The 53,800-nt window shown below is 66.0% G+C and carries 60 protein-coding genes (1 of these 60 cut by a window edge); 20 read left to right on the top strand and 40 right to left on the bottom strand.

Annotation, left to right across the window (positions count from 1 at the left end):
- The 4 genes from V5A19_RS01215 to V5A19_RS01200 all read right to left on the bottom strand — a co-directional run.
- Nucleotides 1-175, bottom strand: the 5' portion of a protein-coding gene (locus tag V5A19_RS01215; protein WP_332317285.1) for a hypothetical protein. It extends 269 nt beyond the left edge of the window; the window shows 175 of its 444 coding nt (coding positions 1-175); the start codon lies at nt 173-175; its stop codon lies beyond the left edge, outside the window.
- Nucleotides 176-220: 45 nt separating this feature from the next.
- Nucleotides 221-460, bottom strand: a complete 240-nt coding sequence (locus V5A19_RS01210) for a hypothetical protein (RefSeq protein ID WP_332317284.1) — start codon at nt 458-460, stop codon at nt 221-223.
- Between the two features lie 10 nt (nt 461-470).
- Nucleotides 471-626 (bottom strand): hypothetical protein, encoded by a 156-nt coding sequence (locus V5A19_RS01205; RefSeq protein ID WP_332317283.1) that lies wholly within the window; start codon nt 624-626, stop codon nt 471-473.
- A 167-nt stretch (nt 627-793) separates the two neighbouring features.
- A complete protein-coding gene (locus V5A19_RS01200) occupies nt 794-1,288 on the bottom strand; it encodes a MerR family transcriptional regulator (RefSeq protein ID WP_332317282.1) in 495 nt (164 codons plus the stop codon).
- Between the two features lie 164 nt (nt 1,289-1,452).
- Between V5A19_RS01200 and V5A19_RS01195 the strand changes: the two genes are divergently transcribed.
- On the top strand, nt 1,453-2,886 hold the full coding sequence (locus V5A19_RS01195; protein WP_332317281.1) for a DUF945 family protein: 1,434 nt from the start codon (nt 1,453-1,455) through the stop codon (nt 2,884-2,886).
- Nucleotides 2,887-3,003: 117 nt separating this feature from the next.
- Complete coding sequence (locus V5A19_RS01190) at nt 3,004-4,398, top strand: YdgA family protein (protein ID WP_332317280.1); 1,395 nt, start codon at nt 3,004-3,006, stop codon at nt 4,396-4,398.
- Here V5A19_RS01190 and V5A19_RS01185 read toward each other — a convergent pair.
- The 3 genes from V5A19_RS01185 to V5A19_RS01175 all read right to left on the bottom strand — a co-directional run bounded on the left by V5A19_RS01185 (nt 4,395) and on the right by V5A19_RS01175 (nt 9,452).
- Complete coding sequence (locus V5A19_RS01185; RefSeq protein WP_332317279.1) at nt 4,395-7,511, bottom strand: efflux RND transporter permease subunit; 3,117 nt, start codon at nt 7,509-7,511, stop codon at nt 4,395-4,397. The genes V5A19_RS01190 and V5A19_RS01185 overlap by 4 nt on opposite strands.
- The gene (locus V5A19_RS01180) at nt 7,508-8,650 is read right to left on the bottom strand and encodes an efflux RND transporter periplasmic adaptor subunit (RefSeq protein ID WP_332317278.1); all 1,143 of its coding nucleotides are present in this window, start codon (nt 8,648-8,650) and stop codon (nt 7,508-7,510) included. Before V5A19_RS01180 ends, V5A19_RS01185 begins: the two co-directional genes overlap by 4 nt.
- A 172-nt stretch (nt 8,651-8,822) precedes the next feature.
- The gene (locus V5A19_RS01175) at nt 8,823-9,452 is read right to left on the bottom strand and encodes a nitroreductase family protein (protein ID WP_332317277.1); all 630 of its coding nucleotides are present in this window, start codon (nt 9,450-9,452) and stop codon (nt 8,823-8,825) included.
- A 144-nt stretch (nt 9,453-9,596) separates the two neighbouring features.
- On the opposite strand from V5A19_RS01175, the gene V5A19_RS01170 reads away from it, so the two are divergent.
- Complete coding sequence (locus tag V5A19_RS01170) at nt 9,597-10,796, top strand: multidrug effflux MFS transporter (protein WP_332317276.1); 1,200 nt, start codon at nt 9,597-9,599, stop codon at nt 10,794-10,796.
- Nucleotides 10,797-11,004: 208 nt separating this feature from the next.
- Here V5A19_RS01170 and V5A19_RS01165 read toward each other — a convergent pair whose 3' ends face one another.
- Both V5A19_RS01165 and arfB read right to left on the bottom strand, forming a co-directional pair.
- On the bottom strand, nt 11,005-11,652 hold the full coding sequence (locus tag V5A19_RS01165; RefSeq protein ID WP_332317275.1) for a class I SAM-dependent methyltransferase: 648 nt from the start codon (nt 11,650-11,652) through the stop codon (nt 11,005-11,007).
- Nucleotides 11,653-11,663: 11 nt separating this feature from the next.
- On the bottom strand, nt 11,664-12,074 hold the full coding sequence (gene arfB / locus V5A19_RS01160) for an alternative ribosome rescue aminoacyl-tRNA hydrolase ArfB (RefSeq protein ID WP_332317274.1): 411 nt from the start codon (nt 12,072-12,074) through the stop codon (nt 11,664-11,666).
- A gap of 91 nt (nt 12,075-12,165) precedes the next feature.
- On the opposite strand from arfB, the gene V5A19_RS01155 reads away from it, so the two are divergent.
- On the top strand, nt 12,166-12,663 hold the full coding sequence (locus tag V5A19_RS01155) for a DsrE family protein (RefSeq protein ID WP_332317273.1): 498 nt from the start codon (nt 12,166-12,168) through the stop codon (nt 12,661-12,663).
- 116 nt (nt 12,664-12,779) lie between these two features.
- Here V5A19_RS01155 and V5A19_RS01150 read toward each other — a convergent pair whose 3' ends face one another.
- From V5A19_RS01150 to V5A19_RS01130, 5 genes are all read right to left on the bottom strand, one after another.
- Nucleotides 12,780-13,829, bottom strand: a complete 1,050-nt coding sequence (locus V5A19_RS01150) for a sodium:calcium antiporter (protein WP_332317272.1) — start codon at nt 13,827-13,829, stop codon at nt 12,780-12,782.
- Nucleotides 13,830-13,897: 68 nt separating this feature from the next.
- Nucleotides 13,898-15,331, bottom strand: coding sequence for an alkaline phosphatase D family protein (locus V5A19_RS01145; protein ID WP_332327674.1), 1,434 nt, complete (start codon nt 15,329-15,331; stop codon nt 13,898-13,900).
- A gap of 149 nt (nt 15,332-15,480) precedes the next feature.
- Nucleotides 15,481-15,963 (bottom strand): hypothetical protein, encoded by a 483-nt coding sequence (locus V5A19_RS01140; RefSeq protein WP_332317270.1) that lies wholly within the window; start codon nt 15,961-15,963, stop codon nt 15,481-15,483.
- 9 nt (nt 15,964-15,972) lie between these two features.
- Complete coding sequence (locus tag V5A19_RS01135) at nt 15,973-16,203, bottom strand: hypothetical protein (protein ID WP_332317269.1); 231 nt, start codon at nt 16,201-16,203, stop codon at nt 15,973-15,975.
- 98 nt (nt 16,204-16,301) lie between these two features.
- Nucleotides 16,302-17,222 (bottom strand): mechanosensitive ion channel family protein, encoded by a 921-nt coding sequence (locus V5A19_RS01130; RefSeq protein ID WP_332317268.1) that lies wholly within the window; start codon nt 17,220-17,222, stop codon nt 16,302-16,304.
- 155 nt (nt 17,223-17,377) lie between these two features.
- On the opposite strand from V5A19_RS01130, the gene V5A19_RS01125 reads away from it, so the two are divergent.
- On the top strand, nt 17,378-17,578 hold the full coding sequence (locus tag V5A19_RS01125; RefSeq protein ID WP_332317267.1) for a CPXCG motif-containing cysteine-rich protein: 201 nt from the start codon (nt 17,378-17,380) through the stop codon (nt 17,576-17,578).
- 4 nt (nt 17,579-17,582) lie between these two features.
- Here the strand turns inward: V5A19_RS01125 and V5A19_RS01120 are convergent, their stop codons facing one another.
- Nucleotides 17,583-18,587, bottom strand: coding sequence for an LLM class flavin-dependent oxidoreductase (locus V5A19_RS01120; RefSeq protein ID WP_332317266.1), 1,005 nt, complete (start codon nt 18,585-18,587; stop codon nt 17,583-17,585).
- Between the two features lie 149 nt (nt 18,588-18,736).
- On the opposite strand from V5A19_RS01120, the gene V5A19_RS01115 reads away from it, so the two are divergent.
- Nucleotides 18,737-19,438, top strand: a complete 702-nt coding sequence (locus V5A19_RS01115) for an SDR family NAD(P)-dependent oxidoreductase (RefSeq protein WP_332317265.1) — start codon at nt 18,737-18,739, stop codon at nt 19,436-19,438.
- Between the two features lie 19 nt (nt 19,439-19,457).
- Nucleotides 19,458-20,312: a bifunctional nuclease domain-containing protein gene (locus V5A19_RS01110; protein ID WP_332317264.1), complete on the top strand. Its 855-nt coding sequence runs from the start codon at nt 19,458-19,460 to the stop codon at nt 20,310-20,312.
- Nucleotides 20,313-20,352: 40 nt separating this feature from the next.
- On the opposite strand, the gene V5A19_RS01105 is transcribed toward V5A19_RS01110, so the two are convergent.
- Both V5A19_RS01105 and V5A19_RS01100 read right to left on the bottom strand, forming a co-directional pair.
- The gene (locus V5A19_RS01105) at nt 20,353-20,598 is read right to left on the bottom strand and encodes a YdcH family protein (protein ID WP_332317263.1); all 246 of its coding nucleotides are present in this window, start codon (nt 20,596-20,598) and stop codon (nt 20,353-20,355) included.
- Nucleotides 20,599-20,681: 83 nt separating this feature from the next.
- Nucleotides 20,682-21,332: a protein-L-isoaspartate(D-aspartate) O-methyltransferase gene (locus V5A19_RS01100; protein WP_332317262.1), complete on the bottom strand. Its 651-nt coding sequence runs from the start codon at nt 21,330-21,332 to the stop codon at nt 20,682-20,684.
- 247 nt (nt 21,333-21,579) lie between these two features.
- Between V5A19_RS01100 and V5A19_RS01095 the strand changes: the two genes are divergently transcribed.
- Entirely contained in the window at nt 21,580-22,842 is a 1,263-nt protein-coding gene (locus tag V5A19_RS01095) for a hypothetical protein (protein WP_332327673.1), read from the top strand.
- Nucleotides 22,843-22,872: 30 nt separating this feature from the next.
- Nucleotides 22,873-24,453, top strand: a complete 1,581-nt coding sequence (locus tag V5A19_RS01090; protein WP_332317260.1) for a BCCT family transporter — start codon at nt 22,873-22,875, stop codon at nt 24,451-24,453.
- A 200-nt stretch (nt 24,454-24,653) separates the two neighbouring features.
- Here V5A19_RS01090 and V5A19_RS01085 read toward each other — a convergent pair whose 3' ends face one another.
- The 4 genes from V5A19_RS01085 to V5A19_RS01070 all read right to left on the bottom strand — a co-directional run bounded on the left by V5A19_RS01085 (nt 24,654) and on the right by V5A19_RS01070 (nt 27,719).
- On the bottom strand, nt 24,654-25,091 hold the full coding sequence (locus V5A19_RS01085) for a DUF302 domain-containing protein (protein WP_443081386.1): 438 nt from the start codon (nt 25,089-25,091) through the stop codon (nt 24,654-24,656).
- A gap of 235 nt (nt 25,092-25,326) precedes the next feature.
- On the bottom strand, nt 25,327-25,992 hold the full coding sequence (locus V5A19_RS01080) for an SDR family oxidoreductase (protein WP_332317257.1): 666 nt from the start codon (nt 25,990-25,992) through the stop codon (nt 25,327-25,329).
- Nucleotides 25,993-26,025: 33 nt separating this feature from the next.
- Nucleotides 26,026-26,787: an ABC transporter permease gene (locus V5A19_RS01075; protein WP_332317256.1), complete on the bottom strand. Its 762-nt coding sequence runs from the start codon at nt 26,785-26,787 to the stop codon at nt 26,026-26,028.
- Entirely contained in the window at nt 26,784-27,719 is a 936-nt protein-coding gene (locus V5A19_RS01070; RefSeq protein ID WP_332317255.1) for an ABC transporter ATP-binding protein, read from the bottom strand. Before V5A19_RS01070 ends, V5A19_RS01075 begins: the two co-directional genes overlap by 4 nt.
- A 268-nt stretch (nt 27,720-27,987) precedes the next feature.
- Here V5A19_RS01070 and V5A19_RS01065 point away from each other — a divergent pair, with 268 nt between their 5' ends.
- A complete protein-coding gene (locus V5A19_RS01065; RefSeq protein WP_332317254.1) occupies nt 27,988-28,731 on the top strand; it encodes a hypothetical protein in 744 nt (247 codons plus the stop codon).
- A gap of 65 nt (nt 28,732-28,796) precedes the next feature.
- Here the strand turns inward: V5A19_RS01065 and V5A19_RS01060 are convergent, their stop codons facing one another.
- From V5A19_RS01060 to V5A19_RS01050, 3 genes are all read right to left on the bottom strand, one after another.
- The gene (locus V5A19_RS01060) at nt 28,797-29,051 is read right to left on the bottom strand and encodes a Smr/MutS family protein (RefSeq protein ID WP_332317253.1); all 255 of its coding nucleotides are present in this window, start codon (nt 29,049-29,051) and stop codon (nt 28,797-28,799) included.
- A gap of 342 nt (nt 29,052-29,393) precedes the next feature.
- Nucleotides 29,394-30,296, bottom strand: a complete 903-nt coding sequence (locus V5A19_RS01055) for a matrixin family metalloprotease (RefSeq protein ID WP_332317252.1) — start codon at nt 30,294-30,296, stop codon at nt 29,394-29,396.
- A gap of 684 nt (nt 30,297-30,980) precedes the next feature.
- Complete coding sequence (locus tag V5A19_RS01050) at nt 30,981-31,700, bottom strand: glutathione S-transferase (protein WP_332317251.1); 720 nt, start codon at nt 31,698-31,700, stop codon at nt 30,981-30,983.
- A 1,201-nt stretch (nt 31,701-32,901) separates the two neighbouring features.
- Between V5A19_RS01050 and soxA the strand changes: the two genes are divergently transcribed.
- Together soxA and soxX are read left to right on the top strand one after the other, a co-directional pair.
- Complete coding sequence (gene soxA / locus V5A19_RS01045; RefSeq protein ID WP_332317250.1) at nt 32,902-33,774, top strand: sulfur oxidation c-type cytochrome SoxA; 873 nt, start codon at nt 32,902-32,904, stop codon at nt 33,772-33,774.
- Between the two features lie 113 nt (nt 33,775-33,887).
- A complete protein-coding gene (soxX, locus tag V5A19_RS01040) occupies nt 33,888-34,532 on the top strand; it encodes a sulfur oxidation c-type cytochrome SoxX (RefSeq protein ID WP_332317249.1) in 645 nt (214 codons plus the stop codon).
- 1,044 nt (nt 34,533-35,576) lie between these two features.
- On the opposite strand, the gene V5A19_RS01035 is transcribed toward soxX, so the two are convergent.
- A complete protein-coding gene (locus V5A19_RS01035; RefSeq protein ID WP_332317248.1) occupies nt 35,577-35,720 on the bottom strand; it encodes a hypothetical protein in 144 nt (47 codons plus the stop codon).
- A gap of 340 nt (nt 35,721-36,060) precedes the next feature.
- Nucleotides 36,061-36,468 (bottom strand): GGDEF domain-containing protein, encoded by a 408-nt coding sequence (locus V5A19_RS14260; protein WP_443081383.1) that lies wholly within the window; start codon nt 36,466-36,468, stop codon nt 36,061-36,063.
- A 2-nt stretch (nt 36,469-36,470) separates the two neighbouring features.
- On the opposite strand from V5A19_RS14260, the gene V5A19_RS01030 reads away from it, so the two are divergent.
- Nucleotides 36,471-36,626, top strand: coding sequence for a hypothetical protein (locus tag V5A19_RS01030; protein ID WP_332317247.1), 156 nt, complete (start codon nt 36,471-36,473; stop codon nt 36,624-36,626).
- Nucleotides 36,627-36,716: 90 nt separating this feature from the next.
- Here V5A19_RS01030 and V5A19_RS01025 read toward each other — a convergent pair whose 3' ends face one another.
- Complete coding sequence (locus tag V5A19_RS01025) at nt 36,717-37,115, bottom strand: thiol-disulfide oxidoreductase DCC family protein (RefSeq protein WP_332317246.1); 399 nt, start codon at nt 37,113-37,115, stop codon at nt 36,717-36,719.
- A 611-nt stretch (nt 37,116-37,726) separates the two neighbouring features.
- Here V5A19_RS01025 and cheB point away from each other — a divergent pair.
- A complete protein-coding gene (gene cheB, locus V5A19_RS01020) occupies nt 37,727-38,818 on the top strand; it encodes a chemotaxis-specific protein-glutamate methyltransferase CheB (protein WP_332317245.1) in 1,092 nt (363 codons plus the stop codon).
- A 66-nt stretch (nt 38,819-38,884) separates the two neighbouring features.
- Nucleotides 38,885-39,718, top strand: a complete 834-nt coding sequence (locus V5A19_RS01015) for a CheR family methyltransferase (protein ID WP_332317244.1) — start codon at nt 38,885-38,887, stop codon at nt 39,716-39,718.
- A 27-nt stretch (nt 39,719-39,745) separates the two neighbouring features.
- Here the strand turns inward: V5A19_RS01015 and V5A19_RS01010 are convergent, their stop codons facing one another.
- The 4 genes from V5A19_RS01010 to V5A19_RS00995 form a co-directional block, all read right to left on the bottom strand.
- Nucleotides 39,746-40,684, bottom strand: coding sequence for a PLP-dependent cysteine synthase family protein (locus V5A19_RS01010; protein WP_332317243.1), 939 nt, complete (start codon nt 40,682-40,684; stop codon nt 39,746-39,748).
- Nucleotides 40,685-41,141: 457 nt separating this feature from the next.
- Nucleotides 41,142-41,807: a uroporphyrinogen-III synthase gene (locus V5A19_RS01005; RefSeq protein WP_332317411.1), complete on the bottom strand. Its 666-nt coding sequence runs from the start codon at nt 41,805-41,807 to the stop codon at nt 41,142-41,144.
- 18 nt (nt 41,808-41,825) lie between these two features.
- Nucleotides 41,826-41,963, bottom strand: a complete 138-nt coding sequence (locus V5A19_RS01000) for a hypothetical protein (RefSeq protein ID WP_332317242.1) — start codon at nt 41,961-41,963, stop codon at nt 41,826-41,828.
- Nucleotides 41,964-41,982: 19 nt separating this feature from the next.
- Entirely contained in the window at nt 41,983-42,420 is a 438-nt protein-coding gene (locus tag V5A19_RS00995) for a uroporphyrinogen-III C-methyltransferase (RefSeq protein ID WP_332317241.1), read from the bottom strand.
- Between V5A19_RS00995 and V5A19_RS00990 the strand changes: the two genes are divergently transcribed.
- Nucleotides 42,374-43,525, top strand: coding sequence for a serine/threonine protein kinase (locus tag V5A19_RS00990; RefSeq protein ID WP_332317240.1), 1,152 nt, complete (start codon nt 42,374-42,376; stop codon nt 43,523-43,525). The two genes, V5A19_RS00995 and V5A19_RS00990, sit on opposite strands and share 47 nt — an antisense overlap.
- Before the next feature lie 103 nt (nt 43,526-43,628).
- On the opposite strand, the gene cynS is transcribed toward V5A19_RS00990, so the two are convergent.
- Nucleotides 43,629-44,069, bottom strand: a complete 441-nt coding sequence (gene cynS, locus V5A19_RS00985) for a cyanase (protein ID WP_332317239.1) — start codon at nt 44,067-44,069, stop codon at nt 43,629-43,631.
- A gap of 562 nt (nt 44,070-44,631) precedes the next feature.
- Here cynS and V5A19_RS00980 point away from each other — a divergent pair.
- Nucleotides 44,632-45,714: a glycosyltransferase family protein gene (locus V5A19_RS00980; RefSeq protein WP_332317238.1), complete on the top strand. Its 1,083-nt coding sequence runs from the start codon at nt 44,632-44,634 to the stop codon at nt 45,712-45,714.
- Nucleotides 45,715-46,186: 472 nt separating this feature from the next.
- On the opposite strand, the gene V5A19_RS00975 is transcribed toward V5A19_RS00980, so the two are convergent.
- The 4 genes from V5A19_RS00975 to V5A19_RS00960 form a co-directional block, all read right to left on the bottom strand.
- A complete protein-coding gene (locus tag V5A19_RS00975; protein ID WP_332317237.1) occupies nt 46,187-46,591 on the bottom strand; it encodes a hypothetical protein in 405 nt (134 codons plus the stop codon).
- A gap of 358 nt (nt 46,592-46,949) precedes the next feature.
- A complete protein-coding gene (locus tag V5A19_RS00970) occupies nt 46,950-47,219 on the bottom strand; it encodes a hypothetical protein (protein ID WP_332317236.1) in 270 nt (89 codons plus the stop codon).
- A gap of 279 nt (nt 47,220-47,498) precedes the next feature.
- Nucleotides 47,499-48,491 carry a hypothetical protein gene (locus V5A19_RS00965; RefSeq protein ID WP_332317235.1) on the bottom strand — a complete coding sequence of 331 codons (993 nt, stop codon included), beginning with the start codon at nt 48,489-48,491 and terminating at the stop codon, nt 47,499-47,501.
- A gap of 190 nt (nt 48,492-48,681) precedes the next feature.
- Nucleotides 48,682-48,888 (bottom strand): TraR/DksA family transcriptional regulator, encoded by a 207-nt coding sequence (locus tag V5A19_RS00960; RefSeq protein WP_332317234.1) that lies wholly within the window; start codon nt 48,886-48,888, stop codon nt 48,682-48,684.
- Between the two features lie 442 nt (nt 48,889-49,330).
- Between V5A19_RS00960 and V5A19_RS00955 the strand changes: the two genes are divergently transcribed.
- From V5A19_RS00955 to V5A19_RS00945, 3 genes are all read left to right on the top strand, one after another.
- On the top strand, nt 49,331-50,287 hold the full coding sequence (locus tag V5A19_RS00955; protein ID WP_332317233.1) for an acetylxylan esterase: 957 nt from the start codon (nt 49,331-49,333) through the stop codon (nt 50,285-50,287).
- The gene (locus V5A19_RS00950; protein ID WP_332317232.1) at nt 50,284-51,012 is read left to right on the top strand and encodes an esterase family protein; all 729 of its coding nucleotides are present in this window, start codon (nt 50,284-50,286) and stop codon (nt 51,010-51,012) included. The genes V5A19_RS00955 and V5A19_RS00950 overlap by 4 nt, the downstream gene beginning before the upstream one ends.
- 296 nt (nt 51,013-51,308) lie before the next feature.
- Nucleotides 51,309-51,740, top strand: coding sequence for a MarR family winged helix-turn-helix transcriptional regulator (locus V5A19_RS00945; RefSeq protein ID WP_332317231.1), 432 nt, complete (start codon nt 51,309-51,311; stop codon nt 51,738-51,740).
- Between the two features lie 296 nt (nt 51,741-52,036).
- Here V5A19_RS00945 and V5A19_RS00940 read toward each other — a convergent pair whose 3' ends face one another.
- The 4 genes from V5A19_RS00940 to V5A19_RS00925 form a co-directional block, all read right to left on the bottom strand.
- A complete protein-coding gene (locus V5A19_RS00940) occupies nt 52,037-52,231 on the bottom strand; it encodes a hypothetical protein (RefSeq protein ID WP_332317230.1) in 195 nt (64 codons plus the stop codon).
- A 51-nt stretch (nt 52,232-52,282) separates the two neighbouring features.
- Entirely contained in the window at nt 52,283-52,495 is a 213-nt protein-coding gene (locus V5A19_RS00935; RefSeq protein ID WP_332317229.1) for a hypothetical protein, read from the bottom strand.
- 509 nt (nt 52,496-53,004) lie between these two features.
- Nucleotides 53,005-53,127, bottom strand: a complete 123-nt coding sequence (locus V5A19_RS00930) for a hypothetical protein (protein ID WP_332317228.1) — start codon at nt 53,125-53,127, stop codon at nt 53,005-53,007.
- The gene (locus V5A19_RS00925; RefSeq protein ID WP_332317227.1) at nt 53,117-53,311 is read right to left on the bottom strand and encodes a hypothetical protein; all 195 of its coding nucleotides are present in this window, start codon (nt 53,309-53,311) and stop codon (nt 53,117-53,119) included. The genes V5A19_RS00930 and V5A19_RS00925 overlap by 11 nt, the downstream gene beginning before the upstream one ends.
- Nucleotides 53,312-53,800: the final 489 nt, after the last annotated feature.

Raw genomic sequence — 53,800 nt, 5'->3', positions numbered from 1 at the left:
CGAAACGGGCGGTAAGGGTGGCCCGGACCAGCCCGTCACCCAACCGATCACGCAAGGCCCGCATGCGATCCTGGTCCCCTCCCTCCGCGGGCAAATGCCGCCCAAGCTCGCGCGGCAAAAAGGTAGCCAGAGGCTCGCCCTGGCAATCGCCGCGCAGTAGATCCTCATCCACCATCTGCTGGTAATCGGGTGTGGGGTCGGCCCCGGTACGCCCCGCCAGCTAAACCAGCGCCTTGGCCTCGGCGCGATGACCGCTCAACGGGAAACCGGCCATCCAGTGGTCCAGCATGTCGTGGACAAAAACCGACGTGGGCACTTGCTCACCCGGGTAGGGGGTTGCAGCGATCACTTCGGTCTCCGCCAGGGTGTCCTCCAGCTTCCAGCCCCGCGCCCCGAAACCGTCCGGCCAGGTTTCGCCGTAGCGCACCACAATCCGAATCTTATCCGTGGATCCAGTCATGGTTCCCTCCCTACAGTGCTGCCACCCGGTTGGGGAAGCCCATGGACCGGGCCGTTTCTCCCACTGCCGCAGGGGACCATTGCCCCGGGTCGGGACGAACATGCAGCAGGCGACCGCTTTGCCGGGCTACCGACTCGATGGCCCGAATGCCCGTTTGATCGGCCAATTCCTCGGCAACGGCGCGCCACTGGCCAATCGAGGGTCGCCGCCCCAGGTAGAGGAGCCGATCCCCTCCCGCAATCGAAACCTCCTTACATCTTACGTTAACGTTACTTTTAAATCGGGCCTGGGCTCAGTCGCCGACCGAAATCTACTTTGTGGTCCCTGGACCCGTCAGCTCGGCCCACCACACTCCTCGGGGTCCCATACCAGGTTAAGCAGGGGGTCCTCCCCTAGCCGAGCCAGGGCCGGGCATTCCGGACATCCGGTGGGGGTGGGCGGGTTGGGGCAGTCCCGGCATTGCTGGACCACGGCCTCGGTGTCTGAGGCATCGGCCATGAGGGCCTCGGCCATGTCCCGGAGGGACTGCGCCTCTTGGTACAGGTGACGGAGGTGCTTGGCGACACGGCGGGAGGCCTCGGCCCCGGTGGCGCTAGCGGGGCGGGCGGTTACCAGGGCGCGGATTTCCTCCAGGGGGATACCCAGTCCGGCCTGGTGCCGGATCAGCCCCGCCCGCTGGCGGTCATGGGCCGTATACAACCGGGTGCCGCGCTCGGTGCGCCGGGGAGTCAGCAGCCCCTGCTCTTCGTAGAAGCGCAGCGTCCGCGTGGTAGTGCCCAGCGCCACGGCAAGCTCACCGATCTTCCACGGTTTCGGCCACTCCGTCATGATGCCCTTTCTTTTTAACGTTTACGTTAAAAACGTTAAACGCCTCCCCGCCCGGGAACAACCCCCGCAAGGGCACCGGCACGGCACGCCGAGACAGGGCCCATGGCCTTTGCTAGCCTGCTCAGGATAATGGGGCGCAATCAGTCACGGAAAAGGGGGGACCCATGGGACGCACCTTTGCCATCGTCGGCGGCGCGCTCGGTCTCATCGTCCTGGCGCTGGTGGTAACGCCGATCGCCACCGGCGGCCTCGCTGGCGACCAGCTGCGCGCCGAGGTGGAGCGCATGTCGAAGCGCAATCCGGCCTGGCAGTGGCAGGTGGAAAGCTACGAGCGGGGGCTGTTCTCGTCCAAGGCGAAGGTGCATCAGAGCCCGGCGGCTGCCGCCGGCGAGAGGGCTTCCCGGTCCGCCATCCCCTGGGAGGTCGCCATCCAGCACGGGCCCACCGTGATCAATCCCAACTGGGTGCGGATGGAGGCCACCCCTCGCCTTTACGGCCAGGCCCAGAAGATCAAGAGCCGGCTGTTCCCGGACGAATCCCCGCTCACCGTCACCTTCCGGGTGGGGCTCGTCGGTGACCGCCACATCGGCCTGCACTCCCCCGCCGTGGATTCCGGGAAGCGCCTGCCCTTTTCCTGGGAGGGCCTGGAGGTCAACGCCGACATCGGCCGTGAGCCCCCTCAGATACGCTTCACCGCCGAGATGCCGGCCCTGGAGGCCGGCCTCGGCCCCAACAGCGTCAAGCTGAAACGCTTTTCCTCGGAAGGCGATATGCAGCGGCTCCGTCCCTTCGTATGGGTCGGGGCCTCCCGACTCGATTTGGGCCGGTTGCGTCTCCAGACGCTCAACCCGAACACCGGTGCTCGCTTCAGCCTCGACCTTGCCGGCCTGACTATCGAGAACGGGTCCGAGGCCGAAGACGGCCTGATCCATTCCCAGGGCGAGGCCGAGATGAGCTCGGCGTTCACCCGGGCCGCCTCTTTTCGGCAAATACGGGCCCGCTGGGGGAGCCGGAACGTGGATGCCCAGGCCCTGGAGCAGCTCAATCTGATGCTGATGGACCCGGAAGTGGCGACCGGCACCGGTGTATCCACCCAAGCCCTGGGTAATCGCTTGGACAAGCTGCCCGTGGCGCGCTTCCTGGCCGCCGAGCCCAAATTCACGCTGGACAACGCCACCGTGACCACCCGGGACGGCACCCTGGAGGCCAGCGGCCGGGCCCATTTCCTGCCCCCGCCGGATGCCGGCTCAGCCGAGCCGGCCGACCTGGCCGAACACGCCCGGGCGGAGCTGAGCCTGGCCATGCCCGAGGCCGTACTGCACAAGCTGGTAGCCAGCTTCGCCCGGGTCCATGCCACCCGCATCGCGAAGGGAACGGAACGCTTCGACCGCGGCGATCTGGATTGGATGACCGAGGCCCTGGCCCGGCGCCGGGTCCACGAGGTGCGCCAGGAGGGGCTGGTGGAAACCGCCGGCAACCGCGTAAGCGCCGAGGCCCGCTGGGACGGCCAGCGGTTTACCGTCAACGGCAAGCCGATACACGATCTGGAGGCCCTTCTGGGCTCCCGTCCCGGACCGGACGAGCTGACCCGGCGCTGAAACCGGCAGGGGAAAGGCTTACCGGGGAGGCAGTGGTGGCGGGCGCTACCCCTTTAATACCTTCCACCGGAAGCGGATCCAGGACCAGACCCCGCCCGGCCAAGCAAGGAATGAGCGATGCGTAAGACCACGTTAGGCGGGGTTGTAGTGGCAGTTGCCGCCGTTGTCTGGGGGGCTGGCCTCTATGTCTCCGGCATGTGGGTCGAACGGGCCTTCCAGGACAACCTGGAGGCCCTGTCGGGCCATCCCCAGGTGGAGCTGGAATCAACCTCCTACGAGCGGGGCTGGCTCCGTGCCCGGGCCCGGTCGCGGCTGACCCTGACGACCCCGGAGCAGGAAGTTACCTTCCGGCTCAAGCACCAGATCGCCCACGGCCCGACCTTTACCCTGGCGGCCCTCGCGCGCATCACCACCACCCCGATCATTCCGGCGGACAAGGCGGAGGTGACCGCCCACTATTTCGGTGACCGGGCGCCCTTCAAGAGCCATCTCCGCATCGGCTTGACGGGCTCTCACCATTGGGACGTCGCCTCCCCCGCCTTCCACCGCCCCCTGCACAATGACCCGGAGACCGAGGTGGATTGGCAGGGGCTATCCGGCAAGGGAACGGTCAGTGCCGGCCACGACCGCTTCCGGCTCGAGCTAAACGTGCCGGGCCTAAATGTCGCCGAACCGGAGGGTGAGATCGATCTTAGGGGACTTTCCGTCCGAAGTTCCCTGGAAAAACAATCGGACCACTTGTGGCTGGGCAACAGCCGTCTGGCGCTGGAAGGCCTGGATGCCGACCTGCCAGCCGAGGATGGCAACGGCCGGCGTCAAGCCCGATTTCAAGGGCTTACCCTCCATACCACCCTGGCCGAAGGGCAGGCCGAGGACCTGCTGCGCATGCGCGCCGACTGGGATCTCCAAAGCGCCGAAATGGATGGCCGTTCCCTCAACAACGGCGCCCTGGGTCTTGAGCTTCGCCGCATCGACCAGACCGCCTACCGGGACCTGCAGGCCCGGGCCGGCGATCTCCGGGCGCGAGAGCTCTCCCAGGAAGCGCTGGCCGGGGCCTACCTCGAGCTTGTGCAGGACCTTCTGCCCCGTTTCCTGGCCCGTTCGCCCGAGCTGGAGATCACCCGCCTGGTTCTGGAAACCGGGGACGGCCGCCTTCAAGGGAACGCCCAAGCGTCCTATCGAGGCAAACCCGAATCCCAGGGCGTACCCGGCCACATTAACCAGGTCTTGCGGCGGGTCACGGCTCGCGCCGAGATGACCATGGCCAAGGATCTGCTTACTGCCCTGCTGCGGCGGAGCGCCGAGGCCAATCTGGCGGCCAAGGAGGGCGTGCCCCCCGACCAGGCCGCGCAGCAGGCGGCTCAAGTCGCCCAGATGCGCCTGGGCATGCTCCAGGGGTTGGGCATCGTGGAGGCCGACGGCAACCGCTTCACCGTGGCCGCCGCTTGGGAGGAGGGCACCGTCACCGTCAATGGCCAGCCCCTGGGGATGGGCGGGTCGCAAATTCCCTAATCCCGGGGGGCTAAGCGCTCCCGCAAGCGCCGCCCTTTCTCAGCCCCAAGGGCGCCGAGCACCAGCAAGGCCGGGGTTACTAGCAGGGTCAGGATGTTGGACAGGATCAGCCCGCCCACGATGGAGGTGGCCAGCTGCACCCACCACTGGGTGGACGGCGAGCCCACCTCCAGGCTGCGGTGGAGGATATCCAGATTGAGCTCCAGCACCATGGGCAGCAGGCCGAGCACCGTGGTGACCCCGGTAAGGACCACGGGCCGAAAGCGCAGAGTGCCGGTGGCCAGGGCGGCCTCGGCAGGGGAGCGTCCCTCGCCGCGGTAGGCGTTGTAGGTGTCGATGAGCACGATGTTGTTGTTCACCGCAACCCCCGCCACCGCGATAACTCCCACGCCGCTCATCACCACCGAGAAGGGCTCGCCCCGGGCCAGCAGGCCCAGAAGCACCCCGGCGCTGGACAGCACGATGGCGGAAAGCACCAGCGCCGCCTGGTACAGGCTGTTGAACTGGGTCACCAGGATCAGGGCCATGAGGAGAACGGCCACCAGGAAGGCCCGGCTCAGGTAGGCCGCCGCCTCCCGCCGCTCCTCCTCCTCGCCGGCCAGCCGCATGGTCACACCTGCCGGCAGGGCGCGCTGCTCCAGCCGCGCCTGCAGCGCCGCCACCCGCTCGGCCACCAGCTCGCCGGAAGCGACGTCGGCGGAGACGCTGCGCATGCGCCGACCGTCCTTACGCTCGATGGCCCCCACCTTGGGCGCCGGCTCCAGCGAAACGAAGTTGCCCACCGGCACCATGCCGGTGTCGCTGGGCACCCGCAGGCGCTTCAGGCGCTCCAGGTTGCGCTCCTCCGCGGGGAAGCGGACGCGGATGGGCACCTCCTCGTCGGTATCATCGGGGCGGAAGCTGCCCACCCGGTAGCCGCGGGTGACCATCTGCACCGCGGTGCCCAGCATGGCCACATCGGCGCCGTACTGCACCGCCTTTTCCCGGTCCACATTCAGCCGCCACTCCACCCCGGGCACCGGCCGGCTGTCGCCGATATCGGTAAAGCCCCCCAGATCGCTCATGGCCGAGCGAACCTGCTCCACGGCGGCCACCAGAGACCCGGGCCGGTCACCGCGAAGCTCGATCTGCACGGGCTTGCCCTGGGACGGCCCCTGCTGCTGCTCGCGGACCTCCAGCTGCAGACCGGGCAGACCCCCGGTGCGCCGGCGCAGATCGGCCAGGATGGCATCGGCCTCGGGACGCCGCCCCCATTCCGCCAGCTTCACCGAGATCACGCCGATGACGTCGTCGGCTAGGTTGGGGTCCCGGCGGGCCTCGCTGCTGGACAGGGTGCGGGCGTAGACGGTGGCCAGGCCCGGGGCGGCGGCCACCCGCTCCTCCACCCGGCGGACGAGGGCGTCCTTCTCATGGATGGAACGGTCGGCGCGGGCGCTCACCTGGACCTGGACGTAGTCCGGCTCGATGTCGGCGAAGAATGTGACCCCCTTGCCGAAGGCCGCATAGCCGCCGTAGGCAGCGGCCAAAAAGGCCACGCTGGCGACCAGGGCCCAACCGGGCCGGGCCACCACCTTGCCCAGAAGGCTGCGGTAGCGCCGGCCGACCGCGCCTTCGCCCGCCGGCCCCAGACCGACGCCGCTGGCCCCGCCCCGGCCCAGGGCGCCGCCCAGAACCGGGATGGCCACCAGGGCCATGAGCAGCGAAGCGGCCAGGGTCACAAGCACCGTCATGGGCAGAAAGACCATGAACTCGCCCGCGACGCCCGGCCAGAACAGCAGGGGCAGGAAGACCGCCATGGTGGTGGCGACGGAGGTGGTCACCGGCCACGCCATGCGCTGTGCGGCGCCCCGATAAGCGGCACCTGGCGCCATGCCGGCGCCCAGATTGCGGTCGGCCAGCTCCACCACCACGATGGCGCCGTCCACCAGCATCCCCACCACCATGACCAGGCTGAACAGGACCACGATGTTCATGTCCGAGCCCAGCGCCCACAGGGCCAGCACCCCGGTGAGGAAGGCGCCGGGGATGGCCAGGCCGGTCAGGATCCCCGAGCGCAGACCCAGGATGCCCACCACCACGATCATCACCAGGATCACGGCGGAGACGACATTGTTCTCCAGGTCGCCGAGCAGGTCGCGGACATCCTCGGACCGGTCCAGCATGACATCGGTGGCCACCGACGCCGGCCAGTCCTTCTGGTGGCGCTGGATCACCTCGCGGACGTTGGTCACTGTCTCGAGAATGTTGGCGTCGGTACGCTTGCGGACCTCCAGGCTCAGGGCGGGCTGGCCGTTGACCCGGGCGAAGGAGTCCGGATCCTCGTAGGTGCGGCGGACCCGGGCCAGGTCCTCGAAGGTCACGGTGGTGCCCCCCACCGACTTCACCGGCAGGCGCATAACCTCGCGGTAGTCCTCCAGCAGCCCGGGCACCTTGACCACCAATCGGCCCGCGCCGGTGTCCATGGCGCCGGCGGCCACCAGCTGGTTGTTGCGCTGGACCACCTGGTAGAGCCGCTCGAAGGAGAGGTTGTAGGTCTCCATAACCAGCGGATCCACCAGCACCTCCAGCAGGTCCTCGCGCATGCCGGAGATGGCCACCTCCAGGACACCGGGCAGAGCCTCCAGGTCATCGCGCAGGTCGCGCGCCAGGCCGTTCAAGGTGCGCTCGGCCACCGGCCCGGACAGCCCCAGGGTCAGCACCGGGAACAGGCTGGTGGCCACCTCCTGGACCACCGGGTCCTCGGTGGCCGGCGGCAGCTCGGGGCGGGCCTGGTCCACCTCGTCGCGGACGTCGCTGACCGCCTTGTCGGCGTCGTAACCGGCGCGGAAATCCAGGCGCAGGTAGGCGGTGCCCTCCATGGCCACCCCCTCCAGCTCATCCAGGCCCGCCACCGACTGGAGCTCCTTCTCCATGGGCTCGAGCAGGAGCCGCTCGGCGTCCTCGGGGGAGATGCCCTCGTGGACCATGGAAACGAACACCACGGGGATGGCCACATCGGGCTGGGCCTCCTTGGGGATGGCCTGGTAGGCGGCGACACCGGCGGCGACCAGGACCACGAAGCCCAGCAGGACGGTGCCCGTGCGGCTGAAGGCGGCGGCGATGAGGGCCTTCACGGTGCCTCCCGGGCTCCGGGCAGGAAGGGAGCCGCGCCGCCCGCCTGCGAGCCGTCGCCCTCCAGGTCCTGGCCGGGACGCGGCCGGACCCGCTCGCCCTCGCGGGCAAAGCCCTGTCCCACGGTGATCAGCCGGGCCCGCTGCGGCAGGCCGGTGACCCAGACGCCGTCGGGCTCGGCGCGCACCAGCTCCACCGCATGGAAGGCGACGCGGTCGTCGCCGGTCACCGTCTTGATGCCGAGGACGCCGTCATCGTCGAGGCTGAGCAGGGCCGGTGAGACGAAATGGGCTGACACCTCGCCCACCGGGATGCGCACCTCGGCGGACAGCCCCGCCCGCACCGCGGCCTCCGGGTTGGGCACCGCCACCTCCACCCGGAAGGTGCGGGTGCCGGCATCGGCGGTCCGGGCCAGGTAGCGCACCGTCCCGGTGCGGCTTCGGCCGTCGGCCAACCGAATCTCGGCCTCCGTGCCTTCGGTCACGTCGCCAATCCGCTGCTGGGCGATGCGCACGGAGACGATCAAGGGGTCGAGATCGGCGACAACTGCCACCGGGCTGCCGCTGGCCAGGACATCACCCACCTCGGCCTTGCGCGCCTCCAAAAAGCCGGCGAAGGGGGCGGTCACCTCGGTGTTGGCGATGTCCTCGCGGATTGCGGCCAGGCGGGCCCGGGCCGACGCCAGCGCGGCCTCCGCCTCGCTCACCCGAACCTGGGCCTGGTACCCCGACTCGCCCAGGTTGCGGGCGGCCTCGTACTCGCTCTCACGCTGGGCCACCCGGGCCTCCGCCTCCCGCAGCCGAGCCTGGCGATCGTTCATGGCGATGCGGGCCAGCAGGTCCCCCTCTGCGACACGCGTGCCCTCTTCCGCCGCCACCTCGACCACCCGGCCGCCGGTCTCGGCCTTCACCGTCACCAGCCGATCGGCCTCGGTCTGGCCCTGGTTGGTCAGGTAGCGGGTCACCGCCTCCGCGGACTGCTCGCGCACCGCCACGGTCATGGGGCCGTCGCGGGGGCCTAGGGCCTGGGATCCGTTTTCCGGCTCCGGGCTCCCCAGCAGGCCGGAGAGCATCCACAGCACCAGGGCGAGGGCCAGGACGAGGGCGATCCAGATGGATCGGGGTATCCGGGAAAGGGCCATAGGGATCAGGCTCTGCACCGCTATGGGGATGGCAAGGTGACCGAGCGGTCAGGGACCAGAATGGGACAAAACCGGGATCCGCAAAAGGCCTCGCCCGTCCCCCCGCCGCAAAAAGACCCCGCCGGGGGCCGGCGGGGTGGGGGGGAGGGGGGCGACACCGAAGCGCCTGCTTCTAGAAGCCGTTGTCGCGGACCACTTCCTCGTAGGGGATCTGGCCCGGCTTGGCAAAGGGCTCCTGGGCGCGCTTGCCCACCGCCACCATGAGGGCGACGGCATGATCGTCGGGCAGGTTGATCAGGTCCGCCACGGCCTCGAAATCGAAGCCGTCCATGGGGCAGGTGTCCCAGCCGCGCTCTTTGGCCAGCAGCATGAGGGACTGGGCGATCATGCCGCAGGAGCGCATGCCCTCGTCGCGGGCCACCTGCGGCCGACCCTGATAGTACTTGCGGATGTTGGGCACGATCAGGTCCTGGACCGCCTGGGGCGCATGGACCCAGTAGCGCTCGGGTGAGCGGTCCCAGGCATTGAGGTCGGCGCAAAGCACCAGCAGCTCGGCGGCGTCGGTGACCTGCGGCTGGTCCCAGGCCACGGCCCGGATCCGCTGGCGCAGATCGGGGTCGGTGACCCACACGATGCGCCAGTTCTGGATGTTGAAGGCGGTGGGCGACAGCAGCGACGTCTCCAGCAGGTCGCGCATATCGGCCTCGGGGGGGCGGTACTCCGGATCGAAGGCCTTCACCGCCCGGCGCTCGGCCATGGCCTCGGTGACGGATAGCCCGGTACGCTCAGCCATTTCGCTCATGGAAATCCTCTTGGTTGCTCGGTTCGGGGCTCGAAACAGCGTTCTCGCGGGAGGCGTGAGCTTACCGACTGGTCAAGGACGGGGCAAACCCCTAAGCTAGCAAGGGTCCGCCGCCCCCTTCCGCCTCCGTTACCGAAGCCCGCCATGACCCACCTCCAGCTCGCCCTGCTGCTGGGCGCCACCGTGGCGCTGAGCCCTTTCGCCATGGACGCCTACCTGCCCGCCTTCCCCGAGATCGCCGCCACCTACGGGGTGACCACGGGGCAGGTGGGGGTCACCGTCAGCATCTACCTAGTGGGCCTGGCCCTCGGTCACCTGGTGGGCGGGCCCCTGTCCGACCGCTACGGCCGCGACCGGGTGCTGTTCGCCGGGCTGGGCCTGTTCGTCGCCGGCAGTTTGCTCATGGCGGCGGCCCCCTCATTCACCACCCTGGCCGGCTGGCGCTTCCTGCAATCGGTGGGCGCCGGCTGGTGCATGGTGAGCGTACCGGCCATCGCCCGCGACCACACCAGCGGCGCCGAGGGCGCCCGCCTGTTCAGCCTCATCGGCTTGGTGATCTTCATCGCCCCGGCCACGGCGCCGTCCATCGGCTCGCTGATCCTGACCGTCACCGGCTGGCCCGGCATCTTCGTCTTCCTGGCCGCCTACGCCGCCGCCCTGGGGCTACTGCTGCGGGTGACGCTGTTCCGCCACTGGCGGGGGAGGCCCGAGCGGCTCCATCCCCCGCGCACGGTGATCACCAACTACGCTGAGGTGCTCCGCCATAGCACCGCCATGAGGCTGCTCGCGGTGCAGTCGCTGGTGTTTTCGGTGATGATCCTGTTCATCACCCACGCCTCATTCATCTTCCAGGAATGGTTCGGGCTGTCGAAGGCCGCTTTCTCCGGCTGGATGGCCGCCCACATGGTCCTCATGGGCGGCTTCAATCTGCTCAACCGCTGGCTGCTCAACTACCGCCATCCGGCGGTGGTGCTGCGGGCGGCCATCGCCGTCCAGGGCGTCGCCGCCTGTTACCTGACCGTGGTGGCCAGCACGGATCCCTCGCTAGCGCTGTTCCTGCCGGGCCAGCTGTTGGTTATCGGCGCCTTCGGCGCCGGGGTGCCCAACACCTTCTCGCTGTTCCTGGACTTCTTCCGCGACATCGCCGCCACCGCCTCGGCCCTGATGGGGGCCATCCGCTTCAGCGTGGCCGGGCTCATCAGCGCCTTCTCCTCGCTGGTCGTGGGCGGCAGCCTGACCGCCATCGTGGCCATGATGGCCGGATGCGCCCTGGCCGCCCTGCTCTTGGCGTGGGGCACCCCCGGCTCCATCGAGCGCCGTGCCCGGCGTACCGGCGAAACCTGAGACCCCCTATCAGGCCCCTGCGACGCCAAGGATGGCTTTTCGGGCACCGTCCACGTGCCGAGACGCGCCCAAGCGTTAAACCAAAGGCAATCACAGCGAAGCCCGCCGCTCCTACCAGGCCCTCCGTTCCCGTCGAATAAGGATAACTCCGCACCCCAAGCGCAGGCACGCTAGGCCCCTGCTCCGACCGGGCATCCAGGAACCCCGATCAGGCTGGCAACCGCCGCAGGAAGATGACGTCATCGTCGACGAATTCCAGGCCCAGGCCCTCCGCGGCCGCCCACCAGGCGAAGGTTGCCCGGGAGAAGAAGCCGATGTGGGTGGGATCGCGAATGTAGTGCCAGCCGCTGAAGCGCTCGCGGTCGATCACCAGCTTGGTCATGATCCCCAGCCGGCCCCCCGACCGCAGCAGACCGACCAGCCGACGCAGCTCGGCGCCCGGCCGGGCCAGGTGCTCCACCACTTCGGTAGCGGTGATGAAATCGTAGCCGGTGGCCAAAACGGCGTTTTGGGGGGCGTAGAAGGGATCGAACACCGCCACGGTGTAGCCAGCCTCGCGCAGCATGGCCGCCAGCGCCGGCCCCGGGCCGCAGCCGAAGTCCAGGCCGGTGGCCGGGGGCGGCACCCGTTCGGCCAGAGGCGTTGCCAGGCGGCCCAGGAAGCGTCGGTAGCCGGGATCGCCGACGGCGTTGTGGTGGCGGTCGTACTCGCCGCGCTCGGCCTCGGCAGAGAGATGGAAGGGGGATGGCACGTGCACGAAGCCGCAGCGGGAGCAGCAGTGATAGGACCGCAGCGCGTCCGCGTGGTAGGGCTCGGTATCGCTTTGCCCGCAGAGGGGGCATGGGGCGTGGCTCATGGGCGGCACCGTCAGAGGACCTTCTTGCGCAGGGCCTTCTTCTGCTTGTGGCGCTTCTTGGCCTCCTGACGCTTACGCCGGGCGGCCCGGCTAGGCCGGGTAGGCCGACGCTTGTTGGGGACGGCCCCGGCCTTGCGCACCAGCTCCTTCAACCGGGCCCGGGCCTCTTCCAGATTGCGCTCGTGGGAACGGTGATCCTTGGCCTGGATGACCACCTCGCCGTCCTTGGAGATGCGGTGATCCTGCATGGCCAGCAAACCCTCGCGGATGGCCACGGGCAGGGAGGAGTGGCGGATGTCGAAGCGCAGCTCCACGGCGTTGGCAGCGCTGTCCGCCTTTCGCCCGCCCGGCCCCTTGCCGCGGATGTCGTGCACCTCGATCTCGCTTTCCGGGATGCGGACGCTTTTGGAGATTTCAAGCATATCGGGTTTGCATGGGAGAAGTGGGGACCCGATTCTACCAGGCGCCCAGTCCCCAGCCAGCCTTTCTCCATCGTCGCAGGAGATAACCGCCATGCGCCGAATGCTCGCCCCCCTGACCCTCGCCGCCTGCCTTGCCCTTCCCGCCACCGTGGCGGCGGAGCGCCCCCACGACCGCCGCGCCCTGCAGGATATCGAGCAGGGCCGCATCCTGTGGGATGTCACCCTGGCCGATCCAAAGGCCCTTTTGGCTCGGCTCCAAGTTATCGAGCAGACCTACCGGGATCTGCGCCGTCAGGGCGTCGAGCCGCGCATGCTGTTCACCTTTCACGGTGGCGCGGTGGAGCTTCTGGCCCGGACCCCCGACCGCTTCGCAGCCGACGAGGTCACCGAAGTGGGCGCGGTTCAGGACAAACTGGCGGCGCTTAAAGCCAGGGAGGGGGTCAGCCGCATCGAGGTCTGCTCCATCGCTGCCGACCGGGCCGACCTGGGCCAAGGCGACCTCATTAAGCCGGTGGTCATGGTGGGCAACACCTTCGTCACCGCCGCAGCGTACGCCCAGCGCGGCTACGCCAAGATCCGGCTGCACTGATCGCCACGGCCACCCAAGCACCTGACGCGCCGCGAGCTGGTCCGACGAAGTCCGTGGTCCCGCGCGCCTGGTGCGATCCCTGAAGGGGGGCTCGATCCCGGCCACCCGCGCGCCCTTCAGTGCCCGGACCTGGAATCCGGCGGCAGCCCCGGCACCCCATCCATCAGGGCGAAGTTCTCCAGCCCCATCCAGATCACGAAGCCCACATACAGCACCAGCAAGCCCACCGACTCGACCCGGGACAGGATCAGGTGGGTCCGCATGACCAGGAACAGGGCGATGGTGGCTACGGTGAGCACCGCCATCATGGGCGCGGCCACCGAGTAGTTGACCACCGCCGCCCCGGCGATGAGCACCCCGGCCGGGATGCAGATGAGCAGGTCGAAGATGTTGCTGCCCAGGACGTTGGCCAGGCTGGTCACCGCCCGGCCATCCCGGGCCGCACGCACCGAGACGAAGGCGTCGGGCACGGAGGTGCCGGCAGCGACCACGGTGATGCCCCACAGGAAGCTGGGGGTGCCGAGCAGGTCGCCGAAGTTGATGGCCGAGCGCACCAGGGCCTCCACCCCCACCAGGATGACCACCAGCGACACCGCCAGCCGGGCCCATTCGCGCCCCGGGCGCACCTCGGAGACGGCCTCGCTGGGCGGGTGCTCCATGGTGTCCTGGTACTGCACGAAGATGTAGAGACCGTAAACCGCCACCGGCAGCAGTGCCAGCCCGCGGGTCAGCTCGCCCTGGATGAGGCCGCCGCCGTTGGGGACGGCGTTGTAGATGGCGGCGAAGGAGAAGGTGAGCAGCAGCACGGACACCGCGATCAGGTAGAACTGGGCCTCCTTGTAGACCAGGTCGCGGTTGGCCGTGAGCGGCTCGCGCGAGACGAGGCCGGCGAGGGCGGGGATGATCAGGATGTTGAACAGGGCCGAGCCGACGATGGCCGCCACCCCCAGCTCGAACTCGCCATGGATGAGGGTGGACAGCACCGTGGTGGACAGTTCCGGAAAGCTCGAACCCACCGCCACCACCACCGCGCCCTGGACGATGTCCGGCAGGTTGTAGTGGGCCGCCAGGCGTTCGCTCGAGGTCTCCAGCAGGCCGCTGCCCCACCACACCACGGCGGTACCCACCAGTGCCACGACGGACCAAATCAGCAGGGGTGCTAGCATGCCACCGTCTCCTTGTTAGGCCCCTGGGGGCCCGTTAAGGGCTCCAATCGACCCATACCGGCCACCGTTCAGACTGCCAGGACATCGGTCCAGCCGCTGCCCTCCAGCCGCCATGCCACGCTCCAAGATTCGCCAGTTCGCTCCAGGACCAGGAAGTTGCGCTCGGCGGTATAGATCCCCTGCTGGCCTGGAAGGGGCTTCATGCGGACGGGGTGGCCGGGCAGGGGTGTTTCCCCGATCCGGGCCCGCAGGCCGAGGGTCCGGGCCCAGAGCTTGGGAGGGGGCGGATGGGCAACGCCCGAAGCCACCAGCTGGTGGAGGGTACCGGCCGGGCTACTCAGCTCGCCCCGGGTGGCCAAATGGATCTCCCCGGACAGCACGGTCACCGCCTGACCCATGACTTCGAGGCGCTCCAGGAGGGTCTCCAGAAAACGGCCCCATTCTGCCCGGTGAGCCGGCGATTGCCACTGGTCGCGCAGGTCGTCCTCGTACTTCTGACCTCCGGGAATGACCTGGAGGATCCGCTCCACCAGCGACAGCCGGGGCCCCAGCGCCGGCACGCTGGACAGGACCAACAGGCGCGCCTCCTCGCCCAGCTCGGCCAGCTCGCCCTCGAAGGCGCCCCAGCCCGATTCGGCCATGACCCGATCGGGAAGCCGCTGGGAGCGCAGATCCGGCGCCACCACTCCGAAGCCCGGGAAACGCAGGCCCTGACCCAACGGAGGGGGGTCGGCGTCGTCCGCAACCGGATCGGGGGAATCGCCCTGCTGAAAGATCCGAAAATAGCTGCGGGCGGCTGAAAACAGACCCTGGGCCACGGGGCTATCGTGGACCACCCGCGGGTGGCTGCCCCAGCCGTCGAAGATGTCGTGATCGTCCCACATCATCACCGACGGCACCCGCGCTGCGAGGTAGGCCAGCTCGGGATGGGTCAAAAGCTCGACGTAACGCTGGAAAAGGAAGGACTCGGCCGCCTCGGCGTGCTCCGACCCCCAGACCATGGCCGCCTGCTCGTCGGGGGAAGCCTCCCGCCAGCGCTGGAGATCGGGGTGGGCGTCCAGGATCTCGTCGGCATAGATCTGGTCGCCGCCATGGAGCAGCAGATGGAAGGGCTGGCGATCGTGCTCGGCATGCAGCTCCCGCCACAGGGCATTGCGCTCATGGATGTGGCGCTCCCGATCACCCGATTCCTGGCCGTTGCAAGAGACGAAGGCAATGCGCACTGCGCCCGTCAGGTCGCTGGCCACCGGGTAGCGTCTGCCGCCAAGCTCATAGGCAGCCTCCGGCTGCACGGGCAGGGCAAACTCATAGCACCAGACGATTTGGCCACCAGGGTGGTGCAGGGCCACGGGAGCGACGTCCCGGCCCACCTCAGGCCGCAGATCGGGCGGATCCTGAGCGGCATCCAGAACAATCACGGCGGCCAGGTGCAGCTGCAGCCCGGTGGCCCCGCGAGCGAATAGAACCGGACCGGCGTTGGGCGTCGGGTTTTGGCGGGCCAAGCATCGACCTCATCACCTGGGTAAGGGGAAGGACTCGAACAACACTGCTTGAATCCGGAGGCTTACGCCCGGAGGTGGAACCCCGATTCGTCGAGCCATCCCGAGGCGCCCGGGAAAGGCCGAGCGCTCAAAGAGAACGGCGTTCCCATCTAACCATCCTGGAAGTACCAGCCGATCCATTCCCCGAAGAAGTGAGCGGCTACCACCACGACCGCCCCCACCACCAGGTGCTCCAGGATCACGCCTTTGGGATCGGTCCCCTGGGAGCGGGCGATGACCCAGCTCATGCCGGCGATCAGGACCACGCCCCAGGCCACGCCGACGACGATAGCCGGGCCCAGATCCAGAAGCAGAACGGGAACCACGAAGGTGGCCGCGATCACCAGCTTGGTGACGAAGGTGGCGGCGGTGGCCAGCCAGATCTCGCGGCCGCCCTGGCCGCCCTCGCCCTCCTTGGAGACGTGCAGCCCCATGGCGTCGGAAAGGGAGTCGGCCACGGAGATGGTGAGGATGCCGCCGATGACGGCCAGGGCCGAGCGGGTGCCCGAGTGCAGGCCGACCATGAGCCCCAGGGTGGTGATCACCCCCGAGGTCATGCCGAAGTTCAGCCCGGCCTTGAGGCTTTCCCGCATGAGAGAAGGTCAGTCCCAGGTGCGGCTGGCCATCACCGCGTTCTCGATGAAGTCGCCGGCGCCCTGGTTGATGGCGTTTTCATAGGTCCGGGTGCTGTCGGCGGCCATTTTGAGCAGGCGGTTGGTTTCGTCCTCCGTGAGCACGCCCTTCTCCTCCAGGGCGTTGAGGATGGTCATGATCATGGTGGTATTGGCGGTCTGGACCTCGCGGTCGCTGAAACCGCTCTCCTTGCCGGCCATGGCAGGGCTCCTGTCTCGATTGAACAAGGAATTCGGACCCGCCCTCAGGCGGGTCCGGCAGGATACAGGGCCGGGGCCGGCGACCCCAGGGGGTAGCCCTACCCTTCCGTGGGACTGTGCCCGGCCTGATCGGCCATGGCGGGCTCGAAGGCCCGGCGCTCCGCCCGCAGGTAGACCGAGCGCTGGGGGAAGGGGATCTCGATGCCCTCGGCGTCCAAGGCCTTCTTCACCCGGCGCAGCAGCTCCCGGCCCACTTCCCACTGATGGATGGGCCAGGTCTTCACCCGGCCCTTGATGACCACCGCCGAGTCCCCGAGCTGGTCCACGCCGAAGACCTCCAGGGGCTCCTTGATCAGCGGCCCGTAGTAGTCATCCGCCGCCAGCTCCTCGCCCACCCCCTGGATCGCCGCCACCACCCGGTCGCTGTCCTCGCCGTAGGCGATGCCGATCTCGAAGACGTAGGCCGACCAGTCGCGGGTCATGTTGGCCAGGGTGGTGATGGTGCCGTTGGGGAAGGTGTGGACCGTACCGGCCAGGTCGCGCAGGACGATGGTGCGGAAGTTCATGGCCTCCACCAGGCCGCCGGTGCCGTTGATGATGGCGACATCGCCCACCCGCACCTGGTTCTCCAGGATCATGAAAAACCCGGAGATAACGTCGCGCACCAGGTTCTGGGCACCGAAGCCCACCGCCAGCCCCAGGATGCCGGCGCCGGCCAGGATGGGGGCGATCTCCACGCCCACCTCCTTGAGGATCACCAGCGCGCCGATCAGCAGCAGGACCACGCGCACCAGCTGGCGCAACAGGTGGGTCAGGGTCTCCGCGCGCTTGGCCTCCTCGCTGCCGGCCTTGCCGGCGCTCTCGCCCCGGCGTGCCAGGCGCTCCTGAAAACCGTCCAGGGCCTTGCGGGCGATCCAGCTCACGATCCAAAGCAGGATCAAAATGAGCAGGATACGGCCACCGCCGGTCAGAACCGCCTTCCAATTCACAGCGGTGACAAGGTGTTCCCAGCTAGGCATGCTATCCAATGGCTGCTCCTTTCCCCCTCGATGATCGTCGGTCCCCAAGCTGACACCCGGCTCCCGGCGCGGAAAGCCCGGCCGGTGGACGTCTGGCCCAAAGCGTCGACAAGGGCGTAGGCTGGCCGACGCCGAGCCACCTTCCGGAGGACCCAATGGCTCCACCCCAAGCTCCCGAAGTGGAGGCCACCTGCCCCTACTGCGGCGAGGTTTTCGCTACTCTGGTGGATACCGGGGGCGAGGCCTCGGCCTACATCGAGGATTGCCCCGTCTGCTGCGCCCCCATCGAATTCGCCGTCGAATGGCCTGCCGACGGTGGTCCGCCCAGGGTGAGCGTCCATCGCGACGACGACTGAGCCGCTAGGCGCTGGCCGCCAGCCGATCGCGCACTGCGGCCAGGATCTCGTAGGCGCGCAGCACCGCCGCCGGCTCGTACATCTGCGTGGTGGCCATGACCTCGTCGGCACCGGTTTCCGCCAGGAACCGCGCCACCTGCGCTTCGACGGTTTCCGGACCGCCCACCGCGGAGGCCCACAGCATGTGCTCGACCCGCTCGCACTCCTCGGGCGCCCACAGGGCGTCCATGTCGGCCACCGGGGCCGGCAGCGGGCCGGGCTTGCGGCCCCGGATCATGGTCAGAAACTGCTGCTGGATCGAGGTGAACTGGCGCCGGGCCTCGTCGTCGCTGTCCGCCGCGGCCACGTTGAAGCCGACCATCACGTAGGGCTCGGCGAGCTGGTCGGAGGGCTGGAACCGCTCGCGGTAGCGGGCCAGGGCGGTGTCCAGCCCGGCCGGGGCGAAATGGGCGGCGAAGGCGTAGGGCAGCCCCAGGCCGGCGGCGAGATCCGCGCTGGCGGGACTGGAGCCCAGGATCCATACCGGCACCTGCGCCCCCGCGCCGGGCACGGCCTGGACCCGCTGATCCGGCTCCGCTGGGCGCAGGTAGCCGCGCAGCTCCTCCAGGTCCTGGGGAAAGCGCTCGGCGCCCTCCTGGGGATCACGGCGCAGGGCGTGCACCGTGCGCCGGTCGGTGCCCGGGGCCCGCCCCAGCCCCAGGTCGATGCGGCCCGGGTGCAGGGCCGCCAGGGTGCCGAACTGCTCGGCCACCACCAGCGGCGGGTGGTTGGGCAGCATGACCCCGCCCGAGCCCACCCGGATGGTCTCGGTATGGTCGGCCACGTGGCCGATGAGCACGGCGGTGGCAGCGCTGGCGATGCCGGTCATGTTGTGGTGCTCCGCCAGCCAGAAGCGGCGATAGCCCAGGGCCTCGGCGTGTCGGGCCAGCTCGGTGGTGGCCCGCAAGGCCGCGGCAGTGTCGCCGCCTTCCCGGACGGGGGCGAGGTCGAGGATGGAGAAAGCGGTCACGGCGGCCTCCTGGGCTAGCCGGGGGATCGTGGGTCGGCGAGTCTACCGTCGAGGTCCTTTTCCCTTCGACAAATGATTGCCGGCATGGCCTGTTGGGGGGAGGGGCGGATCCTTCTCCTCCGCTCCGTCAGTACCCAAAGGAGGTCGGCATGAGCGCTCCCGTCTGCGTCATTCCCGGCGCCGGGCCCGGTAACGGCGCCGCCCTTGCCCGCCGCTTCACCCGCTCCGGCTATCGGGTGGCCATGCTGGCGCGGGACAGCGACCGCCTGGGGCGGATCACCGAGTCCATCGACGGCGCCCACCCCTTCGCCTGCGACATGAGCCAGCCGGCTGCGGTGGCCGAGACCTTCGACGCCATCCGCCGCGACCTGGGGCCGGTGTCGGTGCTGCTGTACAACGCCGGCGACGGCCAGTGGGGGACCATCGACGAGACCCCCAGCGAGGCCATGGAGGGCGCCTGGCGGGTCAACGTGCTCGGGCTGCACGCGGCCGCCCAGGCCAGCCTGCCGGACATGCGCGCCGCCGGCGGTGGTGCCATCGTCGTCACCGGGGCCACCGCCAGCCTGCGCGGCGGCGCCGGCTTCACCGCCTTCGCCTCGGCCAAGGCGGCCCAGCGCAGCCTCGCCCAGTCCCTGGGGCGCCACCTGGGGCCGGAGAACATCCACGTCGCCCTGATCATCATCGACGGGGTGGTGGCCACGCCGCGCACCCGGGAGATGATGCCCGACCGCCCCGACGAGGGCTTCCTGAGCCCCGACGTCATCGCCGAATCGGTCCATTTCCTGGCCCACCAGCCGCCCTCCGCCTGGACCTTCGAGCTGGACCTGCGCCCCTATACCGAGAACTGGTAGCCCGAACGGGAGATCGGCCATGACCCGCTCACCCCTTCGCCGCCCCTTGATCCACCTGGCCGCCTGCCTGCTGCTCGCCGCGCCCGGGGGGTCGGTCCAGGCCCGCGAGCTCGCCGCCGATAGGAAGGACTTCGTGGAGGTGGAGCTCGCCGGCATGGGCATAACCACCACCGGCGCGCCCGCGGCGCTTCTTCGCCCGCCGGACAGCGAGGAGGTGGTGCCCATCTTCATCGGGCACGGCCAGGCCCGCGCCATCGTCCAGGGCCTGCGGGAGGCCGATCCACCCCGGCCCATGACCCACGACCTGCTGAGTCACACCCTGAGGGCCCTGGAGACCCGGCTGGAGAGGGTCTACGTGGACGATGTGCGCGACGGCACCTTCTACGGCATGCTCGAGCTCGATGCGCCCGGTCGGCACGCACTACTGCGGGTGGACAGCCGGCCCAGCGACGCGCTGGCGTTGGCCCTGCGCACCGACGCCACCATCCTGGCGGCCCCCAGGGTCCTGGAGGCGGCACGCCGTCTGGATGTGGAGGGCATGGAGGAGCGCATCGCCAAGGCCGCCGGGATCACGGTAAACGCCGCCGGGGCCGAGCTGCGCGAGGCCATGGACCTACCCGACCGGGAGGGGGTGGTGGTCAGCGAGGCGCTGGGCCCGGCGCGGCGTGCGGGCCTTCGCTCCGGGGCCCTGATCACCGAGGTCAACGGCGAGACCCCAAGCTCGCCCGGCCGGTTCCGCGAGCTACTGCGGGCCACCCCGGCAGGCGAGAAGGCCCGGATTACCTTCTGGCAGGAAGGCGAAAGCCGGCGCATCGAGATCCCGCCCCGGCTGCCGGATACCCGGCAGTCGGGGCGGGAGGCGGGCGCCGTGTGACCGGCACCGGCGGGGTGAGCCGATGCCTTGAGGGGCGGGCCTAGCTGGCGTTTTCGGTCAGGCGGGCGTAGATCTCGTCCTTGAGATTGAGGCGCTCCTTCTTGAGCTCCTCCAGCGTCTCGTCGGCCACCGGCTCGCCCTTCTGCTCGTAGTGCTCCACCTTGGTGTTCACCTCGTCGTAGCGCTCCATGAGCTGGTGGAAATGCTCGTCCGCCATCTTCAGCTCGTGGATGCGGTCGCGGTAATCGGGGAATTCGTGGGCGAGGCCGTGATGCTCTCCCAGCATACGCAGCTCCTAATCGGGTTCGTGAAACGGTAGACCAACCGTGCCAGCTCGACCGGACCAAGGAAAGGGGCAATCTGGCCGCCTCACCCCCCCTCCAGGGGCACGAAGGCCACCGGCAGCACGCTGCGGCTGCTGACCTCGCCCGCGGCGTCCTTGCTCACTACCCGCAGATCCTGGCCCATGAGCCCCCGGCCCACCGGCACCACCATGTGCCCGCCAGGGGCAAGCTGCTCCAACAGCGCCTCGGGCAGCTCCGGGGCACCGGCGGTGACGATGATACCGTCGAAGGGGGCCGCTTCCGGCCAGCCGCGGTTGCCGTCGCCGATGCGCACGTGGACGTTGCTGTAGCCCAGGCGCTCGAGGCGTTGCGATGCCGCATCGCCCAGATCGGCCAGATACTCGATGGAGTAGACCTCGGCCACCAGCTCGGCCAGCACCGCCGCCTGATAACCGCATCCCGTGCCCACCTCCAGGATGCGGTCGCCGGGCTCGGGATCCAGCAGATCGCTCATCAGGGCCACGATGAAGGGCTGGGAGATGGTCTGGCCCTCGCCGATGGGGAGGGGCTCGTTGTCGTAGGCCCGATGGGCCAGATCCTCGGGGACAAACGCCTCCCGGGGCACGGCGCGCATGGCGCCCATGACCCGCTCGCTCAGCTCGGGCCGGCCGGTCTCGTCGCCGGTGTATCGGGCTTCGTGGGCGATCTCGCTCAGCAAACGCTCTTTGCGGTCCATAGGCTCCCCGGTATTGGCAGCGAGGCAGGTCTTTCTCCCATTAGGTAGGCACGCCTCCCCGGGGTCAAGGGCGGGGTGCGAGGAGGATGGGGACACGGCAGCGAGGGGAGGCCTTCGGTTTCGTTGACCCTGAGATCGAAGCCAGGTTAGACCTGTTTCAAATGTCCTGCGGCCAGGCAACGGCGGCGGGCCCAGGCAACCATCCCAGACGCCCGCGGCGGACACCCGGCCCAAAATGGGGGAAATCATGACCATCAAGGCGGGCGCCCGTCGGCTCGGCGGCGTGATCCTCCTGATCGCCGCCCCGGCAATGGCCCAGACCGAGGCCGAAACCGAGCCCGGGGTCGGGGAAGCGAATGCCCTGGACCGGGACATGGTCCGGCTCCGCGGCGAGCTGGACCAGCTGCGGGAGGACATGGAGGAGGCCCACCAGGCCGAGCCGGCCGTGGCGGACGGCATCAAGCTGGGCGGGGCCGTGCGCTTCAACTACGGCTACCGGGACTGGAACCAAGCGGACAAGGACAAGCTGGGCACCGCCGCCTTCGACACCTTCCGCATCAACGCCGACGGCCAGGTCAACGACGTCCTGCTGTCCGCGGAATTCCGCTGGTACCGCTACCAGAACGTGCTGCACCACGCCTGGGCGGGTTATAACGTCACCGACAACCTGCAGGCCCAGCTGGGCGTGTCCCGGGTGCCCTTCGGGGTCCTGCCCTACGCCTCCCACAGCTTCTGGTTCGGCCTGCCCTACTACGTGGGCCTGGAGGACGATTACGACTCCGGTCTGAAATTCGTCTACAGCCGGGGCAATTTCAGCCTGGACGCCGCCTTCTACAAAGGGGAGGAGTGGGGGGCCACAAGCACCGAGCGCTACTCCTACGATGTGGTAACCGACAGCACCAGGTTCCCCAACCAGACCAACGAGGAGAGCAACCAGTTCAACCTCCAGGCCCGCTACAAGCTGGACTATGACGGCGGCAGCACCGAGCTCGGTGTCTCCGGCCAGTACGGCCAGCTGTACAACACCGCTACCGAGGAAAACGGCGACCACTGGGCGGCCGCGGCCCACGCCAACATCTTCCTGGGCCGGTGGAACCTGATTCTCGAGGCGGGGCGCTACGCCTACAACCCCGAGAATCCCCCTGGCACCCCCGACGACTCGGTGCTCATGGGCGCCTACGCCGACGCCTTCCGGGTGGCGGCCGAGTCGGACTTTGTTGTGGCCAACCTGGCCTACGGCCTGCCGGTGGACTGGGGGCCGGTGTCCAAGATCACCTTCTACGAGAACTACAGCCGGCTGATCAAGGACGACGACCTCGAGGACTCCGAGCTCAATGTGGTGGGCACCATGCTCGGCGCCAACCCGCTGTACGTGTATGTTGACGTCATCACCGGCAAGAACATGCCCTATCAGGGCCCCCAATCGGCCGACCGCCTATTGTTTGACGGCAACCAAACCGATGATGATTACCATACACGCCTGAACATCAACGTCGGCTACTACTTCTAGCCCGCCACCCCGTTACGGGAGGTAGCCCGCATGGCCACCGAGATGCCCCGGTATGTGCTTCGCAGCCGGAGCGGCAAAGCGCTGTTCGACGTCAATCCCTACACCTTCTTCGGCGTCGCCGCGGTGGTGCTGCTCTTCGTCGTGGGCGGGCTGGCCTATGCCGCCGAGGCGGAGCGCTTCTTCGGCACGGTGCAGGCCACCATCGCCAACAACACCGGCTGGTTCTTCGTCCTCACCGTCAACGTCATCCTGGCCTTCGTCATCGGCCTGATCTTCACCCGCTGGGGGCGCATCCGGCTGGGCGGACCCGACGCCGAGCCGGAGTTCGGCCGCCTGTCGTGGTTCACCATGCTGTTTTCCGCCGGCATGGGCATCGGCCTGATGTTCTACGGCGTCGCCGAGCCCCTCTACCACCTCGACACCCCGCCGGTGCCCGGCATGGCCCCCGGCAGCAGCGAGGCCGCCCAGCACGGCATGGGCATCGCCTTCCTCCACTGGGGCCTGCATCCCTGGGGCATCTACGCCCTCATGGGCCTGACGCTGGCCTTCTACACCTTCAACCGCGGCCTGCCCCTGTCGCTGGCCTCGGCCTTCTACCCCTTCCTGGGCGACCGCATCTACGGCCCCATCGGGGTCATCATCGACATCCTCGCCTCCGTGGCCACCTTGTTCGGCGTCGCCACCTCCCTGGGCCTGGGGGTCCAGCAGCTCAACGGCGGCCTGAACTACGTCTTCGGGGTGGAAATGGCACCCTCGGTGCAGGTGGAGCTCATCGTGCTCATCACGGTGATCGCCACGGTCTCGGTGGTCACCGGCGTCCACCGGGGGGTGCGCCGGCTGAGCGAGACCAACCTGATCCTAGCGGGCCTGCTGACCCTGTTCGTGCTGGTGGTCGGCCCCTCCCTGTTCACCCTCAACGCCTTCGTGGAGAACCTGGGCTACTACCTGGACAACTTCTTCCGGCTGTCCAGCTGGAACGAGACCTACAGCGCCACCGACTGGCAGAACTCCTGGACGGTGTTCTACTGGGGCTGGTGGATCGCCTGGTCGCCCTTCGTGGGCATGTTCATCGCCCGCATCTCCCGGGGCCGGACCATGCGCGAGTTCATCCTGGGCGTGCTGCTGGCGCCCACGGTGGTGACCTTCCTGTGGTTCACGGTGTTCGGCGATACCGCGCTGCAGATCGAGCTGTTCGGCGTCGGCGGCCTGGTGGAGGCGGTCCAGGCCAACGTCGCCACGTCCCTGTTCGCCTTCCTGGAGCAGTTCCCCATGGCCCTGGTGTCGTCGGTGGTAAGCCTGATCCTGGTGGCGGTGTTCTTCGTCACCTCCTCCGACTCGGGCTCGCTGGTGATCGACATCATCACCTCCGGCGGCCAGACCGAGCCGCCCACCCCCCAGCGGGTGTTCTGGGCCGTCACCGAGGGCGTGGTGGCCATCGTGCTCCTGCTCGGAGGCGGCCTGGTGGCGCTGCAGACGGCGGCCATCACCGCCGGACTGCCGCTGGCGGTCCTGCTGCTGCTGGCCATGGTGGCCCTGGTTCGCGGCCTGCGGGCCTATGTCGCGGAGGAGCACCTGGACCTGCGACCCGAGGACGAGCTGGGAAGCCGCTGAGCCCCCTGCGGCGGCCTGAAGAGGAACAGGGACGGTCCGTTTCCCTCGCTGGGGGTGCTACGAGCCCTTCGGGGAGCCGGTGGGCGCTGCGGTGACTATCCCGCCGGCCTGGCCGCCCGCAAAAAGCCCCCACAGGAGTGGTGGGGGCAGGAAGCGACGCGGTGGCGCCCACCGTCCGGGCGCTGCCAGGAACCAGCCGGCTACCGGGCGATGGCGGCGTCGGTCAGGTTGTCCAGGGCACCGGTCATTTTCTCGATGATGGCATCGCGATCATCGATGCCATGGCGATCCGCGATGTACTGGGGATCGTTATAACCGAGCCACACCTGACCATCGGCATCCCTCCAGGCCAGGGCCTTCATCGGCAGGTCGATGCCGGCGGTCTGGGCGCTGGTGAAGAAGTGGCTGCCCACCTCGGGGTTGCCGAAGATGATCAGCTCGGTGGGCCGCAGGGAGATGCCAACATCCCGGGCGCCCTCGTGGTGGCTCCAGCGGGTCGCCACGTTGATTCCCTTCTCCTTAAGGACGTTCTCCAGCCGATCGATGGTCTTGGTGGCATTGAAGGGACTCTTTTTGACCACCAGGCCTTCCACGTCCCCGGCCTTCGCGCCGAAGGCGAGAAGCATCAGGACAACCATTGCAACGGTGCGTAACTTCACGTTTTTCCCCTTTCCGCTTGGGATGCCGGGCTCTAGTCCCTTCATAGCCTGAAGGCCAGCAAACCCCCGAATGGCAAGAAAACAATGGCGAGGGCGGTGGCAGACACCTTTACTGCCGCGCGTGATAAGCCGGGCTACCTTCCCCCTGCTGTTGCTTTTAAACAGGGATGAAACCGTGGCTGCAGAGGCTTCCTCGGAACCATGGCAATCGCCCCTACCACGGCAGCACCGAGCCGTCCGAATGCCAGAAGGTGCCGGTGTTTTGCAGATCAAGCTCGTCCATCCGCTCCACCAAACGCTGTGCCGCCTCTGCCGGGGTGATGTGGCCGCGGCCCTGGGTCATCCCCGTCTGCACGAAGCCGGGATGCAGAACGGCGACGGCGATACCGCGGGGCCGAAGGTCCACCGACAGGGACTTACCGGCGGCGTTCAGGGCCGCCTTGCTCATGCGGTAGCCGTAGCGGCCGCCGGAGTCGTTGTCGGCGATGGAGCCCATGCGCGAGGTCATCAGGCCCACCTTGGCCCCCTCGCCCATGTTGGGCAACAGGGCGTGGGTCACGCGCAGCGGGCCAAGGGTGTTGATCTCGAACTGCTGGCGCATGGTGTCGAAGTTCATGTCGGCCAGGTTCTCGTCGAGGAGGATGCCGGCGTTGTTGTACAGGACATCGACGCGCTCGCCGGCAAGCTCCTCGGCCAGACGCTGGACGTCATCGTCACGGGTGACGTCGATGCCCTCCCGGACCTCCAGACCCAGGGCTTGCAGCTCCCGGGAAGCCTTGCGGCACACCGGGATCACCCGCTCACCGCGCTGGTGCCAAAGGCGCGCCAGCTCCAGACCGATGCCACGGCTAGCCCCGGTGATGACGACGGTGGATGGCATGACTTTCTCCTCGAATGGGTTGGCTTATCGGGATCAGGGCTTGAGCCGGTAGCCGGTATGAAAGATCCACCAAACCACCGCGAGGCACAAGGCCAGGAACAACAGCACCATGCCCACGCTGACGGCCACGCTGACGTCGGCCAGCCCGTAGAAGCTCCAGCGGAAGCCGCTGACCAGGTACACCACTGGGTTGAACAGGGTAGCCTTCTGCCAAAAGGGCGGCAGCATGTCGATGCTGTAGAAGGTGCCGCCAAGGAAGGTCAGGGGCGTGAGCACCAGCAGCGGCACCAGTTGCAGCTTTTCGAAATTGTCGGCCCAGATGCCGATGATGAACCCGAACAGGCTGAACGACACCGCCGTCAGGCCCAGAAAAACCAGCATCCAGACCGGATGGGCGATTTCCAGCTCCACGAAGAAGCTGGCGGTGCCCAGAATGATGAGCCCGAGGACCACCGATTTGGTGGCGGCGGCGCCCACATAGCCGATGACGATCTCCCAGGCGGAAACGGGAGCCGACAGCAGCTCGTAGATGGTGCCAGTAAATCGGGGAAAGTAGATGGCGAACGAAGCGTTGGTAACGCTCTGGGTCAGCAGCATGAGCATGATCAGGCCCGGCACGATGAAAGAGCCGTAGCTGATGCCGCCCACCTCGGTGATGCGGGACCCGATGGCGGCTCCGAACACCACAAAATACAGCGACGTAGAGACCACCGGCGAAACGATGCTCTGCAGCAGTGTCCGGCCCGTGCGGGCCATCTCGAAAGCGTAAATGGCCCGGATTCCGCGGATATTCATTGCTTTTCCCGCACCAGACTAACGAAGATGTCCTCCAGCGAGCTCTGCTCGGTATGAAGATCGGTGAACCGAATGCCGGCCTGGCTAAGCTCCGTGAGCAGGGCCGCGATGTCCCGGCCCTGGCCATCCTGGTCGTAGGTGTAGATCAGCTCGTAGCCGTCGGCCGCTAGCTGGAGATCACCCGTGGCATCCAGGCCAGCCGGTAGGCTTTCCAGAGGTTCCGGCATGTACAAGGTAAGGCGCTTGCCGCCGAAGCGGCGCATGAGCTCGCCCTTGTCCTCCACCAGAACCAGCTCGCCCCGGTTGATGACCCCTACGCGGTCGGCCATGAGCTCGGCTTCCTCGATGTAGTGGGTGGTCAAGACGATGGTCACTCCGCTTTCACGCAGCGTGCGGACCAGCTGCCACATGTCCTGGCGGAGGTCGACGTCCACCCCCGCAGTGGGCTCGTCCAGGAACAGCACCCGCGGCTCGTGGGCCAGCGCCTTGGCGATCAGCAGACGCCGCTTCATGCCGCCGGAAAGCATCATGATGCGGCTGTTGCGCTTCTCCCAAAGCGCTAGGTCGCGCAGAACCTTCTCGATATGAGCCGGGTCGAGGGGCTTGCCGAACAGGCCACGGGTGAAGCTAACCGTGGCCCAAACAGTCTCGAAAGCGTCGGTGGTCAGCTCTTGGGGCACCAGGCCCACGTCAGCGCGGGCCGCGCGGAACGCGGCTACATTGTCGTGGCCGTTCACCCGGACCCAGCCCGAGCTGGCGTTGACCAGACCGCAGATTATGCTGATCAGCGTGGTCTTGCCGGCGCCGTTGGGCCCGAGCAACCCGAAGATCTCCCCCCGGGAGACCTCGAGATCGATGTCGCGCAGGGCCTCGAAGCCCGAGCCGAAAGTCTTGTTCAGGGCCGACACGGCGAGGGCTGGTGGCTCTTCCATCGGCCTGCGGCCAGGTGAGGGGATGTGGCTCATCGCGAGAGGTCTCCGGGGGTGCCATGGGGTAGCTGCAGATCGACAAGGCACAGCCTGCCATTCCGAAGGCGGCGCCAACAGTCCGACCATTAGGGGATAGCTCGGGCACCGAATGGAACGTTAGATTGGAGCCGTCACCCCGCGGCCAGCCACCCAGGGCGCACCCGGGCCGCTTGACCCCTTTAGCCGTCAAGCCCGACCATAAGCCGCCACCCTTCGCCCAGGAGAGACCAGGATGAGCAAGGACGAGAAGAAGCAGCACTTCGACGACATCTACGTCGCCGAGGATCCGGTGCCCTACAAGGAGCGCATCCTGGATGCGCTGTCTTACGTCTCCGACAACTTCAACCGCCAGACCTTCGACCGCCTGGTCCTGCCCTGGGCCCAGCAGAAGGCCGACCGGGGGCCGCTGAACTTCGTGGATCTGGCCGGGTGCTTCGGAAATACCACCATGGCCACCCTCAACGGCATGGCCTTTGAGGCCATCCGCCACAACTGGCGGGACCACGAGGCCGCCCAGAAGGTGGACCAACCCCGGCGCTTCGCCGCCCACGTCACCGGTATCGACATCTCCGCCAACGCCCTCGAGTACGGCGAATCCACCGGCATCTACGATGCCACCATCGAGGCCGACCTCAACAACCCCGAGCCCACCACCCGCCAGGCGGTGGCCAAGGCCTTGACCGAGGCGGATATCGTCATCTCCACCGCCGCCCTGGTCTATCTGGAGCCGACCGCGGTGGAAAAGCTGCTGGATGCCTTCGCCGCCGGCTCCGGCGAGGGTTACATGCTGGTTAACTTCCTCAATCCCTTTGCCCTAGCCGAAGCCGACGCCACCAAGCGTATGCTGCTGGACAAGCTGGCGTTCGTCGGCAGCATGGCCGCCCGCCACCGCCGCATGTCCGAGCTGGAGCAGGCCAATCATCCCGGCGAGGAGTGGGTGCTGCTGGAGATCTGGGTCCTTAAGCGCGAGGGCTAATGCCCCCACCCAAGCCGGAGAGGACACCTTGCAAGCCGGCCGGGAACCAGTCGGGGACGGAGAGGCTAGGAGGGAAAATACACGAACAGCCGCCCGGAGTTCTTCGAATCCTTGTCCACCCGGGCGTAGCGGGCCTTCATATCCGGGCGCTCCAAGAACTTGAGGACGCGCTTCTTAAGCTGACCGGAGCCCTTGCCGTGGATGATCTCCACCGTTTTGATGCGCTTGGCCTCCGCCTGGTCCATGACCCAGTTGAGCTCGGCCTCGATGGCGGCCCCGTCCCGGGCTATGGGATGCAAATCGAGCTTGAGCTTGGCCATGGCGTTACCTGCCCCCGAACCTCCCGGCCAGCCAATTGTACAGGGCGGCGAAAATGGCCCCGCCAATGAGCCCGTCCACCAACCCCCACAGCAGGCCGGCCACTGAGCCCGCCGAATTCAACGCATAGCCTGGATAGATCCGGCCGAGAAGGGTGGGGTCGCCGGAAGCCCCTTCCAGGGCAATCACTCACCATGTCCCCAAGAACAGCCCCACCCCCCAGACCAAGGCGCAAGCAACGCCGAAAGCGGCGATGTTGAGTCGCATGTCTTGCTCCCTTTTTGCCGGGTCAATGAACCGCTACCGTCCCCCTAATAGAAGTTGGAGCCATCAGCCTTTGGCCCTTATTCCCTCTCCCCGCAGGCCTCCCGAAGCGCTTGCCGGTCGGCATCGGTCAGGGAAGGACGCTCCGGGTTTGCGGATTCGTTCCGGTAATACATCACGGCTCCGGGCGCCTCCACATGGCCGATGCCCAGCGCGTGACCCAGCTCATGGGCAAGGACGAAGCGCAGGCGGGCGGGACTGCCGAACTGACGGATGGTAATGGCCTCGCCCTGGTCACCCGCTCTTTGGTAGAGGCCCTGGTGGAGCTCCCGACCCGGCTGGACCAGCTCCTTGGCCTCGCGAACCTGGCGATTATAACGAAGAACCAAGGCGTTGGTCTGCACCGCGAACCGGTTAACCCGGGTCTTCAGGTCCTTGAGGCGTTGGCGCTGGTCCTGGAGCGCTTGCCGCCGCTTCTCCAATTCCTCCCGACGCGCATCCAGGGCCTCCAGCTCTTCCGGAGAGGGGTCCCCGCCAGCCTTGAGCCGACGCAGGCGCCTCTCGTAGCCTCGTTTATCCCGCTGAAAGTCATGGACCTTGTCCTCGAAGCCGCGGTTCTCCTGTTGGAACTGCTCGCGGACCGCCTCCAGGCGCTCCTCCATTTTTTCAATCCGCTTGCGCAGGGAGTCGGTGGTTTCTTCCAGCTCCTGAATACGTTCGGTGGCTTCCTGCAACCCCGTGTAGACCAGGCGGATGCGGAAATCGGCCCCGGGGCGGTGCACGAACAGCTCCTGGCCCGCCGCTTCCTCCCAGACACGAACGGCATCACGAATAGCGCTATGGAACTGTTGGGGGGAGAGATCGTAGCGGGGATCCACCTCACCAACGGCATAGGCGATGGGCTCCTCGCAGGCGGCGCCAACCCCATTTCCGGCCCCGAACAAGACAGGGACCAGAAGCGTGCGCAGGGCCAGGTGGCGCATTCGGGGTCCAATGGGATCAGGGGGTAAGGGAGCCCGCAACGCGAACGCCGGGGGCCGAGGGCATTTCCTACCTTTTACCACCCCAGGCCCGCCGGCCCAAACTGTGCCGCCGGATTAGCGGCGGAAGCGCGGTTGGTACAGATGGCAGTTACTCGCTTGCGGCTACCGGCCCGCACATAACCGTAAAACCCCGGGGGGCGGCGAGGTAAACCCCAGGGATGGGATCGCACTGGGCACTGGCAGCGCTAACCTGGGCTCTCGGTTAATCCATCAGGCCGTCCCAGCGTTTCCCAGCGGGTCAGCCCCAGTGAGCGGGATCGGGGGGCGTTGTCCATCAATGCCCGGCTGCAGATGAGAAAACCTGTTTACCCCACCATTTCAGCCAGAAGCCGGGCCGGGTAGGCGGCCTGGTGCCCTGGTGTGTGTCTGGCCACTCGGAGAGGGGTCAGACGGGGTCACCACTGACACGCCGCCCCGTAACCGGTTAAAACGGCATAACTGAGGCGGGGTCCCCCGGAGCTCCTGGTCCCCTACTCCGCTCCGGCCCTTCCGGTTCCGAGATTGTCAGGTGGGGTCTTGCAGGCGACCGGGGGTGAGGAAAGCCTTACCGACACCTTTAAGACGATCTGCAGCCCGGGCGCCACCGCCACCCACCCCAGGAGCCCGCTAACGGGTTCCCTGGTCTCAGCCGTCGAGCTCGGGGTAATGGCGAAAGATGCCGTCCTGGCTGAAGGGTATCCGGCGTTCGGAAGCGAGGTAGGCAGCGATATTGGGGAGCTCGCGCACCCATTCGTGCACCAGCGTAACCCGAGGGGTGTCGTATTCGGCGCGGGCCATGGCCTCGGGATAGGCGTAGCGCAGCCCTTCCACCACCTGGAAAACCGACAGATCGGCGTAGGTCCAGTCGTCGCCGGCGAGCCACACGCTATCGGGGTTGTCGGCCAGCACCCGCTCCAAATACCCAAGGTACTTGGGCAACCGGTGCTCCCGAAAGACCGCGGCCCGGCGAGCGGCTTCCGCCTTCTGGTCCTCATAGTACAGGGTCACACCGATCGGGTGGTGCGTATCGTGGATCTCGGCCACGAAGTCGGCGAGGGTGAGCTGAAGCTGATGGACCCAGAGGCGCCCCAGCTCGCCGGCCGGGGCTAGGCAGAGATGATCGCCAAGGTAGAGCAGGATATTGGCTGTCTGGGCGATGAGCCGGCCACCCACGTCGAGCACCGGCGGCGCGAAGGCGGGCGGTCCCTGATCCTCTCCCCACAGAATTCCGGAAACGGCGGCGAAGTCAGGGCCGTCCGGGCCTCGGCCCACGTCCTCGTAGACTGCGCCGGCTCCCTCCAGCGCCAATCGGACAAATTCGCCGCGGCCCTGGATGGTGGGCCAGTAGTAGAACTGGTACGTCATGGTTTTATCCTCTTTCCCGGCAGCCCGGATTGGCCAGCAGACGGTTCAAACGGTGGGGGCGGAACCCATTCACCATCCTGCCACCTTGTCGCACCACGCCAACAGACCCTCCCGCAAAGAGGCCCAGCCGAGGTAGCTAAGCACACCCTCCCCGGGTCCAGGACTTTGGCAGAGGCGCCCCGGGTTGTAGCGGCTATGCTCCTCGTAAAGAGACCCGCGGGAAGGCAAACGAAAGGAAGGACACCCAGTGCAACCGACCCCGGGATCCCCCGATAGCTCCCCAGTTCCGTTGAAAAGGCAACTGGGCCGAACGTTTTATTGTGAAAAAATAGAAAAATTTTTCACATATTCTTATTTCTTGATAATACAGCTTGCCCCTTGGCACTTGCTGAGGCTGGAACAGGCATGTTTTAGATCCGTCCAAATCTTCCAGTTTAATGGCCAAATGTGCTAGTTCAACGGCCATGGCAACTGTGAATCAGCCCATTTAGGCCGGCTCTGGCCAGAAAAAAGTAAAAATATAACCAAATACATATAAAGACTAATTGACACTGCCTATCTCACCTTGCAATGATCAAAAGGTCCCTTTGGCCTGATTTAAAGCTCAGCTTATATGATGGCCCTAAAAAGGGCGTTGGCCTTAAAAACCTTGGGAAGCCGGATACAACGGCGAGGGGTCTTAGAGAACGCATAGAACCGGGCTCCGGGAAATGCTACGTTTCTTATGACCCGGCTCCCGGATTCAGAGGCGCCCTGAGGATGGCCCTGCAGACCGGTGGGGCTAATTCCTCCAGTACCAAGGTTGGTTAAACGTCTATCCGGTTAAACCGGAGGAGTTGAGGCTTCGATGGGGAGGTTGAGCCGGAAGCCTTTTGGCTTCGGCTTTTTGGTTTCGGCTTTTTGGTTTCGGCTTTACCCAGGGACCACCCTGGTGGGCCATGACCGCTCCCTTGGAAGCTCATCGGGATTAGGCTTGTGTTTAACGATGGGCTCGGATGGCTCCAGTGCAGTCGTTCGCTGGATCGCTTAGCCTGTCTAGCTGCCAGTGGTCACGAGCCGGGAACGAATAGCATCCCCGATTGGCCCGATGGTTCCTGGCTCGAAACGCGGGAACCGGCGGCCCAGGAAACCGAAGCCACTGCCGATTTGCGGCGGACTCCCTTGGGCTGTCGGGACCCACAAACCGCCAAAGGAGAAGACCATGTCCACCACCCCACGGAGGCTGCGCGCCGCCGGCAAGTGGCTACTTTCCCTGCCTGCTGTGCTATTCCTGGCAGGGAACGTGAACGCCGGGGAAGCGTTTCCCCTCGGAACGAAGCAGGATCCGAAAGATATTCTGCTGGAGCTGAACGAAAAAGTAGACTCCGATTACCTGGATGCTCCCCAGAAGATTCTGTCGATGCCCAATAACCCCGCCTATTGGGATGCCGAGGACGGCAAGGAGCTGTTCAACCAAAAGCGGGGCCCCAAAAATGCTTCCTTGGCCAATTGCGATTTCGGCCAAGGCCCGGGGAAGCTCAAAGGGGCCTATGCCAAGATGCCGCGGTATTTCGAAGACACCGGTAGGGTCATGAATCCGGAAAGGCGCCTGGTGTACTGCATGAAGACGCTCCAGGGCTTTTCCGAGGATTCTAAGGCCGTACAAAACCGCGGCGAGCTCAAGCAGATGCTGACCTATATCGCCAGTCAGTCCAACGGCTACGAATGGGCCCCCTCCATGAACCATCCCATGGAGAAGGCGATGCGGGATGCTGGCGAAGCCATGTTCTACCGGCGCGCCGGCAAGCTGGATCAGAACTGCGCCACTTGCCACTACGAACCCGGAACAAATGTTCGGGCTTCCGCCATGCCCAGCGTCAAAATCCCCGAGGAATGGACCAAGGCCGTCTCGTGGCCCGCCTTCCGCCTCGGCAAGCGCGACATTCGCAGTCCCTACCAGCGCATGAGGGGCTGCTACTACCAGATGCGCAAGGGCCTGCTCCAACCGCGGACCGATGCCGCGGTCGCCATGCAAACCTTCTGGCTCGACGCGGCGCGCGGCCAGCCGGCGATCCTGCCCGACCTTAAGCGCTAACATTGGAGGGGAAAACGATGGGTTATCGTACTGTTACAGGGACAGGAATCGCGCTCCTCGCCGCAGGCTTCCTTTTCGCCACAGGCGGGTGCGCGGCCGGAGAGTCATCAGACATGAAAGCCGGGGAGTCCCACATGAAAAAGGACATCCCCAGGTCCCAATACACCGAGATGTCCTCCGAAAAACTGGCCGAGTATCTGATCTTTAACCGCGGCTTCAAGGTCGATCAGGAAATCCCGGAGAACCAGGGAGGCGGGACAACAGCCGACCGGATGAAGCAGGACCGGATTCAGGAGGCCTGCTCGCAGTTAAACGGGCAAGCTCCGGACTCCTCCACCGCCCAAAAGGTCCAAAAGATCGCCAAGAATAGCGTCCAATACCCCGAGGGCGGGGTTGAGCTGGGCGATTGGAAAGAGGGCCAAGCATTGGCCGAAGACGCCTACGGCTGGCGGGTCGCTCACAAGGTGGACGACCACAACAAGCGGGATCCCGGCGGCCTCTGCATGAACTGCCACGTGTTCGAATCCGATAAGAAGGGCCGTTCGGGGTCCATTGGTGTAGGCCTCGTGGGGTACGGCAACAAGCGGGGCCAGGGCGAGGAGACCCTCCGGTATACCTACCGGCAGATCTACAACTCCCACACCAATTACCCATGCGGGCACATGCCCCGTTTCGGTGCCAAAGGCCTCCTGACCCAGGAGCAGATCGGCGACCTAATGGCTTACCTCCTGGATCCGGAATCCCCGGTGAACCAGTAACCTAACGGGAGAACCGGCAGCTTCAATTGGCGGCCCCGGTGGCCCTCGGGCTCCGGGGCCCGCCTTTGTCGTTTCCGCACTGGTCCTAAGCGCGGAAACAACAAAGGCGGGCGTGCGTCGGCGGGCTCAAAAGAGGGCCATTTTCCCGAGGCCTTGAACCCCCTGGGGGACGGGTTCAGACTCCTAGTCGGCACCCGATTCGAGCGACATGCCCGCCGTGCATCCCCGGATCCGGGCTACAGGCAGATCGCCCGCCGGGGGACCGAAGGGTTCCATCCCTAGTCCCTTGATAACGAGATAGTCCAAAGGTGACCTTTTATGTGGCCAAGCGGGCCTAGCGGGTGGCGTAATAAGGCCAAGGCCGTGCTGACAGGTCGCCCCAACCAACCGCTTCCTTCCCAGCTCCCTGGCCCGGTAAAGGGCATCGTCCACCTGCTTGATTAAACCTTTTTGGGTTTTCCCCGAACGGTAGTCCGCGATACCAGCGCTTACAGCAATGGCACCGGCCCAAGGGGAAGGGGACTTGAGCCACCTTGGTACAAAGGTATTCCGCCAGGGTAATCGGCCCGGACCTCGGGCATGTCCTGGAGGAGGATCATAAACTCCTGCCGACTCCATCGGGCGAGGACGTCCGACCCCCAAATGCCGTCCTGAGCCAAGGCTTGCCAGCTCCATCTCCTATTCCAGAGGCAGCCCGAAATGATGGCGATGGGAAACGCCGGTCAGCTGGTCCCGGGTAGCCCGCCTGGCCAGCTCCGCTGCCAACCGGGGCCGATAGGTGATGTCCCTTAGCAGCAGAAAATAATGCGGCGTTCCCCTGGGTCTTGGGTCAACCTTGGTAAGGGATATCTACCAGGTTCGCATCTCTCCCCGTCTTGGCGCGGGAGCTGCAGTCCTCCCTGCCAATGGCCGTGGCGGGACACCTCGCGCCAAATGTTTCGGGGGGTGGGTAAGCGTCTGGATGCCTTGAAGGGCAAGGGCCACGAGCCCGGCCAGCTCAACCTCCCCGAACCCGCCAAGCTCCACCATGGCCGGGTTCACAAGCTAGATCCGGCCTCGCACATCGGTGATAAGGGCAGCCTGGCCGGTATGGAAGGCATGGGACAGCAGCTCCAGATCCGCCTTCTGATCGGTAATGTCGGTGTGGCTCTCCGGGAGCCAGCGAATGACCCCCTTAATATCACCCATCGGCGCCGGCTGAACCAGGAAATTACGGAACCGCCGGTCCTTATACACATGGTTGTGCTCCACCCCAAGGGTGCGGTCACTGGCGACCCCATCTTTCAGGGGACAGGGTCGGCGCCACCCTGGCAGGGTGTGCTCTGCCCCTGAGTTAGGCCATAGCAGGTTACCCCCACTCCGGACACTGGCCCGTAAAACGGCTTATCGGCTCGGCCTTGGCAGAAACAAAACAACCTTCGCCGGGTTATTTCCCCTTAACTCGGTTGCACCAGCCTTCCTTGGCCTATTTTGGAGCCCCTCCACCCGCTTGATTAGCCTTCGGATCCGGTAATCTGGCCGAAGCAGTTTAACCCCGCAGCCGACGGTCATGGTTCCCACCTCCGAGAATACGCCAGCCGCCAACACAGCCCTCAACCGTTCGGGCTAATCCCGGGGCCCCATGCCAGCCGGTTTCAGGGGCCACGTTCATGAAACACTCGCCTCCCCAACCTCCGGTCTGGTCGAACCCACGCAGGGCGTCCACCACCATCCGGTCCGGGAAAGCCCATTCAGGATTCAGCCGCCCACATCGTGGCCGGCACCGGTCATTAACCGCCTGGAAATGATCCACATCGAACATAATCAAGGCCACCTCGCGGTCATCCCGCTGGCTGCGCTCAACCTCCTTGCGGATCTGCTCCTCGAGACGCATACGGTTGGGTAAGCCGCTTAACCAGTCGGTTACTGCCCGGCGCTGTGCACCGGGGAGATGCACCAGTGGACCTAATACGAGCTACCTTCCTTGCGATAGTTGGTGGTCTGCTCCTCGATGGGCTCTCCTTTATCCAGAACTTGCCGGAGACGGTCCAATACCTTCTGGTCCATTTCGGGACCCTTGAGGAGCGGAACGTGGCCAACACCGGCTCGGTCTAGCTGTAGCCGGTCTGGCGCTCGAAGGCCGAATCGACCACGGCAGCGATCTGTTGGGCCTGCTACCGGCGCCCGCGGCGGTCAAAGCGCCCGCTACAGATCGCAGGCACCCCTGGCGCAGCGACGGCGGAACCGCCAGCGGGCATAGGGCCGGTAAAGCGCGTCCATCACCGCCATCACCCCGGGGACCGCCGCCGCCCAGGCCAGCCAGCGCCAATACGGCAGCTCCCGCCACACCGCCACGAACGCCGCCGCACCCACCTGCAAACGGCCTTCGCGGTCGAGGGCATGCAGCCGGGCCTGGGCATCGCGCAGACCGATTCCCTGCGCCGCCAGGGGCTCGGCGTCCGCAGTAATATCGTGCCACCGTACCTGCCCCGCACGGTCCAGGCGGCGGTAGAAGGCCACCTCGCGCCGGCAAATGGGGCAGCCACCGTCGTAGAACATCGTCGGGCGGCCATAGAGGGAGGGGTCAGGGGCGGTTGCCGTCATGAGGTGCTCCGTTCAATGGGAGGTCGAGCGCAGGGTGGGCTATTAAGCCTCTGCACTTCCTGCCCTTTGGAAGCTCCTCAGTCCCCATGGTTCCGCCGCGCACCCCGCGAACCTAAACGGGTGGCAAAATGGCCCAGTCGCGAGCCAGGCCAACGCTTCTGGCGGAGCCGTCATGGGCAAGACCACCGAGCCGGACATCCTGACCACTATCCGCGACAACCTGTGGCTAGCCACCGCCGCCAGCAAGTGCTGCCCTTCGGCTGCTTCCAGGCGACCGTCACGGCCCGGGAGGGCTCCGCGGCCCTGGCGGAGCCGGATTGGGCGACGGCAACCCCTACGCGCAGGACGCCGCACCAAGCAGCCAGCCTAAAGCGAGTCGAATCAACAAAACACGGGCGAGAGCTGCGCGTCCGGGCCGACTTGCTGCTGAAGGCAATCGTTTAGGGCCCGTGACGGCACCGGAGGGGGCTCCCCGGACCGCTACCGCTCCGGACCAGCCCTACCCGCTTTTAGGGGTTGAGCCCCTACCTGAAATGACGTTTTGAGGGCCGTGGGGTAAACTCCCCCACCGGTTTCCTACCCCTCCAGTTCAACGTTTCAGGAGCTTCTGCATGGCGTCGACTGACCCCGTGCGCATTCTGGTGGTGGATGATTCCGCCGTGGTGCGGTCGGTCCTCAAGGAATTCCTGGGCAGCGCCCCCGGGCTGGAAGTGGTCGGGGTGGCCCACAACGGCCGCCAGGGGCTGGCCATGGTCGAATCGCTCCAGCCCGACGCCGTGGTTTTGGATGTCCAGATGCCGAAGATGAACGGCACCGAGTTCCTGGAAGGGCTCCCGCCCCGCGAGCGCGACGATCTGGTAGTGGTGGTATTTACCTCGGCGTCCAAGGACAACGCCGAGATGACCATGGAATGCCTCTCTCTCGGGGCGGATGAGGTCGTCGCCAAGCCGGATCCGGGCCGGACCGGCCTGCGGGAGCCGCTGGAGGCCGCCGTGGAAGACCTCACCGAAACCATCCTTGGGCTGATCCGGGCCCGCGATCAAGGGACTGCGGCGGCCGATGAGGTCGCGGCGGAAACGCCCTCAGCAGAAGCGGGGGTGCTGGAGAGCTTCCACCCCGACCTGGTGGTCATCGGCAGCTCCACAGGGGGACGCCAGACCCTGGACGCCATCCTGGGTGCCATGCCCCAGGAGGGGAGCGTTCGGACGCCCCTGCTCATGGTCCACCATATCGCGCAGGGTTTCACCGCTCCCCTCACCGAAAGCCTGACAGCGCGCAGCCCCTTCCCCTGGCGCCAGGCCGCCGACGGCGAGAAGGTCCCCTTGGGCACCGGGCTGGTGGCCCCGGGCGATTTCCATCTGGGGTTGGCGCGAAGGGGCAACCGGCTTACGGTCGAATTGGACCAAGCACCCCGGGTCAATTCCTGCCGCCCGGCCGTGGATTACCTGTTCCAGTCCGCCGCAGCCCTACGGGGCACCAACATCCTGGCCATCGTCCTCACCGGCATGGGCCAGGACGGGCTGGCGGGTGCCCGTGCCATCCGCGACCAGGGCGGGATGGTCGTGGTCCAGGATGCCGCCAGCAGCACCATATGGGGCATGCCCGGGGCGGTCGTCGGCAAAGACCTGCAGCATGCCATCCTGACACCCGACGGCATTGCCGGGATCCTGGCCGGGGCCCTGTACGCCAGGACCGCCGGGTGACCCCTGTTGCCGCCCTCGCGGAGAGCCCCGGTCGGGCAGCCGGCCCTGAAACCGCATGACGCATCCATGAGCAGTCCCGACCTGAGCCCCTACTATTTCGACCTGCTGGCCCAGTTCCTGAGGAAAGAATCGGGCATCATCCTCAAGCCCGAGACCAGCTACTCCGTGCGCTTCAAGCTGCAGCCGCTGGCGCGGGGGTGGGGCTTCGAAGGACTCAACGACCTGGTCGAGCATATCCACCGCCGGCGTCATAACCCCGAGGTGGTGGCAGCCCTCCTTAACGCCCTGACCATCAAGGAAACCAGCTTCTTCCGGGACACCAAGCCCTTTGATGTACTGCGCCAGCGCATCCTTCCCGATCTGGCGGCCCAGCGAGGCACGCCCGATCTCAAGCTCTGGAGCGCGGCCTGCTCCACCGGTCAGGAGGCGGTTACCCTGGCGATCCTGCTGCAGCAGGTCCTGCCCCGGGAGCACGCCGACCGCAGTGTGGTGGTGGGGACGGATGTCAGCGAAGAGGCCCTGTCGCGGGCCAGGAAAGCCGTTTATTCGAAGCTGGAGGTGGAACGTGGCCTCTCCCCCGAGCTGCTGAGGCGGTTCTTCGAACCGGTAGCAGGGGGCTACCGGGCCTCCCCGGCCCTGCGGCGCTTGATCCGCTACCAGAGCCTGAACCTCGTGGATACGGACTTCCCGATGTCCCAATTTGATGTGGTGATGTGCCGCAACGTCCTGATCTACTTCGATGACAAGGGCAAGCGCGGGGCACTGGACAACATCTATCGGCGCATGGCCAGCGACGGTTACCTTTTCACCGGCGCCGGCGAGGACCCCCAGCGGCTGGATTCCCGCTTCCTGCGGGTGCTGGTGGACGGTCTCCAGTGCTTCCGCAAGGCCCCGGGCTAGGCGCGCAAAGGGCCCGGCAGTTGCGCTTCAGCGGGCGGGGAAGTACTCGGAGAGGTACTTCTCGCCGGAGTCGCACAACAGGGTGACCACCGTCTCCAGCTCCGGCCGGCGCCGGCGCAGGGTCTTGGCCGCCAGCAGATGGGCGCCCGAGCTGGGGCCCACGAAGCAGCCGTGGGCGGCGGCTATGCGCTTGATCTCGGCGATGGCGTCGTCGCTGGCTACGGTCACCAGCTCGTCGATCTCGTCGCGGTGGCGGGTGATGATCTCGGGCACGAAGCCGTCGGAGATCCCTTCCAGGTGGTGCCGGCCCACCCGGCCGGTGGCGATGGTAGGGGACTCGGCCGGCTCCACCGCCACGGTCAGGCAGTCGGGCTGGACCGCGCGGAAGGCCTGGCCCGCGCCGATAAGAGTCCCGCCGGTGCCCACCCCCATGACCAGGGCGTCCGGCACCCGCCCTTGGGGGAGCTGGGTCAAAATCTCCGGACCCAGCCAGTTGCGGTTCTCCTCCACGTTGCCCTCGGAGGCGAACTGGCGGGGGCAGAAGTAGCCGGGCCGCTGGCCCAGCTCTTCAGCATAGGCCAGGGCCTGGTTGACGTGGAAGTCGCCGATCTGGACCACCTCCGCGCCATAGGCCCGGGAGATGGCCACCCGCTCCGAACTGATGCCCTCGGGCAGGACCACCAGCATGCGGTAGCCCTTGACCGCCGCTACCTGGGCCAGGGCGTTACCGGTGTTGCCGCTGGTGGCCTCGACGATGGTGTCGCCGGGCTGCAGCCGGCCAGAGATCTCCGCCCGATCGATCAGGTAGCGGGCCAGCCGCGCCTTGACGGAGCCCGAGGGGTTGAGGAACTCCAGCTTGCACCAGATCCCCTCCAGCTCCACCAGGGGGGTGTTGCCGGTGGCGTCCAGCACGCTGGGCGCCTCGGCCGGGAGGCCGGGTAGCGACGGCGGGGTCGGGTTGGTCATGGGCGCCGGCCTCGTTGTCCGGGAAGGGGCTGCCTCCCCGCCTTTGTACCGCCGCCGAGCAGGGCCTGTCAGCCCATTTTGAGTGTTCGATCCCCCCGCAGCTAAACCGGCCTGCCCAGAGCGCTTTCCTGGAGCCTTGGAACCGATGGGGGACCGTTGCGGATCCATCACCCGCAACCGGACCGAGCGAGACGCCCGCTGTGCATCACCGGATCGGGGCCAAGCGCAGGTTTTGAGCCGCCCAACGGAAAAACCAAAGGGCTCTACTACTGGGTGACTATTTGACGGAATCGGCTGGGCCTTCTTCTTATATCTTGCCGCCACCACAAAAACCGGAAAAATCAAATAAATGGGGTCAGGCTAGGCAGCTCCAAAAATCCCAGGCTAGGCCCCAATGGCGAAGAAACCGTGCCTGGCTCATCCGGCAGGGATGGAAGGATCAGGTTACCCAAAGCCCTCATTCGTCGGCGCCTATCCTGGCCTCTAGGGCCCGAACGAGCGGCTTCATGGAATAGTTGGTCTCGGGGGCGATGCCGGGCCTGATGCCAAGCTCAGTAAGGGCCTCCGTTACCACCGGACCCACTGCAGCTACCCGGGTGGCAGCTAAAACCGCGGTCAGGGCTTGCTCGCCCCCGGCCTCACGAGCAACCCGGAACAGCCGCTGCACCTGCTTCCGGCTGGTGAAGGCAATCACTTCCACGGTCCCGTGCGCCAGCTTGTCCAGCAGACTCTTTACGCGATCGCTTTCGTCATCGGAGGCGTAGATGTACGGGGCCACCGGATCCGCCTCTGCCCCCGCCTCGTGCAGGAAGGCCATGAACCGCTCGTTGGGCTCGGTGCCATACAGCTGAACGCCTACCCGCTTTGCAGACAGATCCACCCCGGCCAGGGTCGTGATCAGGCCTTCAGTAGTGGCCTCGCCCGGGGCATGATCCGGCTTGAGGCCGAGTTGGCGTAGCTCCCGGGCCGGCTTGGGCCCGCGGGAGGCGACCGTCGAGCGGGCGAGGGCTGCAACCGAATCCTCGCGTAGGCCCATGGCCTCCGCCACGGGCAAAAGCCGGCGCAGCCCCTCCCCGGTGAAAAGCACCAGATGGTCCATGCGCCAGGCCGCCAGCCGTCTGATCCAGGCCCGAACCGCCCCCTACTCGGGATTGTCGTGGATGCTAACCAGCGGGTAGCGCACCGCCTCAGCGCCCCGTTCCTCCAGCATCCCCGCTAGCAGATCCAGCTCCCGGCTTTCGGGCAGGGCGATTCGCCGTCCCTTCAGGCTTCGACTCATGGCCGCCCTCCCCACCGGCTCATTGGACCGCAACGGGGGTAGTGGCTCCGCGGACCGCTTGGGCGGAGCACGTAAGATGCTGCCGGATACCCACCACCTCCCCGACGATGATCAGGGCCGGGGAGGTGGTTTCCAGCCGCTCAGCGGCCTCGCCCAGGTCCGCCAGGCTAGCGGTCTCCACTTGCTGGCGCGCCATGGTCCCCGCTACCACGATGGCCGCGGGGGTTTCCGCGGCTCGCCCATGCGCAAGCAGGCGATCGCGAATGGTCGCCAGCTGCCCGAGGCCCATGTAGAACACCGCGGTTCGATTGTCCTGCGCCAGCCCAGCCCAGTCATGATCCGGTTCCTCGCCACACCCATGGCCTGTAGCCATGGTCACCGATTCGGCGACGCCCCGGTGTGTCAAGGGGATGCCGGTCTCGGTAGGGCAGCCGCTGGCGGCGGTAATCCCCGACACTACCTCGCACGGAATGCCAGCGGCCGCCAAGACCCTGCTCAACGAGGCCTACCGGCAAGGCAGCACCGACAATCTGACGGTGCAGCTGATCCGGGTGGAAGCCCTCCCCCAGGACGACATCGATACCCACCAGCGGCGCCACACGGAGCTGCCGTTTCCACCGGAGCTGACCCCCGGCAGCCATCTAGACGGCTTCGAAATCCTGCGCGAGCTCCACACCAGCCATCGCAGCCACGTCTACCTCGCCCGGGACCTGCAGTCCGGCACCCGGGTAGCGCTCAAGACCCCCGGGCCCGAGCTGAAAAACGATCCCGCACTGCTTGATAAATTCCTGACCGAGGAGTGGATAGCACGCCGCATCACCAGTCCGCACGTCATCAAGGCCCCCCTGCCCGAGCGGCAGCGCAGCTACACCTACATCATCATGGAATTCGTGGAGGGCCAGACCCTGACCCAATGGATGCGGGACAACCCCCTTCCGCCGCTGGCGAAGGTCCGGGACCTGGTGGATCAGATCGCGCGCGGGCTGAGGAGCTTCCATCGCCAGGAGATGGTGCACCAGGACATCCGGCCGGATAATATCCTGATCGACGCGGCCGGCACCGCGCGCATCATCGACCTGGGGTCAACCAAGGTGGCCGGCCTCGCCGACGGCCTAGCCCTTGTGGCCGAGGATCGACTGCTGGGAAGCGAGCAGTATTCGGCCCCCGAATACTTCCTGGGGGCCGGTGGCTCGCCGCGATCGGATGGCTTCTCCCTGGGCGTAGTGACCTACCAGATGCTGACCGGCACCCTCCCCTACGGCACTCAGGTTCCCAAGGCCCGCAGCCGGGCCGCCCAGCACAAGCTGAAATACGATTCCGCCCTGAACCACAACCCCGCCTTACCGCTGTGGGTGGACGGCGTTTTGCGCCGGGCCGTTCACCCCAATCCCGTACGCCGCTACGCCGACGCGGACGAATTCGCCCACGACTTACGCCACCCCCGGCGGGAATTCCTTGATGCCGGCAAGTCGCCGGTATTGGAGCGCCATCCGGTACGATTCTGGCAGGTGGTCTCGGCGATCCTGGCCATCCTCCTCGGCCTGGCCCTCGCCTTGGATTGAGTCCCCCTTTCGCTAGCGCAAAAAAACCCAGCGGAGCGGACTCCGCCGGGCCGGAAGCAGGGCCTTTGCTAGAGGGAGAGTGGGGAAAGCCCCGCGGGATCGGCTACCAGATCTTATAGGGCAGGAATTTGCCGTTCATGGTCACCACCACGCGGTCGCCCTTGGGGTCCTCCTCGCGGTCCACATCCAGGGTGAAGTCGATGGCGGACATGATGCCGTCACCGAACTTTTCGTGGATGACCTCCTTCATGGAGGTGCCGTACACCTGCATGATCTCGTAGAAGCGATAGATCAGCGGGTCGGTGGGCACGGTCTGGTCGGTCCCCTTGTTGGGGCAGACCGCCAGGGCCGCCACCACCTCCCCGGAAAGGCCCAGGGCACCGGCCAGCTTCTCGCCGTACTCCTTCGGCATGCTGCACTGGCCCAGGGCAGCGGCGGTGACGAACACCGGGTTGAGCCCCACCTCGCCGGCAATCGCCTCCCACGTCATTCCCTTCTCGGCCTTGGCAGCCATGATGGTCTCGGTCATCGCCAGCTTGTCCATGGCGGCATCCTCTTGGTTGCGGCCGCCCATTGTCGGCAGGGCCGGCGGCCCTGTTAGGGACTGAAAGCGGCCAGACTCGCTAACTGGTCACCCCTCCCCTAAGCACCTTCTGTGCCAGAAACCGGAAACCCCCGCCAATACGGGAGAAATGGGGCTTTAGCGAGGTCTTGCCAAGACCCCGAGCCTTGCTCATTGCCCCAAATCTCCCCACACCAAGCCAACGCCGCACTCTTCTGGTGCACCTGTCACTTCCCGAAACCCGGCAAAACCAATCGGGTATCCTGTAGGTACCTCCGACCGAGGGCCGCCCCCCGGTTGCGTAAACATCCCGGGCGACTCCAGGTCTCCCAGGGCTTCTCAAAGCCTACCCGAGGTGCCATCTTGGTGCTCTACCGCGCAGGCCCTCCCCGTTCCATAGGGACCTCCCAGGCCTCGAAAACGGGGGCACGTCAACATCGACCACCGGCCACCCCGGCGGCGGCCCTAATGTTCAACCCTTCCAGGGACCCTGCCTTTCTGAGGATCAGGGTCCGTAACGGGAGGTTCATCCAACGGAAAGCCCATGCCAAGGCCGAGGGTCCTTTTCGCTGTCCACAACTGGGGGCTGGGCCACGCCACCCGAAGCCTGGCCCTGATCCGCGGGCTGGTGGAAAGGGGGCACGAGGTAACCGTCTTATCTAGCGGCAAGGCCCTGCGGTTTTTGGCCGATGAGCTGGGCGAGGCGTGCGAGCTCCTCGAGCTAGGCGATATTCCCCAGCCCGTCAGCCGCAACGGCGCGATCTTTTACGTCCGGCTCACCCTGTCCATGCCGCTGATCTTCTGGATCTTCCGGCGTGATCGGCGGTGGGCTCGACGGCTCTGCCGGGAAAAGGGCATCGATCTCATCGTCTCCGATACCCGCTTCGGCGTCCTGCTTCCCGAGGTTCCCAGTTATTTCATCACCCAATCCCTGCGCCAGATCATTCCGGGCAGGCCCTACCTTCTGGAAATGCTGGTGGAGGCGGCCCAACGGCGCATGCTCGCCCATGCCCGAAAAGTCTTCATCCCAGATAGCGCCGGGCCTGAGAACCTAACCGGCGACCTGAGCCACAATCTCCTCTGCGATTGGGGGGACCGTCCGGCCTACCTCGGGCCCTTAACCGCTGTGGTCCCGGAAAGCAAGGAGGAGGACCTGGACTGCTTCATCTCCATATCCGGCCCCGAGCCCCAGCGGACCATCCTGGCGGAACGGGTGCTCGACCAGGTGGAGGAAGTACCGGGCCAGGTCCTGGTCACCCTGGGCAAGCCGGATGCCGCTTGCCGCAGCCTGGCGGGGGGACGCATCCAGATCTACGGCTTTCTCGAACGGGAAGAGCAGGCGAAGGTAATGCAGCGTACTCGCTTGGTGGTCTGCCGCCCCGGCCTATCAACGCTGAGCGAGATCGCTGTCCTGGGCAAGCAGGCCCTTTTTATCCCAACCCCCGGGCAAAGCGAGCAGGGCTATCTGGCCCATTACCACTGGGAGCGGGGCGAGGCTTACATGGTGGATCAGCAAAAGCTCGACCTCCCCCGCGATAAGGCAGTAGCGGAAACTTATCCGGGCCTGACCGCCCCCAGCTCCAATCGGCACCCCGTTCGTGGCTTCCTGGACCACCTATCCAATTAACTTCGCACAGGTGATCCCAACTCGGTTCCCTGGAGAGGTAAAGGGAGCGGGCGTCCTATTATAGGAGCTCAACAGCCCAGAAGGGGTAGGATCAGGCTGGGGTAGCGGCGGAAGGCCTTAGGGGATTCCCGGATCAGCTCCAAGCCTTTGGGGACTCCCGGACCAGGATCTCTCTTTTTAGGAACCCTGCGCAGGTAACAAAACCTTGCGCGGTCCAGCCTATAAGGCCGGGCAGGGATAAATGGGGCAAGGCGCCAAACTTGGAGGGGCGGTTTACCGGAAGGTCAGGTGCCCTATAGATGCTGCCGTTACCATATCCCGGTTTGCTCCTTAGCCTGCGGCGACCGGTAACCGATCCTCGAATTGCGGGGCCGGGAGAATGCCACCACTCAATAAAAGGGAGTGTCCTATTCTAGCTTTCCTGACTTGAGTTGGCGGCAGGGTGCCAAAACCGGCGCTATTCATGGAGCTGTTAGTTGCTCCCGGCACGGCCCATCACCCTGAAGCTCTTGATGAAGGGGCTCGCCATTCGGGGGTCCTTGATCATCGCCCCATAGTCCCCCTCGTAGAACTTGAGCTTGCGGGAAGTGTAGGCCGTCCCCAAGCCCATCATCCCGGGCGGCTCCTTCATCCACTTTTCCCAGTTGTCCTTGGTCGCCCGGAGGTCCCAGTTGAGGGATTCCCCCTGGTAGGCCCCGGCATGAGTGACATAGCCTCCTTCGACATGAATGACCCCCTGGGGCTGATCTTCTCCGTCAAATCCATAACCGATCACCGAGTTAAAATCAATTTCGGCCAAGGCATCAGCAAGCTCGGGCTCGGCGTTCCAGGCCTCCTTGTACGCCTCGAACCATTCAGGGGAAAACAACTCAGCCATATCTTGCTCTCCGGAGTGGCGAAATTGCAGCTCTTTCCCTCAAAAGCCACGCCCTTGCCATCGGGTATTCCATGACCTTCCAAGAATGGCCCGTGGCCGAGCGTGGCAGACTGCCGTTGCCCTCGGGCTGGTCTGTAACTGCCTATTTTTAATAGGCTATGCCCTTTACCGCAGGGTTGCAAGGCGTTACTGGACCGCCCCCGCGGTTTCCTGGACACCAAGGTGGTTGTATGCAAGCGGCGGGTTCGGCTCCGGCCCCATGGCAAACGGAGTGGGTGTCCCCTAAGTACTGATACAGCCGAAGCAATAAGCCCCCGGGGTAACCAGGGAATGGAGCCAGCCCGCGAGATCGCTTCCGTCAACCGCCTGCCGCCATCTTCTGGACCGCGAAAAAGATCAAGGCCAGTAATGCCAGGCCCACGACTGCGCGCAGGGCCACATCCATCAGGTTGGCCAGAATGCCCAGGGAGAGCATTGCCAGGAACCCGATACCGAGGGCCCCGAGCCATAGCACCCCACCGGTGAGCCCCTGGGATTGCAGAAACCCCAGGCCGACCAAAAACCCGATCGTGAAAAGAACGAGCTTAAAGGCGCCGGGTAGGCACCGTTGGAGGGCATTGCCCCACATCAGATTATCCCCGTTACCAGGCGAGTCTTTCGTCGGGAATAAGCCCGAGCCGCCGCAACGGTTACACACTGGGAAGAGAATCAGTCCTCCTCCGAGTTTCCCGGTTCCGTTGCATGCCGGGCATTCCAATAGCGGACCCCCTTGCTTTCGCCCAGTTAAGCGGTTCCCGAATTCGCTGGCCTTGGGAGGTTTGGAATCCTGGCGACCGGGATTAGGGAGCTCGGATGGTCAGGGTGGATGATACGGAGGGGGTTTCCTTTAGCTCCCCCAGTGCTTCACTCAGACGATCTCCACCCCCTCGCACTTGTAGGCCCCGAGGTAGACCTGGTCACTGAGCATGCGCCCTTCCAAGTCGAAGCAGAAGGCGTAGGTTTCGGTTACGTCGCCGCACTCCACGCTCTTGAGGGCAACGAACTCCTCCGGGTGGCCGGGAATGGTCTTCAGGGTGGAGACGCCGCGTTCGGGGACCCGCTCGCCGATCTCCCGGACCTCGATGTCGCCGAAGGCCTCGTCGGCAATGAGGAGCGTGTGGCCACCGCGCTCGCGCTCGTCCACCGGCTCATCGAAGGGCTGGTAAGAGACCTTGCGGGGAAAGAAGTACCAGCGCTCGTGGAACGGGTGCCACTCCGCCGCCTCGTGTGTGAGGTAACCGCGGGCGGCGTCGATGCCCATGGCCTCGCGCATGGCCTGGTAACGCTCGTGCCAATTCACGCTGCGGATGCGGTAGTGGTCGTCGATGTATTTGACCCACTCCTCGGGTCCGGCGGCGATGCCATCGGCGCCACCGCCCACCTTGCCGTGGCTGCCCACCACTAGCTCGTTGCCCTGGAGCGTGGCCCACTCCGCCTTGAACCCCTTGAACACCTCGTCCCCGCTGCCGGTGATCAGGATCTGGCGCGGGATGAGCTGATGCTCGGCCCGAATCTCGCAGACCAGCCCGGTACGGTCGTCAAAGGCCAAAAGCTTGCCGCCGAATTGCACCAGCTCTGAGAACTCCGCCCCCCTTCCGCCTTCGGCGATCAGGCTGACGAGCTGGTGTTGACCCCCCTCCGCCACCGGTACTTCCTCGAGGGTATAGTGGGGCAGGCCCGTCTCCGGATCCGCCCGGCGGGACATGCGGTCGTAGCGCAGCAGGGAACGCCAGGCCACCTGCCCGTCGGCAAGCGTGACCTGCGACGCCTGGTCCTCGTCGGTAATGATGGCTAGGGAATAGTCGGCTGTGTCTGATCCGTAACGCTGCAGGCGACGGATATCGAGGTTTTCGTCGGTCATGGCGATCTTTCCCAGGGGGTAGGCAAGATAGTCGAAGACACCGCACTCCCGGCTGATCCCTGGTGCAGCACCAGGGCTTCGGGGTCGGGATTGCCCTGCAGGCGGAGACGGTAAAAGGTTAGCGTAGGCCCTTTGGGGGAGCAAAGAGGGCAAGACACCCCCTAGGCAAACGCAATGGGTGTCCTCTAGCTCACATATAGCTCACCATCGGCTTAGCCGGTCTGGCCGCTGGCGCACTCCAGGCAGAACAGAACCGTAGGTCGGCGCGCAGGCGGCCGGCGCCAATGGGCTCCTCGCAGTTCAGGCACTCGCCGTAGGTGCCCTCGTCCATCCGCAGGAGGGCGCCGCGGATGCGCTGCATCTCCTGCTGGACCCGGCGCTCGCTCCCCTGGGCCATTGCCTGCTGCTGGAGGACCTCCATGCGGGAAAGGCGGCCGGTGCCCGTCTGGTCCAGCCCCCCAGGGTAGCGCCGGCGAGCTCGCGGGCTACCTGGGCGGCCTTCAGCTCGGCTAGGCGGGTCGTCCGGCGCTCCGGCAGCGCTTCCATGTCGATTTCTTTTACCATGGCGGCAGGGTACCGCCGCCCGCCCGAGTGGAGGAAGAGTGGTATGGGTCAGGGCTCGTTTCTTGACCTCTGGCTCTGCTGCGGCGGCCTGGTAGCTGGAGGGCTTGGGCGCGCGGTGGCCACCGCCCTTCCTGACCACCATGGCCTTGCGGAAACGGCGTGGGTGGCCTTCCAGGTACCCCAGTGGTGCCCTCGCGGGCTGCGTTCTGCCGAGCTTTACGCAGATCGGGGACCGTTCCACCCTTGCTCTTCCCCCGACACACGGGATATCCCCCATGGCCGGCCTGAGCCACGACTTTCCCTTCGACCCCACCTATGGCTATTCCCTCGAGGACCTGCTCGCGGTCAAGCCCCCGGAACCTCCGCCGGATTTCGCCACTTTCTGGGAAGAGCGGTACGCCGAGGCCATGGGGGTCGATCCCGAGCCGACCCTGGACCGCAGCCGCTTTGCCCTGCCCCGGCACGAGGTCCTCGCGCTCGGCTATCGCTCCACCAATGGCTTTTCCATCCGCGGCTGGCTCTTGCGCCCCCTGCAAGCCCGCATCAACCGAGCCTTCATCCTCGGCCATGGCTACCAGGAGCTGCAGCGCCCCGATCACCACCTTCCGCTTGCCGACGCCGTCTATCTCGTGCCCTGTTTCCGCGGCCTGGGCCGCAGCCGGCGCGCCCCCATTTCGCCGGAGCCGGACTGGCACATCCTTCACGACATCGACAAGCCAGAGCGCTACATCCTCGGCGGCTGCGCGGCCGATGTCTGGACCGGGGTCAGCGCGCTTCTGGAGCTGTATCCGGAGGTGGCCGGGCGCATCGGCTACATGGGCATCAGCTTCGGCGGCGGTGTGGGGGCCCTGGCCATGCCCTGGGACACCCGCTTGGCGCGGGTCCATCTCAACATCCCCTCCCTCGGCCACCAGCCCTTGCGCTTGCGCCTGCCCACCGCCGGCAGTGCCGCGGCCCTGCAGCGTTACCGGGCGGAGCACGGCAATGTGCTGGCCACATTGTGCTACCACGATGCCGCCATTGCCGCCCGTTACATGGACCGGCCCGTCCACGTGGCCGCGGCCCGGTTTGATCCCATGGTGGCCCCGCCCGGCCAATTCGCCATCCACAACGCCCTCAAGGGCGACCGCCACCTCCGCGTTCTCGATGCCGGCCACTTCGACTATCCGCAGCGACCCCACCACCAGCAGGAGCTTATGGGTGAGCTGCGAGCTTTCTTTGAGCCCCTATGAATCGCGAGTACCACCAATGGCACAGCCCGGCGTTGGGCCGGACCATGGAATTGCTGGTATTCGGGCAAACCGGGGCCAAGGTCCTGATGATCCCCACCCGGGACGGCCGCTTTTTCGAGTACGAGGATCTGGGGCTCGTGGGCGCTCTCGCCCCGAAGATCGAGGCAGGTGAGCTACAGCTGTACTGTGTGGACAGCGTGGACGAGGAAAGTCTCTACTGCGGAGACTGCCATCCCGCTCACCGCATCCAGCGCCACGAGCAGTACCAGGAGCACCTGCTCAGCGAGGTTCTGCCGCTGATGGCAGCCAAGAACGGCCACACCTGCACCATCGCCCAGGGGTGCAGTCTCGGCGCCTACCACGCCGCCGACATCGCCTTCCGGCATCCCCAGCTGTTCCAGAAGCTAGCCGCCTTCTCCGGGCGGTTCGATCTCACCCTGAACGTGGAGCACTTCGGCGACCTTTTCGAGGGCTACTACGACGACACCGTCTACCGCCACACTCCGAGCCACTTTTTGCCAGACGAGCAGGACTCCCACCGACTGGCCGCCCTGCGGGCCATGGACATTGTCCTGGCTATCGGCCAAGAGGACCCGTTCCTCGCCAACAACCGTCAACTGAGCGCGGTGCTAACGGACAAGGGCATTCCCAACGAGCTCCACATTTGGCCGGGCCGCGCCCACCGGGGCGGATCCTGGCGCCGGATGGCACCGCTCTACATATAGACCCGACGGGTTTGGCCCGGCGCTTCTGGCGGAAATTGCTGGGTGGGGGGCGGTGGCAGGCTGGCAGGAAAGGACACCCGCCTGGTAAGCCGAGTCGCTGGCCTTGGGCTTCTGTACGGCTAATGAGGCCAAGCAGCCACCCGAACCTGTCAGGTCAAGAATTGCCCCCTTTGTCTCTACGCCGGTGTGCCAAACCTGCGCAGTCCGGCCGGGGCGGAGAAGGCCCTCCGTGCATTGACACCGGCCATTCCATTAGTAAGCTAACTTTTTACCCACCTAAATTGGAAGGCACAGGCATGAGCTTGAACCGATGGGAGTCACTGGGCTTTGTCATCAACCACCTCGCTCGCTTGCTCGCTACCGACCTTGCCGACCACCTCCGCCCGCATGAGGTCACCATCGGCCAATATCCCCTGCTTCTGGCCCTGTGGGAAGAGGAAGGCATCACCCAGACGGGTCTCTCCCTGCGGTTGAATATCGAGCCCGCTACCACTACCAACACCCTCAACCGCATGGAGCGCGACGGCCTAGTGGAACGCCAACCCGACCCGGATGACCAGCGCGGTAGCCGGATCTATCTCACGGACCACGGACGCGCGCTTGAGGAACCGGTCACCAAGGCAGCCCGGGCGGTCAACGCCCGCGCCCAACAGAACCTTTCGGCCGGCGAGGCGGTGGATCTGGGTCACATGCTGGCGAAGGTGAGGCGGGGGTTGGAGAAGGAATAGGGCCGGCGCCTAGCCTTTTCCATCCAAGCCAAGCTGAACCTTATTACTTAGCAGGCTTAGTTGGTTTTGCCGAAGAGCCGGCGAAGTGCTGGTGCCCAACCACCGAGTTGGTGCAAAAGGCGAGACCGGACCCCGAACCCCATGAAGGTTCAGCCACCGATCAGCGTCTTGGGGTGACCGTAGAAAACGTCTTGGTACCCTACATCTAGCGCTGCATGCGCCTGAACTCGACGATGGTCAGGATGATGCCAATGACCAGCATCAGGAAGACAAACGCGGCGATGCCGAGATGCAGACTATTTCCCATGGCCATGCTCTCCCCGCGCAGCCAGCGCCGCCAATTTGAAGTAGATGCCGAAGCACAGGATCGAGGGCACCCAGATCGCCGTGAACAGCCCCTGTTCGCGATAGCCGCCATACCAGAGCACTCCGGAAACCGCGAACGAGACAACCACGGCCAACAGAATGAACACATCAGACAACTTGAACATACGCCGCCTCCTTACTGATTTATCGCCGCCTTGATCGACCGGCCAGCACGCCTAAGCCTGGCCGAGGGCCGCGCTTGCCACCAGCAGGCAGAGGATTGCCACCGCCGCCGGCACCCGTAGGCCGCTCCAGCCCAGCAAGGCCACCATCGAGGGCGTCAGGCCCAGCGCCCCGGCCACCAGCCACCCTCCCAGCAGGGCCACCACCCCTAGACACGCTCCGGCCAGCCAAACGCGCCACCTCGCCAGACGTTCCCAGCGCGGCAAGACAACTACCGGTTCAGCCCCTTCGCGCCTGCTTTTACCACTCCGCTTTTTCATAATGGCTTTAGCTCCTGAATCTTAACTTTATATGTTTTGTTTTGTTTTTAAATAGCAACGTCGAGGTTACCCCCAGCGCAGGTGCCCGCGACCATCCTTCGGAGGCCGAAGGAGGCATCATAGAAACGGAACACGGCTAAGGGCTTTGGGCCCGGCTCGTCGCCCAGACCGCCGCGGAATATCGGCCTTAGGAGCATGACCCCGGCGAGTTGGGCAGACCCGACGATGCTCTCTCAGAGGAAAAGAAGGAGATACCCTTAAGGTTCCCAGAGAGCCCGCTCTGTCCGCATAACGCACGGGCTCGCTTGCCGTAGGAGTTCTAAAAGTGATGGCAGAACAGTGGGACCGGCAGGGGAGGTGGTTAAGAATCAAACGAAGAGGGGCTCCTTTAAGTGCTTAACCCGGACAGCACCGCCCTGCGCTTTAACGTTGCGCCTGGCCGGTGGTTGGTCACCTTAGCGCTTCATGCGGCGGGTCTCCTCGACCACGATCAGAATGAGGCCAATGATCATCATCAGGAAGACGAACGCGGCAATGCCGAGGAACGCGGCGATGCCGATTTGCAGACTATTTCCCATGGCCATGCTCTCCCGGCGCAGCCGGCGCCGCCAGTTCGAAGTAGATGCCGAAGCACAGGATCGCGGGGACCCAGATCGCGGTTAACAGCCCCTGTTCGCGATAACCGCCATACCAGAGCCATCCGGAAACCGCGGACGAGACGACCACGGCCAACAGAATGAACACATCAGACAACTTGAACAAACACCGCCTCCTTCCTAATCTATCGCCACCTTGGCCGACCGGCCGGCGCGCCTAAGCCTGGCCCAGGGCCGCGCTGGCCACCCGCAGATAGAGGATTGCCACCGCCGCCGGCACCCGTAGGGCGCCCAGCCCACCCCAAGGGACACCCGGACCACCAGGTGGAAGGGGTTGCTTACCACCGCGAAGCCGGCGACATCCACGGCAAAACCGAGGCCAACCGCTGAAGCCGATCGGCGATCCAGCCCCGTCTGTGTTCATAGCTCACCCAGTAACCGCATCCTGGCCGCACAAGAAACGAAGTACGGAGTGGCTATCCTATAGGTATCAACGCTTACCAAGAAGGGCTGGGTGGGGCAAACGGAGTGGGTGTCCTATAGGTTATAGGTTCGTGAGGAAACGGAGTGGGTGTCCTTTAGGTTGAGCTCCGAGTGGGTGTCCCTTAGGTTGCAGGCTTGGAGCCGCCCCAACGGACAACCGGCGCAGAAAAAG

This window comes from Thiohalorhabdus sp. (assembly GCF_036628635.1).
In the GTDB taxonomy this organism is placed as follows: Bacteria; Pseudomonadota; Gammaproteobacteria; order Thiohalorhabdales; family Thiohalorhabdaceae; genus Thiohalorhabdus.
The sequence above is the reverse complement of the archived record's forward strand: the minus strand, read 5'-3'. Positions and strand labels throughout refer to the sequence as shown.

Excerpts from the sequence above, each read along its gene's own strand:
- V5A19_RS01210 (WP_332317284.1), bottom strand. The coding sequence starts at position 460 with ATGACTGGATCCACGGATAAGATTCGGATTGTGGTGCGCTACGGCGAA.
- V5A19_RS01200 (WP_332317282.1), bottom strand. The coding sequence starts at position 1,288 with ATGACGGAGTGGCCGAAACCGTGGAAGATCGGTGAGCTTGCCGTGGCG.
- V5A19_RS01195 (WP_332317281.1), top strand. The coding sequence starts at position 1,453 with ATGGGACGCACCTTTGCCATCGTCGGCGGCGCGCTCGGTCTCATCGTC.
- V5A19_RS01190 (WP_332317280.1), top strand. The coding sequence starts at position 3,004 with ATGCGTAAGACCACGTTAGGCGGGGTTGTAGTGGCAGTTGCCGCCGTT.
- V5A19_RS01180 (WP_332317278.1), bottom strand. The coding sequence starts at position 8,650 with ATGGCCCTTTCCCGGATACCCCGATCCATCTGGATCGCCCTCGTCCTG.
- V5A19_RS01175 (WP_332317277.1), bottom strand. The coding sequence starts at position 9,452 with ATGAGCGAAATGGCTGAGCGTACCGGGCTATCCGTCACCGAGGCCATG.
- V5A19_RS01170 (WP_332317276.1), top strand. The coding sequence starts at position 9,597 with ATGACCCACCTCCAGCTCGCCCTGCTGCTGGGCGCCACCGTGGCGCTG.
- V5A19_RS01165 (WP_332317275.1), bottom strand. The coding sequence starts at position 11,652 with ATGAGCCACGCCCCATGCCCCCTCTGCGGGCAAAGCGATACCGAGCCC.
- arfB (WP_332317274.1), bottom strand. The coding sequence starts at position 12,074 with ATGCTTGAAATCTCCAAAAGCGTCCGCATCCCGGAAAGCGAGATCGAG.
- V5A19_RS01155 (WP_332317273.1), top strand. The coding sequence starts at position 12,166 with ATGCGCCGAATGCTCGCCCCCCTGACCCTCGCCGCCTGCCTTGCCCTT.
- V5A19_RS01150 (WP_332317272.1), bottom strand. The coding sequence starts at position 13,829 with ATGCTAGCACCCCTGCTGATTTGGTCCGTCGTGGCACTGGTGGGTACC.
- V5A19_RS01140 (WP_332317270.1), bottom strand. The coding sequence starts at position 15,963 with ATGCGGGAAAGCCTCAAGGCCGGGCTGAACTTCGGCATGACCTCGGGG.
- V5A19_RS01135 (WP_332317269.1), bottom strand. The coding sequence starts at position 16,203 with ATGGCCGGCAAGGAGAGCGGTTTCAGCGACCGCGAGGTCCAGACCGCC.
- V5A19_RS01130 (WP_332317268.1), bottom strand. The coding sequence starts at position 17,222 with ATGCCTAGCTGGGAACACCTTGTCACCGCTGTGAATTGGAAGGCGGTT.
- V5A19_RS01125 (WP_332317267.1), top strand. The coding sequence starts at position 17,378 with ATGGCTCCACCCCAAGCTCCCGAAGTGGAGGCCACCTGCCCCTACTGC.
- V5A19_RS01115 (WP_332317265.1), top strand. The coding sequence starts at position 18,737 with ATGAGCGCTCCCGTCTGCGTCATTCCCGGCGCCGGGCCCGGTAACGGC.
- V5A19_RS01110 (WP_332317264.1), top strand. The coding sequence starts at position 19,458 with ATGACCCGCTCACCCCTTCGCCGCCCCTTGATCCACCTGGCCGCCTGC.
- V5A19_RS01105 (WP_332317263.1), bottom strand. The coding sequence starts at position 20,598 with ATGCTGGGAGAGCATCACGGCCTCGCCCACGAATTCCCCGATTACCGC.
- V5A19_RS01100 (WP_332317262.1), bottom strand. The coding sequence starts at position 21,332 with ATGGACCGCAAAGAGCGTTTGCTGAGCGAGATCGCCCACGAAGCCCGA.
- V5A19_RS01095 (WP_332327673.1), top strand. The coding sequence starts at position 21,580 with ATGACCATCAAGGCGGGCGCCCGTCGGCTCGGCGGCGTGATCCTCCTG.
- V5A19_RS01090 (WP_332317260.1), top strand. The coding sequence starts at position 22,873 with ATGGCCACCGAGATGCCCCGGTATGTGCTTCGCAGCCGGAGCGGCAAA.
- V5A19_RS01085 (WP_443081386.1), bottom strand. The coding sequence starts at position 25,091 with ATGGTTGTCCTGATGCTTCTCGCCTTCGGCGCGAAGGCCGGGGACGTG.
- V5A19_RS01080 (WP_332317257.1), bottom strand. The coding sequence starts at position 25,992 with ATGCCATCCACCGTCGTCATCACCGGGGCTAGCCGTGGCATCGGTCTG.
- V5A19_RS01075 (WP_332317256.1), bottom strand. The coding sequence starts at position 26,787 with ATGAATATCCGCGGAATCCGGGCCATTTACGCTTTCGAGATGGCCCGC.
- V5A19_RS01070 (WP_332317255.1), bottom strand. The coding sequence starts at position 27,719 with ATGGAAGAGCCACCAGCCCTCGCCGTGTCGGCCCTGAACAAGACTTTC.
- V5A19_RS01065 (WP_332317254.1), top strand. The coding sequence starts at position 27,988 with ATGAGCAAGGACGAGAAGAAGCAGCACTTCGACGACATCTACGTCGCC.
- V5A19_RS01060 (WP_332317253.1), bottom strand. The coding sequence starts at position 29,051 with ATGGCCAAGCTCAAGCTCGATTTGCATCCCATAGCCCGGGACGGGGCC.
- V5A19_RS01055 (WP_332317252.1), bottom strand. The coding sequence starts at position 30,296 with ATGCGCCACCTGGCCCTGCGCACGCTTCTGGTCCCTGTCTTGTTCGGG.
- V5A19_RS01050 (WP_332317251.1), bottom strand. The coding sequence starts at position 31,700 with ATGACGTACCAGTTCTACTACTGGCCCACCATCCAGGGCCGCGGCGAA.
- soxA (WP_332317250.1), top strand. The coding sequence starts at position 32,902 with ATGTCCACCACCCCACGGAGGCTGCGCGCCGCCGGCAAGTGGCTACTT.
- soxX (WP_332317249.1), top strand. The coding sequence starts at position 33,888 with ATGAAAGCCGGGGAGTCCCACATGAAAAAGGACATCCCCAGGTCCCAA.
- V5A19_RS01035 (WP_332317248.1), bottom strand. The coding sequence starts at position 35,720 with ATGGGTGATATTAAGGGGGTCATTCGCTGGCTCCCGGAGAGCCACACC.
- V5A19_RS01025 (WP_332317246.1), bottom strand. The coding sequence starts at position 37,115 with ATGACGGCAACCGCCCCTGACCCCTCCCTCTATGGCCGCCCGACGATG.
- cheB (WP_332317245.1), top strand. The coding sequence starts at position 37,727 with ATGGCGTCGACTGACCCCGTGCGCATTCTGGTGGTGGATGATTCCGCC.
- V5A19_RS01015 (WP_332317244.1), top strand. The coding sequence starts at position 38,885 with ATGAGCAGTCCCGACCTGAGCCCCTACTATTTCGACCTGCTGGCCCAG.
- V5A19_RS01010 (WP_332317243.1), bottom strand. The coding sequence starts at position 40,684 with ATGACCAACCCGACCCCGCCGTCGCTACCCGGCCTCCCGGCCGAGGCG.
- V5A19_RS01000 (WP_332317242.1), bottom strand. The coding sequence starts at position 41,963 with ATGAGTCGAAGCCTGAAGGGACGGCGAATCGCCCTGCCCGAAAGCCGG.
- V5A19_RS00990 (WP_332317240.1), top strand. The coding sequence starts at position 42,374 with ATGCCGGTCTCGGTAGGGCAGCCGCTGGCGGCGGTAATCCCCGACACT.
- cynS (WP_332317239.1), bottom strand. The coding sequence starts at position 44,069 with ATGGACAAGCTGGCGATGACCGAGACCATCATGGCTGCCAAGGCCGAG.
- V5A19_RS00980 (WP_332317238.1), top strand. The coding sequence starts at position 44,632 with ATGCCAAGGCCGAGGGTCCTTTTCGCTGTCCACAACTGGGGGCTGGGC.
- V5A19_RS00975 (WP_332317237.1), bottom strand. The coding sequence starts at position 46,591 with ATGGCTGAGTTGTTTTCCCCTGAATGGTTCGAGGCGTACAAGGAGGCC.
- V5A19_RS00970 (WP_332317236.1), bottom strand. The coding sequence starts at position 47,219 with ATGTGGGGCAATGCCCTCCAACGGTGCCTACCCGGCGCCTTTAAGCTC.
- V5A19_RS00965 (WP_332317235.1), bottom strand. The coding sequence starts at position 48,491 with ATGACCGACGAAAACCTCGATATCCGTCGCCTGCAGCGTTACGGATCA.
- V5A19_RS00960 (WP_332317234.1), bottom strand. The coding sequence starts at position 48,888 with ATGGCCCAGGGGAGCGAGCGCCGGGTCCAGCAGGAGATGCAGCGCATC.
- V5A19_RS00955 (WP_332317233.1), top strand. The coding sequence starts at position 49,331 with ATGGCCGGCCTGAGCCACGACTTTCCCTTCGACCCCACCTATGGCTAT.
- V5A19_RS00950 (WP_332317232.1), top strand. The coding sequence starts at position 50,284 with ATGAATCGCGAGTACCACCAATGGCACAGCCCGGCGTTGGGCCGGACC.
- V5A19_RS00945 (WP_332317231.1), top strand. The coding sequence starts at position 51,309 with ATGAGCTTGAACCGATGGGAGTCACTGGGCTTTGTCATCAACCACCTC.
- V5A19_RS00940 (WP_332317230.1), bottom strand. The coding sequence starts at position 52,231 with ATGTTCAAGTTGTCTGATGTGTTCATTCTGTTGGCCGTGGTTGTCTCG.
- V5A19_RS00930 (WP_332317228.1), bottom strand. The coding sequence starts at position 53,127 with ATGGGAAATAGTCTGCAAATCGGCATCGCCGCGTTCCTCGGCATTGCC.